The following is a 57,671-nucleotide window of genomic DNA, read 5'->3' on the forward strand; positions in this document are numbered from 1 at the left end:
TTGGTCCTCTCCACTCTGTTTCTATAGAAGCTTGAACCTCTATATTGGCACATTGCGATGCCGTTTAGGAGGGAGGGGACCATCTCATCAAGCTACAGCGCCGGTGCAAATCCCGTAGAGACCAGATAGATACAATAGGCGATGTACATCGCCAAAAATGAAATACCATGAATCCGGTTGATGCGGCCGATGCGGTTGATGCGCAGCGAAAACAACAATAGCAGCAGCGTCAGCGCGGCCATGGTTACCCAGTCACGGTAAAGCACCAAAGGCTCTAACGAAATCGGATGGATGGTGCCGGCGATACCCACAACCGCCAGGGTATTAAACATATTCGAGCCAATCACGTTACCCAGCGCCAAATCATGTTCGTTTTTGCGCACGGCGGCAATCGCTGAAGCCAGTTCCGGCAGTGACGTACCGATAGCCACTACCGTCAGGCCGATAACCAAGTCACTGACGCCCAGCGCCTGCGAAATATTCACCGCGCCCCACACCAGCGCCCGCGAACTCAACACCAGAAACACCAAGCCAACCAGCAGCCAAATCACCGCCGGCTTCATCGCCATCGGATGCGAATCAATCTCCTGGGTAAATTCGGCCGCTAACGTATTCTGCTTGCCTTTAGCACCCAAATACACCGACCAGCCCATGTAGACGGCAAAAATTGCCAACAACAACCAGGCCTCAAGCTCGGTAATATTAAAGTCCCAAAGTAGTGCCGCAGAAAATAACGTAATAAGGATTAATACCGGCATTTCGCGTTTGATCACGCCGGATTGCACCGTGATCGGCGCAAGTACCGCGGTTAAACCCAATACCAGCGCAATATTGGTAATGTTAGAACCGTAGGCGTTACCCAGCGCCAGCGCCGGGCTGCCATCTAACGAGGCCAATGCAGAAACCACCATTTCAGGTGCAGAAGTACCAAAACCAATAATGACCATACCGATGATCAACGGTGGCATACCCAGATGCCTTGCAACCGCGGCCGAGCCATCAACAAAACGATCGGCACTCCAAACTAATACCGCTAAACCAACGATGACCGCTACAATCGACAACGCCATTAATAACCCTTTGAATTTGGTTTAATTTAATGGCGTCATTTTAGCGCGTTAAACGCAAAGTTACACTATTTGCTTTACCCTTGCTGCTCGGCAATGCTCTGCTGTATCGCCTCGATGCTGTTCGGATCATCAATGGTCGACGGAATCGCCACATCCTCGCGTTGCAATAACTGCCGAATAAGCCGGCGCAAAATCTTACCGGAACGCGTTTTCGGCAATTTTGGCACCACGTACAAGGTTTTTAAGCACGCAATCGCGCCAATTTCGTTGCGAATGGTTTGCACTAACTCGGCTTGCAACTGTGCCGGATCCACATCCACGTCATTTTTTAAGATCACCAGTCCAATAGGTAGTTCGCCTTTAAGGTCATCCGGCGTGCCCACCACCGCACACTCTGCAACGGCAGGATGTGCAGCCAGAATTTCTTCCATCTCGCCGGTCGACAAGCGGTGCCCGGCAACGTTAATCACGTCGTCGGTACGGCCCATGATAAACACGTACCCCTCGTCATCAATATAGCCGCCGTCGCCACTGCAATAATAACCGGGGAATGCCTTCAAATAGCTATCATGCAACCGTTGTTCGTCGCCCCAAACCGTCGGTAAACAGCCCGGTGGCAATGGCAAACGCACACAAATCGAGCCTTCTTCACCGGCCGCAACCGGCTTACCCATGGTGTCCAGCACCGCAATTTCATAGCCCGGTACCGGCAGGCTCGATGAGCCCGGTTTAACCGGCGTTGCACCAACGCCTACCGGGTTCGCACACATGGGCCAGCCAGACTCGGTCTGCCACCAGTGATCATACACCGGCCGTCCGGTTACCTCGGTGGTCCACTCGTAAGTTGCCGGGTCTAAACGCTCGCCGGCCATATAAATGCGTTGCAGCGAACTGAGGTCATATTTTTTAAGGTATTCCGCGTGCGGATCTTCTTTTTTAATCGCCCGAAAAGCCGTCGGGGCCGAGAATACCGCAGTGGCTTTGTGCTGCTCTATAACCCGCCAAAATGCTCCTGCATCAGGGGTATTCACCGGCTTACCCTCGTACAAAATGCTGGTACAGCCAAAAATTAGCGGCCCATAAACAATATAAGAATGGCCAACCACCCAGCCAACGTCCGACGCGGTGAAGAACACCTCACCCGGTTGCAGTCCGTACACATAGTTCATAGAAAAATTTAGCGCCACCGCATAACCACCGTGGTCGCGTACCACGCCCTTTGGTCGTCCGGTGGTGCCCGAGGTATACAAAATATAAAGCGGGTGCGTCGCCGCTACCGGCACCGCATCAACCGGCTGCGCGGTTTGCATTAACTGCTGCCAGTCATGGTCGCGACCGTCTTGTAATTCGGCAGTTTCTTGCTCACGTTGGAAGACAATCACGTTTTTTGGCGGCTTTTCGGCTTCTTTCAGCGCTTTATCTACGATAGGTTTATAGGCCAGTGTGCGTTTGCCTTCGATACCGCACGACGCGGTTAGCAACAGGGCAGGCTCGGCATCGTCAATGCGAATGGCCAACTCGTGCGCGGCAAAACCGCCAAATACCACCGAATGAATCGCGCCAACGCGGGCGCACGCCAGCATCGCAATCGCCGCCTGGGGTATCATAGGCATGTAGATAATGACGCGGTCGCCCTTTTCTACCCCCATCGACTGTATAACGCCGGCAAACTTCGCCACTTCGTCTTTCAGTTCGTTAAAGGTATATTTTTGCAGGCTTCCGGTAACCGGCGAGTCATAAATCAACGCATCCTGATCGCCACGACCGGCATTAATCTGCGCATCCAGAGCCAAATAACTGGCGTTGATTTCACCATCCGGGAACCAGTCCGCCAGTCCGTTCTTTTTAACAGCCGCACCTATAGTCGGCTGCTTAAACCATTGCAGCCGCTTGGCCTGCTCCAGCCAAAAGCCCTCAGGATCCTGCTGCGCTTCGGTATAAATCTCGTGATAAGCCTGCATACTGCTACCTCAAATCCATTTTTTAACATCTTGATAACAGCATAGGCTGTGGCAGGAAATATGGAATTCGACCTTGGTCGCATCATTGTGTAAAAACGCCGAGGTTGCTAGCTACGTGCGATAGGAATGCGACCGGTCGATATGGCCTTACGGCGGATACTGGGAATGGGCGCAATGCGAAACAGATCGCCATTGACACCTGTCAGCGTTCGTTTAATGCCGATTTCGCGAGCAATCTCGGCGTGACGTTTTAAGTGTTGCGACTCGCCATGGGTGGGGATAACCAGCGCCGGGGTAAGCCATCGGTAAAGTTGCTTAAGCTCTTCCTGGTTAGGGTGACCAGAGGCGTGGATAGGCAACTCAGTGTCATCCTTCTGGATAACCGCGATACCACGGGCACTGAATTTTTTCTTCATCGTGTCGATTGGCGCTTCATTGCCCGGAATCACCATCGCGCTCAAGATGACGGTATCGCCTTTATCCATCGCCAACATTGGATGGGAGTCGTCCGCTAAACGCGATAGCGCAGCACGCGGCTCACCCTGACAACCGGTAGCCACCACCATCACTTCGTGCGGCGGCAGATAGCCGACGTGCTGGTGCGTGATAAGCTCTAAATCATCCGGCCATAGGCCAAACGCTCTGGCGGTGGCGACGTGCCGTTCTAACGAGCGTCCAAATACAGCCATGCGCCGGCCGGCGCGTTCAGCCACTTTAGCCAGTGTAACCAGGCGGGCAATATTGCTACTGAAACAACCGACCACCACGCGCCCTTCGCAGCGTTTGGTTTCTGCCAGCAGTCCCTCAAAACATTCTGCTTCTGACACCGACCAGCCCGGTTTTAATGCATTGGTAGAGTCACCAACGACCGCATCAATGGGGATATTCGCCAGCTGTTGGAGCGCGCTGGCATCAATCGGCGCACCAATCACCGGGTCACGATCAATTTTCCAGTCACCGGTATGTACGACACGGGCAGCGGGAGTTTCCAGTAAAATGCCATAAGGATCGGGTAATGAATGGGTCAACCGGATCCAGGTGGCCTGAAAAACGCCAATGGTGACAGTTTCGCCGTCGTTAACTTCAATTATCCGCACTTTATCGGCAAAATTGGTATAACTGAGCTTTCGCCGTAACACCGCCGCGGTATAGGGCGTGGTATAAATGGGGCACTTCAGCCGTGGCCATAAATCTTCAACCGCACCAATATGGTCCTCATGCGCATGAGTGATAATCAACCCAGCCAGTAAATCGAGATTGTCGGTGATAAATTTTGGATCAGGCGCCACCACCTCATGTTTTACTTCACCAGCATCGTCCGGATTGAGCGGTTCGTCAAAGGACACCCCGCAATCGACCATCAGCCACTGCCCTCCGTGCCCGTAAAGGTTCATGTTCATACCGATTTCACCGGTACCACCGAGCGGCAGAAACCAAAAATCACTGCTGGCAGGAACCACCTGACCTCCATTACCCATTAAAACCATAGTGTCTCATATACGTCGCAACGCGGGCAAAACGATTAACATGATTAAGAACCAAAGATTTAACCACGGAGGGCACCGAGCCCACGGAGAAAAAATATTTTATGCCCAAAACATTTATTGCCCCACCAAATTCCGCCATGCCGGCGGGTAGCGGCCTTTGGCGATAAATTCGTGCAATGTTGAATGCGGCCATTCCCAGGGCCGATTAGCGTAGCCATGTTTTACCGGATTATAAACGCAATATTTAATACAGCGCTCATAATCGACTTGGTCAGCGATCCAATGGTCATAAAATCCCTTATGCCACAAGCTCCCCCGCTTCGCTCTTCGACGCTGCTTAACTTTATCATTCAAATTATACTTTTTAGATGAATATTGCGGTAACGCACGCGTCATATGGCTTTTAAAACATGCAATAAATCGACCCAGTTCAATATGATGGGTTCGAATAACAAAATGCATATGGTCCGGCATCACCACCCACGCATGAACCTCGAGCGGATATTTGTCCCGCGCACGCTTCAACGCACACCGAAACGCTGCAAGAACATCAGGCTCTGTGAGAACAGGCTCACGCTGGTAGGTATTCATGGTGACGAAATACATACCCGCGGGATAATATTTTCGGGGTTTCCATTTTTTCATCCCCCAATTGAAAATCATCGCCGCGAAAATCGCCGGGGATATTGGATTAAAATCGACAACGAAATATCGGATATCGGGGAAGGGTTTTTTAGGGAGCGGGATTGAATTCGGGATGGGATTTAAGGGAGATCGGGGAAGCGGCGGGATTGGGATTTATGCTGCATCGAGGAAGCGGCGGGATTGGGATTTATGCTGGCTTCCGGCGCTGGGTTCTAGTCCGCCTCCACCGGTGCGCTCCCTACGGTCGCTAAACCGGTGGGTACTCACGATCTGCCAAGGCTCCTCTGCATCGCGAGCGCCTTTTCATTTTTATCGTGCTGACGTTAAATTCTTTAAAACCTCGATGTTTGCATTTCCGGGGGAATGAATTCATATCGTGTGTACCCGCCGGTTTAGCGAGGCGAAGCCGAGCGCACCGGCGGAAGAAGCCTCTCGCCGCCTATAAATCCCATCAAAGCCGCCCCGAATTCGCCTGCGAGCCCCATCGAAGCCTCCAAAGCCATAGCCTGCAGAAACAAAAAAACCGCCTCAAGGGCGGTTCTTTCTTATATATTGGCGGAGAGAGAGGGATTCGAACCCTCGATAGCTTGCGCTATACACACTTTCCAGGCGTGCTCCTTCAGCCACTCGGACACCTCTCCGGAACGGCCGCTATACTAGGGGTTTTAGCCGGTTAGTTCAAGTCATTTTGCGCTAACAGGCTAAAACTCATACATCTTTTACGACACCCGGAAGCGGCGCACCTGGCCACTTAAGCGCTTGGCCAGCTCATTTAACTCGCGGCTGGACGAGCTGACTTGCTCAGAACCCGCCGCCGACTGCTCAGTCGCCTGGGTAATACTATGGAAGTTTTCGTTAATTTCATCCGCTACCGAGCTTTGTTCTTCCGCCGCGGTGGCGATTTGCGCATTCATATCAGTCATGCGTTTGACGGCTTCGTTGACGGTCTGCAACGACTGCCCTGCCCGACGCGCCTGCTCCACACTATCCGACGCCTGTTGCTGGCCGCGTTCCATTACCGACACTGCATTACCCGCGCTGGTTTTCATGGTGCCAATAACCGTCTGGATGCTCTTCGTCGACTCCTGGGTACGATTCGCCAACGCGCGAACTTCATCAGCTACTACCGAGAACCCACGGCCATGCTCACCCGCACGAGCCGCCTCAATGGCCGCATTCAATGCCAATAAATTAGTCTGGTCAGCAATCCCCTCGATAACCTCAAGCACTTTATTAATCTCTTCGGTATTATCACTCAGCTGCGTAATCACCGCGGCGGCATTCTCTACTTCATGCGCCAACGATTCAATCGAGCGAATGGTCGAATCGACTTCGGCACTGCCCTGCTGGGTTTCACGATCGGTCTCGTCAGCCAACTGTGCCGCTTCGTTAGTATGGCGGGCTACTTCACTCACCGTTTGCGACATTTGGTTAATTGCCGCAGCACCCTGAGTGGTTTCGTCCTGTTGTTTAATCACCAGCTGCGAATTATTGTCCGCGGTCTCTGACAACTCGCCGGATGAATTTAACAAGGTATCAGACGACTCAGACACTTCTTTAACCAACCGCTGCAGCTGACGAACCATGCGGTTCACCTGCTCCATCATCGAGCCTTCATACTTAGAGTGAGTCGATACCGTCAAATCACCATCAGCAATGCGCTCCAGCACTTCCACCGCCTCTTCAGGCTCGCCACCAATGGTATGCGTTAAGCGGCGCACAATAAAATAACTCACTACCGCACCGGCAATAATCGCAAACGCCGTAACAATCCACATTAATGTCGTGAAGTTATTACTATCTTCCAATACCGAGTCGACACCATCTGCAATTGACGCCTCTTCGTAATCAATAAAGTCATTAATCCGATTAAGCCACTCAGCATAGGCCGGCGATAAGTCCGTCAATACATAATCCTGCGCTTGCTGACGTTGCCCTGCGGCCAACAGCCGTTCAACTTCAACCGCCGTCGCCAACGCCCGCTGCTGAATCTCATCAATTCGCGCCAACAATTCTTTTTCGCGGCTATTCACATACTGAGGATTACTAATAACCGAATCCATACCCTGTTCAGCATCATCATAGGCCGCCGCTAATTCTTCTATTAACGCCCGAAATTCATCCCGCTCGGCGGCACTTTCGGTTAGCACTAAATCACGCAGGGCAATAGCGCGGTCATGCACTGAGCCGCGATAATTAATCGCATAGCGTTGTTTTTCGCTGCCGACTTCGTTAACCCGGGTCAGGGTTTTATTAATTTCGTCGACCTGGTAGGTTCCAATCACCGTAGTGGCGACTAACAACAATATAATGAAGGCAAAACCCGCATAAAGACGGTTGGCAATCGTCATCAATAACTCCAAATTGATTGATTATTCTATTTTAACGAAGAGTTTTACCCATTTAATGCAGGTTTAGATCAAAAATATTCGAAAAAACCTAAAACTGTTGGGTTTCGCCAACTGCCATTATCTGAAATTCCTGCTCAGACAGACCCGCCTGCTCGCGCGCCGCCGCAATATCATCCAAGGTTCTCTGAATGCCTTCCGCGGCTAACTGGAACGCTCCCCAATGCATGGTCACGCTTTGTTTTGCACCAATATCACGGTGAATCAAGGTCGCCTGATAGGGGTCAACATGGGGCATTTCCATAAACCAGCGCGGTAAATAGGCGCCGACCGGATTTAAAGCCAAATCGACCGGCGCAAAGCGCTCGCCAATTTCCTTAAACTGCACCTCGTTATAGCCGGTATCACCGCCAAACCACACCCGCCAGTCGCCAATATCAATCACATAACTAGCCCATAAGGTTTCAAAACGATCCCACAACGACCGTCCCGACCAGTGCTGACTCGGCGTGGCATAAACAGACAAATCACCGCTAGCCAGCGAAGCACTCTGCCACCAATCCAGTTCAGTCACCTGCGACTCAGCAATACCCAGCTCAACAAACCATGATTTTAACTTTAACGGCACGTAATAATGCACATCCGGGCCCAACGCCAAAATGCTGGCTTCATCCAGGTGATCATAGTGATCATGCGAAATAACCACCGCATCAATCGGCGGCAATTCGTGCAGTGATAGTGGCAGTTCAGTTAACCGCGATGGCCCGGCAAAACTAACCGGCGACGCGCGCTCACTAAAAATCGGGTCGGTAAGCACATTCATGCCCTGGTATTGCAGTAAAAACGTCGAATGCCCCACCCAGGTAACGATCCGCTCGTCCGGGTCCGGCGACTGAATCGCCGCTAAATCGGGCTCGGCCACAGGGATTAAATGCGCCTGCTCGGCCTGATCCTTCCACTCCACGTCACCAAACCAGCGCATATACCAGTAATCAAAAAAACCGGTATCTTTTTCTGCGCCATGCAAGTTTTTAAAACCCTCGGCGGTGTGCCAGGGTTTAGTGGGCTGATAAGAAGGGCTGGAACAACTGACTAAAACTAAACTAACGGCAATCCAACAACCAGCGAAAAAGCCGTAACTGACTCGGGACATAAAACAAATACTCCGGATGCCACTGAACTCCAATCACGTCTCGCTGTGTATGCTCCGACGCCTGAATAAAACCGTCAAGATCCCAACCCACGGCGCGCATGTCCGTGCCGGTGCGCGAGACAATCTGCGAATGCAGGCTGTTAACCCGCAGCCGTTGCTTGCGGCATACCGCAGCAATACAAGAATCATCCGCTAAACGCACCTGCTTGGTGGGCAACAATCCGGGACGGTTATAGGTCAATTTACGTAACTCGCGGATGTTTTGGTTCAGCGCCCCGCCTAAAACCACGTTAATTAACTGCGAGCCCCGGCAAATGCCCAATAGCGGCCGATTATGCTCCAGCGCCCAACGGATCCAGCTAATTTCCAGATCGTCGCGATCCGGATCGTATTCGCCATCGGGTTCCGGCTGCTGCTCGTAATGCGACGGGCTTATGTCATCACCGCCGCCAATAATCACGGCATCAATAGCATCAGGCGACACCTGATGCCGCACACTTACCCGCAGCGGGCAAGCGCCAAGCAAGCGCAGCGCCAGCCAGGTACACCACCACGACGGCGACCAGCGCCGTGCATTACCGGTTACCACCACCCGCGGTCGACTAGCCATGCCTGCATTCTCCGCTTCCAATCGCTCTCGCTCACGCCCATCAATGGACGGCTTAACGCTAAAAACTCATCGCGCCAATACGCCAATGCCTTACCATCATTGGCCAACTGCTCAATCACCCACCAGCCCTTCCAGCTCTCGGTTAAGTTCCAGTCCGGTCGCTCGACGTGGCAATTAGGCAACCGAAAATGAAAGGTCGGCCGCGACTTTATTTTGTCATCGCCAACCGCTTTATAAACCCGGTCCGGGTCGATATGCGCAAACAGCGGCAGCATATCCAGCGCACGATTCCGCGACGCATTGTGCTCCAGGTAATCGCTAATCAATAACGGCATGGTTACCGACTCGTGCGACAACAACACACGCAAATAGCTTTCAGGATATTTATCGATGTAAGGACTGACCTTACGGGTGGTATCTACTTGCAGCGCGTCAAACAGCCACCACTGCAATAAACCGTAGGCCTGCAGATAACGATGAATCACTTCCGCCGAAATCGACTCGTCATCGTCACCATTATCAGCCATAGGCACCGATGCATTCACATGCACGCCATAAGCCGCAATCCAGCTCTCGTCGGTGCCGCGCGCGCCGGCCTCGCGCAACGCATCCACCAGCGGTAGTAACTGCTCACATTGCGTCAGCGTCAATGGCGGACAGACCACCTCCATCGGCACCACCTTTTCGGCCAGCTGCTGTAAATCCTGCAACCAGGCTTTCTCGCCGGTTTCGCTCTGTTCTTTGGCCAGTTTTTTCAGGTAACTCCAGTCCAGTTCGATCTGGAAATCGCCCAACTCAGAATGGGTTATCGTGCGTTCTGCAAGCGAAACGCGTTGGATGTGACCCTGCAGTTGATGCTGCAGGGTATCGAGGGTTTGCTGCACCGACAGCCCGGAAAACTCCAGTTCAAAGCCGACGGTGCAATCACGTTGTAGTGGTAAAAACTCGTTACTGTTCTTTTCTGTAGAATTACTGATCGCCCTCTTCCTCAAAGTCTATCGAGAACTCGCCAGCAGGCCCGGGGAACACCACCGGACTTTCAAAGCCGTCTTCGCTGACACTGGCGACGCCAAAGATATAGTTATCAATAACGATGTTCTCTAGTGTGTATTCGGTCACATCGCCCACAAACCGGCTCCATTGCCATTGGGGTTCTGACGTTAAACGCCAATAAATCTTATAACCGGCAACATCTTCGCCCTGACTGGCGGCATCCCATTTAAGCGTTGTTGACGGCTGTACCGCACCTTCTATGTCAACGTTCTGAGGCGGCTCCGGCGCCCACGCCATACCAGCAAGCGAAACAGCATTAAGTGCGGTTAATTTAGCCGCGTAATCAAAATCGACGCCATCAATAGTATCACCGTACTCAATGCCGTTTTCGGTGCGCAGATCCTGATGCTGACGATAATAATTTTCATTGGTCTCCATTATACGAACACCCGGGTAGCCCAGATCATTAAACGGCCGGTGATGTCCGCCGCGACCAAAGCGGTCCAGCCGATACACGATCATGGTGTCCAGGTTAGGAATATAACGGTCAGCCATCAAATCCACATAGCGTGCAACGTTACGTGACGGTGAATCAACTTCGCCACCATAAAAGCGGCGCATGGTTGCTTCGCGGTCGCTTTCGTCCATGCGTGTACCCTCAGCAAAAATCCGCGCAGTCGTGTTATTAATGACGCCGTTAATGCCTTCGATGTTACCGATCATGTCGTTGTTCAGCACCGCATGAATACGCCAGTTCTGCTCTTTTGCCTTCTCGGCCAGAATTTTACCGCCAAACAAACCCTGCTCTTCGCCGGCCAGCGCAGCGTATACAACTGAGCCATCAAATTCATACTGCGACAAAACACGCGCAGCTTCTAATGTGCCGGCAACGCCCGAGGCATTGTCATTAGCACCCGGCGCATCCGAGGTATAGTCCATCACGTCGCTAACCCGTGAGTCGATATCGCCCGACATCAACACATAACGGCCCGGGTCCGTCTTACCGCGCTGAATCGCGATAACACTTTTAACTTCGGTCGCATCCGGGATGCGAGTTTCGCCTTCGATAATATCAGTAACGTACATGACTTCCAGGCAGCCACCACAGTCGGCGGAAATGCGTTTAAACTCTTCGTAGATCCAGCGCCGTGCAGCACCAATGCCGCGGGTATCTGATTCAGTTTCGGAAAGGGTATGGCGGGTGCCAAAAGAAACCAGCTTCTGGATGTCTTTTTCGATACGGTCGGCCTGCACAGCCGCCGCGATATCGTGCAGTTTTTGCTGGTCTTTATAAGTCAATGCTTGCTGCGCTGACGCCGTCGCCGGCAGGCTCAGCGACACCGTAGCCGCCACAGCCAAGCTCTTCAAATAACGCATAATCAATCGCCTTCTTATTTATACAAGATGCAGTTGATTATGCGTAGCTTGCGCTTGTAGCGCAAGTTCAACCATCGTCGTAGCTTGCGCTTTAAGCGCAAGCCAGGTCGCAAACCAATGAACTTATAAATGCTTCTACTTAATTACACATATCATTAAATAGTTTATGTAACATAAAAGTATAACATTCGGTTGAGCAAGCGTTCTTTTTCTTGTACGCTTTTGTAGCTGAATAAGGAACTTCATATGTGTGAATATTTTGTTTGTATCGGTGTTGCTGACAACGGTAAACCTTCTCGATTTGTCCATCGTGAGGGCTGCAAAAAGCTTAACAAGATCGAAATGCCAATGCGTTTAGGCGAGCTGCATTCAAAATTACACACTCTAGAGCTCGCAAAAAGCACATTCAACGACGCATGCTTCTGTCCCCACTGTTGTATCGATTCAAATTTCACGTCAGTTGTCTTTTGATAAGTAGTTATAACTAAAAAACTTACTGATGGAAGATCGATGCGGTAAGTCTCAATTCAATGCTCAAGTTATAGAAAGTCGACGCAACCTTGCACCGCGTAACCGGCGCTTCAATAATAACCGTACCGTGCGTCCTGACGCACGCTCTGCCGAAAGTCGCGTCAGGACGAGAAATTATACCTTTTGAAGACCATCTTATACCGTCAGTAATATTGCTTAGAGGCTGCAATGGAGGGTATAAAGTAGGTTACACGACGAAGAAGCAGTGAAACATAACAAATGACCAAAATCCCGACGCCGTTGCCAATAAGTGCGATGGTGTTGCTTTTTAGCCTAAGCTACTCAACTCCTTGCCACAGCGATACGTTAAGCGTTAGCTGTGGTGAGCAGCCAGTGTCTTGCTTACAATCCATCAACGAGCAGCAGCAACGCTTGGCGAGTGGGACCGATGGCTGGTGGGAGCTTGAGATTGCAAAGCTGAACTCTTTGTTTAAGTTTCAGAAAATTGACGACCTTTACGTCGCCTTACGTCCCTGGATTAACAACCCCGATGTCCCGCCACAATACCAGCCGCATATTGCTTTAATCTATGGCAAGTGGCTGCAACGCCGCCAGCGCCTCGATGAAGCTAATGTTGCGCTGGAACAAGCACTCGAGGGCTTTAAAGCACTTGAAGATAAAAATGCGGCGGCGCAGCTGGAGCTGAAAATACTCAACACCCTGGTGCTGTTAAACCGGTTTGAGCAAGCCAAGGCCTATGTCGAGCAGTTAAAACAAAAAGCTTACGATTCACCGCTGTTTTACCGCGAGGTCTATGCGGAACTGGCGCACATCGCGCATAAGAATGACGCCCGGCAGGCGCATGTGGAGTACCGGCGTGAGTCGGTGCGTTGGGCCAAGCAGGTGCCGGACGAGCAACAAAAAGCTATTGCCTATAATAACTACGGGGTGGCGCTGCGTCTTAATGGCGACTACAAGCAGGCCGAACAGCCATTATTGAAGGCTGCTGAGCACGCAGAGCAAGCGCATGATCTGCACCAATTACAAAAAATCAGACTGCGCCTTGGCGAGGTCTACGTTTTGTTGGACGAGCCACAAAAAGCACAGCATTACGTCGACGTCATTGACCTGCAGCACTTAAATAAAAGCCAGGTGGCGCACTACCGGCAACTCGCCCGCTCGGTCAAGATGTAACCACGGAGAGCACGGAGGGCACTGAGAGCACGGAGAAAACATTTTTAATGTAAAACCCGAAAACTGGGGTTTCCATTTTAAAAGGTTTTTCTCCGTGTTCTCCGTGTCCTCTGTGGTTAAAACCTCTCTAGGCCATTTTTTTAATAGTGACTGCAAATTGCTCAACGACCTGCAGCTGCTGTTTAGCCAGAACTTTAAAATGCTCACTGATGACACCGCTTGCCAACACATGGTGCCAAAAGTCTTCTGCGGCGGCATAGGCTGTTTGCCAACATATCTTTGGAACACTCGGGTTAAAGCCTATGTGATAAGGCTCGGATGGTAAGTCACCCGCACTGTTAGGAGAAAAATGCATCGGTAACATGTCATAAATCGGCGCTAACTCAAAAGGTCGTCCGCCCCAGTTGAGTGCTGAAACATTGCCTAAATGCATATCCGAATTTGCGATCAGTTGTCCAAACGCCCAGGCGACCTTACATTGAGTCACTGCGTTTTCGGTTATGACACCTTGTTGATACAACGTGTCAGCAATTTCAGGCCAATTGCCATTGGCTTTACCAACGAACTCTGAATCCAAACTCGAAAACGAATTAACCCCAACTCGTCCACCCTCTGGCGTTCTATCAAACCTTTTTGACGCGAGCAGTGTTCGCCCCTGAACACAGAACGTGCGATTATGGGCAGCAATATCGGCAACCAAGCCATTGAGTGCTGTTGCAGCTAACGCTTCTGCCTGAAGTAAATCCGCCCATCGGTTAGCTACTGAATCAATCTCAGTTTGCGTCACGTGACCAGAAAACTTGACGATACACTCTCCCTCGGTAAGCATTGTGGTGAATTTAGGCTGTTCGCCTTTAGCTGATGAATCAAAATGCTCACCGCGGGCAATCGCCTCAGCTTTGGCGCCCGCTTGTTGGTCGCTAATAGCTGCTTCCTGTGCTGACTGCAACCAATGTGTGTAAGCCAAATCGCCAACCAGCAGATTACCCACGTGATCCTGCGGAAATTTCGCCAGTACCGCCAAAACATCATCCTCCGACCATTTATTCGGATCAGATTCGAGCGGCACGCCCTCGGTTCTCAAGCGTTTGGCAAAAGAGCGTCCAAGGAAACCTTGTGGCCTCATATCGGACAACCACCACGGCAAGGACTCGTAGAACTTCCACTCTGCATAAGCCTCGCCACTGGCATCATCTACGCGAAAATATTCCACTAAATAGCTATCATCAGGATAAACAATATGCAGCCGTGCCATCTTTCCAGCCGCTCCGTTCCGTTCGACACGGTAAATGGGCAACACCTCTAAAACGGGCAGCATGGGTAACGTGCGGCGAACATACCAACGTGTTGCACGTCCGTCGCCGGTTTTTATTACCTGCGCGCCCATACGGCTGAGTCGCCGGGTGATGGTGGTTGCATCAACCCGCAACCCACGAGCCAGTTCAGCGGCTGACATCGGCCCCGCCTTTAATGATGAAATGATGTTCTTTTCAAGCTCAGACACAGATTAAATCTCTATCGTTAATGCAGGGATTAAATAATTCATAAACTACTGTAAGTTAACGAATAAACTCTTAAACCCTTGTTAATACGCAGTGTTTTTTGCAGTGTTTATACAACCCTGTTTAGTTGTTATATCAAGCGTTAATTGATTTGTCATCATTTATGATTAAAGATATAACCACGGAAAGCACCGAAAAACCTTTTTAGGGGTAAACACAGTGGTTTGTTTTCCTTCTAAAGTTTTTTCTCCTTGCTCTCCGTGTTCTCCGTGGTTAAATCTTTTCAAACCTAAGCTGAGCCACTATCTCGGCAGTGGCTTGTTCAACAGATAGTTCGTTGGTCTGGATATGAATATCAGGGGTTGTTGGGGCTTCGTAGGGGGAGCTGATGCCGGTGAAGTTGCTGATTTCGCCGCTGCGGGCTTTTTGGTAGAGGCCTTTGGGGTCGCGTTGTTCGCAGATTTCGAATGGGGTGTCGATGAAGACTTCGATAAAGTCTGCTGCGCCGATCAAATCACGAGCGTACTCACGGTCAGAGCAGAAGGGCGAGATAAACGCGGTGCTGACGATTAATCCGGCGTCGACAAATAATTTAGCCACTTCCGCAACACGGCGGATGTTTTCGATACGGGCGGCATCGTCAAAGCCTAAATCGCCGTTCAGACCGTGGCGAACGTTGTCACCGTCGAGCAGATAAGAGTGCTTGCCCAGTTCGTGCAGTCTAATATCAACAGCATTGGCGATAGTCGACTTACCCGAGCCGCTTAACCCCGTGTACCACAACACCTTGCCGCGCTGGCCTTTCTGCTGTTCGCGCATCTGCCGACTCACACTCTGCGCATGCCAAACCGTATTCTCAGATTTCATCAGTCACCTTTTCAGAAATATTTACCACGGTTTAACCACGGAGGGCACTGAGAAAAGATCTTTAAGGAAGGGACACCGAACCACGAACTCCGAATTGCTCCTCGCATCCAAGTGCGTTATAAAAGACCTGCGGTATAATTCAAGGATGATGCGATGAGTAAAACAAGGATTGCTATAACGGCCATGGTTGCCGGAAGTGTGGGCTACTGGTTAGGCATCAGCCAGTCACAGATGGCGGGTAGCGTTGATTCGCCGATGCCCACTCAATTCAGGTCAGATGCTGTGGAAACACCTGAGCTTGACGTTAATCAGCCGACTATCAATCAGCGGCAAGCCGTTAACACAACAGAAAAGCCTAAACGCGAGTCGTCAGATAACACTGCAGAAGTTATCGGCAAACACCCTTTTCATTTTCCTGGCATCTACGCGCAAATAGCGCGGGAAAATAGTTATTACCCTAAGATCGTGGACCGCTTTGCTAGCGAAAACGGCGTGAGTTCATGGGGGATTTCGCGTGAAGGTGCGATTTCGGACCTGATGCAATCGGACACGCTGATGAATATCGACGTTGAATACCTGCAGTGCCGCCTTAAAACATGTCTGATGCGTGGCGTCGCGGAATCTAAAGATATCGCCTATCAGGTTTACGAAAACTACTCAAAGATCCAGCAATGGGGCTATCACTTCAGTGGAAAAGAAGATGAGGCCGGCAATTACCATTTTTACGTAATTACCCATCGGCAGGACGATTGATACAACACCTTAATAGCAACCTCACAGCCTACTGTTCTTACTTTATCATTGTTCCTGGTGCAGGTAACAGGCCGATGAAGCGGGCGAGGCTGAGTAGAGTCATAAACAATCCGATCATGGCTTGTGCTATGACGATGGTGTAAGCCAACACGCCGGAGGGGGAAATGTTTTCGACACCAAAACTGGTCATCACGACAAACGAGGTGTAGATGGCACCCAGAACACTGTTTGCAGTACCATCTACTAAAAGCTGAATAACTGACCAAAAAAGACGTACTGCGCGGCAAACCAGAGGATAATTTCGAAGTAGTTTTGGATCAGCAAAATAATCAGGCTGCGGTATCCACCCAGTTTATACTGCTGCCCTTTTTGAAGGGCACGAAAATGGTCAAACAGCAGCACATTAACTTGATAAACCACAACCTCAAATACCCGCATCAGGACGTAGATAGATATCGCCCACCCAGCCCATTCAGCAGGTATGTACAAAACAGCAGATATCGCCAAGAACTACAATAGCAGGTGCCCTAATGCCCAACATTCGACAAATAGGTGCTGATGACGTTTCGGCAAAAAGCGATTAACAACTTTTCTGACTACCGAGAAAACCGATAGTTTTGCTAAAAACTGGAAGATAACCTCCCAGAACCGCTCAATGAAGGTGCTGTGTGAGTCGCTCATGAATACGCTGTGCTACTTAAGTTATTGTTTACTGTACTTAGTTTACAGAATATCAACTTAATCTGTGTGGGTCTCGCGAATTTTCTCGGCTTTATTCGCTTTATCCGTGTATCTATTCCAAAGCTTCAGGCGCTGGTTTTTCGGGGAAAGGTCATTTTGATCTCAATACAGAGGATATCGGGGAGAGTAGTCAATCACATACAGCCTGTGTAGTCGTTTTTAGCAAGACTACGGCGAATGATGTTACTTTAATAAGACCGTTGATTGCAACGAGGTTTGACGGCCTAGTAGTAATGCCCAGGGGGCCTTGACGGCGGGAGAGACCACACATTTCCTTGGTAAGTCAGAGCCCCTTCGCTTGCGTTGGGGCTTTTATTAATTACACCGTAGCCATAGATGAATATCTACAATTTTGTTTTGTAATCGCAAGGCAAGCACTCCTTTGGTTGTGTCGTTTTACTAACACTTAATATTTCTTATAGGGCCAGGCGCAATAACGGGGCGGTGACGTCCTGGACACCGATGACGCCGTCGATGGATTTGATTTGGCGCTCCAGGCTTTTGGCGCGGTGCGGCAGGTAGGTTTGTACGTAGTTGAGGTCGTCGCGGAAAGCGCGGATGACCGGCCGTTTGCAACGGTACAGCTCGATATTCACCGCTAGTAACTTCTTCTCTTTGTAGAGCTTTTTCATATACAGGCTGGCTTCGTTAAAGCTGGTGAAATCACTTAGCCAGCGGCCGTTTACCGTCGGCTCGGCCTGGTTATCGCTTTGGCTGAGGCGCAGTAATAACGTCTTGGTATCGGCATGTTCAGCCGGGTCGATATATTTTAATCGCTCGAGAATTTCGTTTTCGATTTTTTTGCCGCCCAAAATATAATGACTGCGGCTGAGCCATAATTCCGGATTCTGAAACCAGCCCGGCAACCCCTGTTTGAACGGCATCAGAGCGGCTAAACCAATATCTTGTTGCTTAGCTTCGCGGTGTACAAACAGCGCATTGCACAGACCACATTTGGTGTATAACTGCGTTAACCGCGGATGCTCTTCTACCACTTTAGTGCCCTGCACGCCCTGTAAATGCAGTCGGTGTGGTTTTAGCACATCCAGTTTTAACTCCGACCCTTTAATCGTTTTCCAGCCAGGCAAATCAATGGCACTAACCAGGCCAACGAACAGTTTATCGAGGCTACTATAGGTTACGCTCAGTACCAGCGCCTGCACCGAATAGCCCGCGCGCTTGAGCCCGGCGAGTATGTTTTTAATCGCCGGCTGCTTAGCCAGCGCTACCGTCGACACGGCATAATGGCGCTTTTCGCCCTTAACGTTAAGGGTTAAAAAGTAAAACGGCAGTTGCAGCCGGATTTGTTCGCTATGGCCGCGTAACTCGGCCAGTTTTAACCTTAACCAGCGTTGATTAATTAACGCATTCAATAGCTGCGGCGTTTTCTTACAGCAGGAATCAATTAGCGCACTGTTGCTCTCGGTGGCAATGGCGTAAGCGGTCTTTTCCGGGTTGCCGCTAAAGATAACCGGCACGCCCTGCTGGCTTTGCAGCCACTGGCTTTCGTGGCCTTTGGCGCGCACCGAGAGGATAACATGGTCAACATTCACCTTGTAACGGAATTTATAGCCGTTCAGCAGGCCGCGCAGCAGTTTATCCAGCGCATCGTCATCGGCTACGGCGTCACGGCGCAGGCGTAAATAGCTTTGTTTGTCTTTTTCGTGGGTGCCCAGCACCTGGTAGCTGTAGGGTTGGCTCTGATCAAAGACAAACTCTTTGGCCAGCCCCAGGTAAAAAATGGCGACTGTTTGGTGTAGTAGTTTTTGCACCGGTGCGGTGGCGGGGAGTTTTAGCTGTACGCCCTGCAATGAAATGTCGACGGTCACGGCTTTTAGCTTAATGAGCTTGCCGTCTATGCGGCCTTTCACGACCACGTCGGTGACAAAATTCATGCGCTCTTCGCTACGGCGGTAATAGCGCCCCAGCACAAAGCTACCCAGCTTACTCTGGCTGTCGGCCTCGATTTGCTTGGTGACGCGAGTCTGCTGTTGCTCGCGCATGTACTGCATGATGTTGCGGTAGATTTCGTCGGTATACACACCGTTGTTGGCTTTTAGGCCGTCGGTAAAGATTTTTTGCGCTTCGGCGTTAAAAAAGTGGGTGCGGCCCTGGTATTCGTACATTGCAACCGGTCCGGGCACCTTGCGGCGCAGGTCGATGGCAGCGGTGCTGGGTTTGGTCAGCTCGTTCAGCTTTATTTTGAGCTGCAGCTTTTGCGGGCCGCTAAGGTGTGCTGTTTTCTCGGCAAACAGGCGCTCAAAACTGGCCGAATGCACCTTATGCTTAAGCTCGTTAATTAATTTCTGTAACCCGAGTCCCCTGACCATTCAAACCTCCCTGACGTTACCTCCATGTAACATGCGCTTAACATACTTTATTAATGGATGGTTGGCAATGGGGTCGGTTCTTTACGAGGACGAGCGCTAACCACGGAGAGCACGGAGGGCACGGAGAAAAGCCTTTTAAATTTTAAACCTAAATTGTGTTTTACCCTTAAGATGTTTTCTCCGTGCTCTCCGTGTCCTCCGTGGTTAAATCTTTGGAACGTGCGTCAGGACGCACGCGACGGGTTAATCATTTCGGCGTAGCCGTGGCGGTAGGTGGGGTATTCGAGGGTGAAGCCGGTGTTGCGGACGCGGCTGTTGTTGCAGCGCTTGGAACCGCGCGGGCCGGGGCCGGGTTCGACTTCGGACGATACTTCTACGCCCAATTGCCGTGCCAGCCATTGGTATACCTCGTATTGCATCACCGGTTCGTCATCACTTAACAGGTATAGGTTATTGCGCTTTTCAGGGTATTCCAGCAAAAACGCAATAAAGCGGGCGACGTCGTCCTGATGAATTCGGTTGGTCCAGCTCTCGCGCAAGGTGACTTTACCGGCTTTTAACTGGCGCAGCATAAAGTCTCGTCCTGCACCATAAATGCCGCTACAGCGTATAATCGTCGACGGCACCGGCAAGTCGCGTACCAAGGCTTCGGCCTGCAGCAACATGCGCCCCGAGTCCGATTCTGGCTCACAGGGCGAATCCTCGTCCACCCACTCACCATTTTGCTGGCCATACACCCCGGTGCTGGACACATAAATCACGTAGGGGGCATAATCCAGGCCACTAATCACCTGCTGCAAATGCCTGCAGGGCACGACATAGCCGTTGCGGTAGCCGTCTGAATCATACGAAGACGGCGTCAGCGTTACCAGCACGGCACCGAATTCGTTGCCATGCAAGACCGCGCGCAGATCCTGCTCATTGCCCGCATCGGCAGCTATTAATTCGACCCCGTCTACAGGCGGCTTGTCATCCGGATCCCGGCAAACACCTACCACCGAATGCCCCGCCGCCACGAACCGCCGCGCCGCACGCTGCGCAATATCGCCATAACCAATTGATAATATTTTCATACGGCAGAATATAACACCATTCGATGGGGTTAGGGCAAGAGATATAACCGCAGAGACGCTGAGGGCGCAGAGGAAAGACTTATATTGTTAAAACATTTAACCACAGAGTACACGGAGAGCACGGAGAAAAGATTTTTAAAGTAAAAACCTCAACAAGCGGTTTTTTGGGTTTCCCCTTAAAAGGTTTTCTCCGTGTGCTCTGCGCCTCTGCGGTTATATCTTTGAAGGAATAGCGTGCGTAACCGATGAAACCATTTGTTGCTGTGTCTCAGCACCCACCACGGGACTCTATTCGGATCCCATTTTAAGCAGACTTTTTAGATTGAACTATGCTTATAAACCACATATTAAAAATATTGTCGATTGACAACACAAAGATAAAGGACTATCTTTTCATGAAACGGAAAAAACACACCTCAAAGTGCATAGAAAGTGCAATAGTCTTCGCCGAAAGCAAAGGATGGTCGATCATATCAGGCGGAAAAAGTTCTCATTGTTGGGGGCGGATGCTATGCCCTTTTGGTGCACGAAACAAAGAATGCCGTTGCGGAGAGTTTTGCCTTGTCTCCATTTGGGGGACACCCAAAAATCATGAACAGCATGCACGCATGTTGATAAAAGCAGTCGAAAAATGTCAGTGGCGGGGACAAAATGACTAAATACTATGAATTCAGCCTTCGGTTTGACGTCTCAAACTGTGGCAAAAACCAGGATCAAATTGACGATAGTTTGTTTGAGGCTGGCTGCGATGATGCGCTAGTACGTCATGGCCGCCACGGCGAGATTAATATCACCTTCGAACGCCAGTCATCAACGGCGCTTGATGCGATGCAAGATGCGCAAAAGCAGGTGCTTTTAGCGTTGCCGCAAGCAAAATTACTCGAAGTGAAACCGGACTTTGTCGGTCCGACGGATATCGCCCGTGTATATTCAATCACTCGACAGCGAGTTCAGGCTCTGGTTAATACAAAACTATCGCACGTTCATCCTTTCACTAGCGTCGGCAATACACAAATTTTTAGGCTGGCGAATGTTATCGACGCTTTAGATAGCCAAGGCCGTCACCACGCAGACGAGGCTATCCGCGAAGCCGCAACCGCTGCCATGCAGCTTAACCGGCAAAACCTATAGGCCGATTCCAATCGGTGTTTACCTTTAAAAGGTTTTCTCCGTGTTCTCGGTGTTCTCGGTGGTGGGATGTCTTGAACGTGCGCCAAAGGCGCACGCTACGGGATTGGTTTGCGTGCGCCGGAGGCGCACGGTACGGGGCAGAGGTGCGTTACCGATCAAGCCAGTCGAGGATGCCGTCGGCGGCGGTGCGGCCTTCGGCGATGGCGGTGACAACCAGGTCGGCTCCGCGCACCATGTCGCCGCCGGCGAAGATTTTCGGGTTACTGGTTTGCATAGCAAACTCGCTATCGCCGACCGCCAGTACCGTACCCCAGTCGCTTAGTTTAACCTCATGCTCGGCCAGCCATTGCGGCGGATTTGGTTGGTAACCAAAGGCGATAATCACAGCCGTTGCCGGCATCACAAATTCTGAGCCCTCGACCGGCTGTGGGCGACGGCGACCGTCAGCATCGGGCGGGCCCAGTTCGGTTTTGACCATGCGCACGCCGCTGACGCGACCATCATCGCCCTTCACCACTTCCAGCGGCTGCAGGTTAAACTCAAATTCCACGCCCTCTTCGCGCGCATTTTGCACCTCACGGCGCGAGCCCGGCATATTCTCTTCGTCGCGGCGGTACGCACACACCACCGACTTAGCGCCGTGGCGGATCGACGTCCGCACACAGTCCATGGCCGTATCACCACCGCCCAGCACCACCACGGTTTCGTCTTTAACATCAATCAGCGGATAATCAGCCATCTGCTGTTGCAACAAGCGCTGGGTGTTACCGATTAAAAACGGCAACGCCGGATAAACCCCCGGGGTATCCAGCCCCTCGAGCCGGCCATCGAGTGCTTTGTAGGTACCCAACGCCAGAAACACCGCGTCATGGCCGTTAACCAGCTCATCAAAGGTCACGTCTTTGCCGACTTCAACGCCGAGCTTAAACTCAATCCCCATCTCGGTAAAAATCTCACGGCGCAGGGTCATCACTGACTTATCCAGCTTAAACGGCGGGATCCCGTAAGTCAGCAGGCCACCAATTTCCGGATAACGGTCGTACACCAGCGGTTTGATGCCGTTGCGCGCCAACACATCCGCGCAGGCCAGGCCCGCCGGGCCGGCGCCGATAATGGCGACTTTTTCCGGTCGCGCTTCCACGTCGGACAAATCCGGTCGCCAGCCCTGGGCAAAGGCCTCATCCACCATCTGCTTTTCGATGCTGCCAATGGTCACCGCGCCAAAACCGTCGTTAAGCGTACAAGCACCTTCGCAGAGGCGATCCTGCGGGCACACACGGCCGCAAACCTCCGGCAGCGAATTGGTTTTGTGCATCAGCTCCGCCGCTTCCAGCACCCGGCCCTCATTGGCTAGTTGCAGCCACTGCGGAATATAGTTATGCACCGGGCACTGCCACTCGCAGTAAGGATTGCCGCAATCCAGACAACGATCGGCCTGGCCCTGCAACTGCCGATCCGACATGGGTTCGTAGATTTCTTTAAATTCGATGCGCCGTTCGTCCACCGGATGCTTGGGTGGATCAATGCGCTGTACGTCTAAAAATTGGTATACATTCTTGTTCATTACATCACCTCGACCCGTAATTCTGCGGTGGAGCGCGCACGGTGGCCGAGTAGCTCCTTAATATCTGCCGATTTAGGTTTGACGATATAAAAATCACCAACCACGTCTTCGAAGTCCTGCAATAGTTGCTGCGAATAGCGACTACCGGTAGCTTCATGGTGTTCGTGGATGAGTCCGCGCAGGTGCTCTTTGATAATCGGTGTGTCCACCGACACGGCCTCAACCAACTCGTGGTTCAAACGCCGATGCAAATCGCCGTCGGTGTCACGCAAATAGGCAAAACCGCCGGTCATGCCGGCACCGAAATTAATGCCGCAACTGCCCAGCACCACCACGATGCCGCCGGTCATGTATTCGCAACCATTGTCGCCAATACCCTCGACTACCGCTGCCGCACCGGAATTGCGCACCGCAAAACGCTGACCTGCGCAGCCCGCGGCATAAAGCTTGCCGCCGGTGGCGCCGTACAGGCAGGTGTTGCCCATAATGGCCGAGTTTTCGCTGGCATAACTGACGCCGGCTGGCGGTTTTATTACGATTTGGCCGCCGGCCATGCCTTTGCCGACATAGTCGTTGGCATCGCCGGTTAACCGCAACTTTAAGCCACCGGCGTTAAATGCGCCAAAGCTTTGCCCGGCGGTGCCGTTAAAATCGATTTGAATAGGCGCTGCGGCCATGCCCTGATTGCCGTGATGAGAGGCAATAACGCCTGACACCATTGCCCCCACTGAGCGATCGTCATTACGGATTGGCAGCGCCCAATGGCCGCCGCGACGCTGTTTGACCGCGTCTTCGGTTAACTTGAGCAACCGCTGATTGAGCGCGCCTTTGTCGTACGGTTCGTTCGGTTCGCTGCAATACAGCGTTTGCTCTGACGGCGTACCGGCGGCATCTAACAAGGGCGCTAAATCTAGTGCCTGTTGGCGTGGGGTATCCCCCGGTAAACGCTTAAGCAGATCGGTGCGTCCAATGGCATCGGTGAGGTTTTCCAGCCCCAGCTGCGCGAGGATTTGCCGTACTTCCTCAGCGACAAATTCAAACAAGGTGATGACGCGCTCCGGCAAGCCACGGAAAAACTCTTTGCGCAGGGTTTCGTCCTGCGTAGCAACGCCGGTGGCGCAGTTATTGAGGTGACAAATACGTAAGTACTTACACCCCAGCGCCACCATGGGTGCCGTGCCAAAACCGAAACTTTCGGCGCCTAAAATAGCCGCTTTGACGATATCCACGCCGGTTTTTAAGCCGCCGTCGACTTGCAGGCGTATCTTATGGCGTAAGTTATTGCTGACTAATGCCTGATGCACTTCGGCTAAGCCCAGCTCCCAGGGCGAGCCGGCATATTTAACCGAGGTCAGCGGACTGGCGCCGGTGCCGCCGTCATAACCCGATACCGTGATCAGGTCGGCATAGGCTTTGGCTACGCCGGTGGCGATGGTGCCAATGCCCGGTGTCGACACCAGTTTGACGCTGACCAGCGCTTTGGGGTTAACCTGTTTGAGGTCGAAAATTAGCTGCGCCAGATCTTCGATGGAGTAAATATCATGATGGGGCGGCGGCGATATCAGCGTGGTGCCCGGCACCGCAAATCGCAGCTGCGCGATTTCGGCGGTGACTTTTTCGCCCGGTAGTTGACCACCCTCGCCGGGCTTGGCGCCCTGTGCCACTTTTATTTGTATGACATCGGCGTTAATCAGGTAATGCGGCGTCACACCAAAACGGCCGGACGCAACCTGCTTAATGCGCGAGTTTTTGAGGCTGTTAAAGCGTTTGGGATCTTCACCGCCCTCGCCCGAGTTCGAGTGGCCGCCGATTTTATTCATGGCGATGGCCAGCGCCTCGTGCGCTTCGGCTGACAGCGCACCAATGGACATAGCAGCGGTGTCAAAACGCTGGAACAGCTGCTCTTTGGGCTCGACTTGATTGATGTCGATAGCCGTTGCCTTGCTGTTATCAATCGCCAGTAAGTCGCGCAGGTGCGTGACCGGGCGTTCGTTAACCAGCTTGGCGTAGGTGTCGTAGTCCTGCTGGCTGGCACTGGCGACCGCCTTTTGCAGGCTCATCACCACATCCGGGTTGTAGGCGTGATACTCGCCACCGTGCACGTATTTAAGCAAACCGCCCTGCGAGAGGGGCTTGCGGTGCAGCCAGGCAGATTTGAATACACGCAGCAGATCCTGCTGGATATCGTTAAAGGTGGCGCCGCCGATACGCGCAGGCGCATTTACAAAGCACTGCTTGCGAATCGTCTCGTCCAGCCCCACCACTTCGAACAACGAAGCGCCGCGATAGCCGGCAATGGTCGAGATTCCCATTTTTGAAAGGATCTTAAGCAGGCCTTTGTTCAGGCCTTTACGGTAGTTAGTCAGTGCTAACTTTAGGTCGGCCTGCAGACGGCTTTGCTGCACCAGCTGCTCGACCGTTTCATAAGCCAGATACGGATAAACTGCGGTGGCGCCCAGACCAAGCAGCACGGCCATGTGATGCGGGTCGCGGGCGCTGGCGGTTTCGATAATAATATTTGAGTCGCAGCGCAGATCGTTGTCGACCAGCGTTTGTTGCACCGCACCCACTGCCATTGGCGCAGGGATCATCAGCTGGCCTTGCTCGAGGCCGCGATCAGAGAGGATTAAAATGACCGTTTGTTCTTCTTTTACCGCAGTGTAAGCGCTTTCAGTTAAACGGATTAAAGCGGACTGCAAGTCGTCGTTTTCTGCATCAAATGCGAGCGACAAGGTTTTATGCTTGTAATGGGTCGGGTCCATTTCGCGGAGTTGTTTAAGATCCGTATACATTAAAATCGGCGATTCAAACGCGACCCGATCAGCATCACCGGAAGCCTCGCTAAAAACGTTATGCTCACGACCAATAATGGTCGCCAGCGACATCACGTGACGCTCGCGGATGGGGTCAATGGCCGGGTTAGTCACCTGCGCGAACTGCTGACGGAAAAAGTCGTACAACAGGCGCGGCTGCTGCGACAGGATTGCGGTCGGGGTGTCGTCACCCATGGAGCCAACCGCTTCCTGACCGTCTTTAGCCAGCACCGCGACCACCTGCAGCAGTTCTTCCTCGGTGTAGAGGTTGGCTTTATGAAGCACCTTCATCATCTTGTCGTCGTACAGGCGCTGGCCGATTTTGTCGGCACTGCACTGTTCGAATGGCAACAGGGTGCGGCGATGCTGATCCAGCCACTGCCGGTACGGGTGGCGGTCTTTCAGTTCGTCTTCGATTTCCTGGTTGTACCAAATACGGCCGGTATAGGTGTCGACCGCCATCATTTGACCGGGACCGAGACGGCCTTTTTCTTTTACGTCTCGCTCGTCGTAGTCCCAAATGCCGACTTCGGAGGCGATGGTTAAGATGCCCTGGTTTGTGAGCACGTAACGTGCCGGTCGTAAGCCGTTGCGATCCAGCGAGCAGGCTACATGGCGACCATTACTCATCACCACACCCGCGGGGCCGTCCCACGGCTCCATGTGTAGCGCGTTGAACTGGTAAAAGGCGCGCATTTCTTCGCTCATAGTGCTGTCGCCCTGCCACGCAGGCGGGATTAACAGACGCATGGCGCGGAATAAGTCCATGCCGCCGGCTAATAATAGCTCGAGCATGTTGTCCAGCGAGGCGGAATCAGAGCCGCTCATGCCGACAATGGGTGCGGCATCCTGCAAGTCAGGTATTAACGGCGTTTGCAGTTTATATGCCCGCGCTTTGGCCCACTGCCGGTTGGCTCTTATGGTGTTGATTTCGCCGTTGTGGGCGAGAAAACGGAACGGTTGTGCCAGGTGCCAGCGCGGCTGGGTATTGGTCGAGAAGCGCTGGTGAAACACACAAATGGTGGTTTTAAGGCTTTCATCGGCCAGATCGGGGTAATAGTTTTGCAGATCCCCGGCCATCATCAGGCCTTTGTAGACCAGCAACAGGCTGGACAACGAGGCGATATACAATTGATTGGGATCGCTGATTTGCTTTTCGATACGACGACGCGCCATGTACAGGCGCCGTTCGATATCTTTTTTGCGCCATCCCGGCGGTGCCGAAATGATAACTTGCTCTATGGTCGGCTCGGACTGTTTGGCGCCCTCGCCCAGCACGCTGTTGTCGGTGGGGACTTTACGCCAGCCGGTTATTTCGAGGGTTTCTTTTTTCAGCTCTTGTTCGATAACAGCGCGCGCGGCTTCGCGCTGGTCGCTGTTATTGCTGAAAAAGATGCTGCCGACGGCGAATTTTTTGCTCAGACCCCAGCCTTGTTGTTTGGCGTAGTCGCGAAAGAATTGCTCGGGTATTTGCAGTAGCAGCCCACAACCGTCGCCGGTTTTGCCGTCGGCGCCGATACCGCCGCGGTGCTGCATGCGGTCGAGGCCCTGCACGGCGGTGGTAATAAGGTCGTGCCGTGCTTCGCCGTTAATATCGGCTATCAGCCCAAATCCGCAGTTATCGCGCACATCATCGTGCTGGTACAAGCTCATTTGATACTCCAATGAATGAATATTCATTCTTATTAGATTATCATGCGATGCCGCGAATTTGTAATAAATTTGTTGAATGGTGGGGTTGAATTTTATGGAGCATCGCCGATGCGGATAGAGGGGGATTTATTCTGACTTCCGGCTTTGGATTCGAGTCCGTCGGTGCGCTCCCTTCGGTCGCTAAACCGGCGGGTACGTACGATTTGAATTAATATCCTGGGGTAGCCGGCATCGGGGCTTTGAATACTATTTGCGGCTGGATTCTAAAACCAAAAGAATACAACGCGGCACCCTAAAAATGAGATAGCCCTGAACGCAGAAAGAACCCTTTGCATATCGTGTGTAGCCGCCGGTTTAGTGAGGCGCAGCCGAACGCACCGGCGGGGCTAAGCCCGCCGTCACCTAAAAATTTCAATCAAAACCGTCGACCCAATTACCGCGCGTTAAAAGCAAGCATGCGGTCGAGGGGGAGCATGGCTTGTTTGCCGAGCTCGGGGTCGACGTGGATTTCGTGGGTTGCGCCGCCGTGTTCGAGGGCGTCGGCAATAGCCACCAGGCCGTTCATTGCCATCCACGGGCAGTGCGCGCAGCTGCGGCAGGTGGCGCCGTTACCGGCGGTTGGTGCTTCTAAAAAAGTTTTGTTTGGCTGCAGTTGCTGCATTTTATAGAAAATGCCGCGGTCGGTGGCCACGATAAAGGTATCGTTAGGCAATTCCTGGCTGGCCTTGATCAGCTGCGAGGTCGAACCGACAGCGTCCGCCATATCAACGATATTTTGCGGTGACTCCGGGTGTACCAGAATTGCAGCATCAGGATGCACTTTTTTGAGGTCTTTAAGCGCTTTCGCTTTAAACTCATCGTGCACTACACAGGCGCCCTGCCACATCACCATGTCAGCGCCGGTTTGCTTCTGAATGTAGTTACCCAGGTGGCGGTCAGGGCCCCAGAGGATTTTTTCGCCCTTGCTGTCCAGGTGCTCAACTAAATCCAGTGCCATGCTTGATGTTACCACCCAGTCGGCACGCGCTTTAACGGCAGCAGAGGTGTTAGCGTAGACCACCACGGTGCGATCCGGATGCTCGTCACAAAACGCAGCGAACTTATCCGGCGGGCAACCCAGATCGAGCGAGCACTCAGCTTTGAGGGTTGGCATCAGCACGGTTTTGTTAGGTGTCAGGATTTTTGCTGTTTCGCCCATAAAGCGCACGCCGGCAACAATCAATGTATCGGCGTCGTGGTCGCGACCAAAACGTGCCATCTCCAGCGAGTCAGCAACGCAACCACCGGTCTCTTCAGCCAGCGCCTGAATTTCGGGATCGGTGTAATAGTGCGCAACCAGCACCGCATTGCGTTGCTGTAATAAGTCTTTAATACGCGCACGGTATTCTGCTTTCTGTTCGTCAGATAATGGCTTCGGCTTAGGCGGAAACGCGTAATCTAAATTATCTAGAGTTTGGATCGCTGACATACTTCCTACATCTTTATTCGGTAAAGTCCTATATACGTGCGGGCAAGTATAGCGGATTTCAATGGCAAATGCCGAGACATATAACCCCAAACACCTAACCACGGAGAGCACGGAGGGCACGGAGGAAAGACTTTCAATGTTAAAGCCCCAGGAATCATACTTTGGTTTCCTTTAAAAAGGTTTTCTCTGTGTTCTCCGTGTCCTCTGTGGTTATATCTTTGATTTTTATCTTTGAGGTTCTTAAAGGGAAATGGTGGGTTGTGCAGGATTCGAACCTGCGACCAATTGATTAAAAGTCAACTGCTCTACCAACTGAGCTAACAACCCATATTCTGGCGTGTTCTTGTGCCGAAGGCACAAGCTACTGGTTTGGGAGGAAGTGGTGGGTTGTGCAGGATTCGAACCTGCGACCAATTGATTAAAAGTCAACTGCTCTACCAACTGAGCTAACAACCCACGTCCAAACGTGCCGTTACCAACGCTAAACCGGAGACGATTTGTCCTTGGCAACGGCGGCATAGTTTACTTAAATAACGCTGTGATGCAACTGATTATTTCAGTTTTTTGTGCGACTGCTTAATTCACCAGCAGTTGTTACCTTCGTGTTAGCAAAGGCGAGCAAAAACAGCGATTAATTTAACCGCTGTTTGGCCAGATTAGCTTCGGTACTGTCCGGGTATTCTGACACAACCTGCTGATAAAACGACTCGGCATCGGCACTACGGCCCTGCTCCGAGGCAATAACGCCCAGCTTTAACAAACAATCTGCGCGTTTGTTACTGTCGGGATAGTCGTTAACCACTGTCTGAAAGTGTGTTTTTGCTTTATCGTACGCTTGCTGTGCAAACTGCAGTTGGCCTAGCCAGTAATGCGCATTAGGCAGGTAACTTGAGTTCGGAAACTGCTGGATAAACTGCTCGAATGCAGGAATTGCCGCGTCGTAACGCTTGTCTTCCAACACTAAAGCAATAGCACGGTCATAGGCGTCGTTTTCGCTGAGGTTACTGGAATAACCCGAGTTGCCACCATCCGCAGAGCCGGAACTGTCGGTAGGTATCGTCTGAACGCCCCCGCCAGAACCACCAAACGACGATCCGCCCTGCTCCTTCAGTTGACTGAAGCGACGGTCAATTTCCTGATACAGCTCGCGCTGACGTTGCAGTAGCTGCTCCAGGCGATACTCGTGCTCCTCGGTAATACCACGAAGCTCGGCGACATCCTGTTGCAAAGTACTTAACTGGTCCATCAGCTGCAATTGAGCACCCTGGCGTGCCTCCATCATACGTTCGATAGTGGCCAGGCGTTGCTCCAGCGAGCCGGCTGAATCAGAAAGGCTGGAAACCGGGGCCTGCGCCATAGCGGCGGCAGGCACCAGTAAGCTCATCGCAATTAGCGTTTTTTTCAACATGGTTGAATACAGCTAACGTTAGCGATTAGTAAACTAAAACAGCGCGACGGTTTTTCGCGTATGCACTCTCGGTAGAGGCATTAACCATCGGCTTTTCTTCACCGTAAGATACGGTAGAGATTTGTGAGTCCTGAACACCCAGGTTTTCCAGGTAGCTTTCGACCGCTTGCGCACGACGTTCGCCCAATGCGATGTTGTACTCAGGGGTACCACGCTCGTCGGCGTGACCTTCGATTACAACGCTGACATTTGGGTTTTTAACCAGGTAATCCGCGTGCGCAGCTAACAGTTCTGCGTACTCAGACTGGATATTTGAACGGTCAAACGCGAAGTAAATGATGTGCTCTTTACGTAGCGCTTCCATTTGCTCCTGACGGATTTCTTCAGGCGTTTTTTGACGGTCAGCAGCGCCAACCTGTACACCTGAGCCAGAGTCCTGGTCCGAAGCCTGGTTAGTTTCCTGACCTGCGCCAGCGCCGGAATCAGTCGACTGGTTTGAGCTACAAGCGGCCAAAGTTGCCATTGGTACAGCAATTGCCAGAGCTTTAAAGAGTTTGTTCAGCTGCATCCTGTATTCCTTATTTTTTCTCGTCTGTTGTATCAAATTACGTTACATAAACGGTGACCAAGATGGCGACTTAACCTCACCACTTGAAGCCGGTAATCGTGCCTTAAAACGGCCATCGGTCGACACCAACGCCAACACCTGCTTGTTGTTGTGTGTCGTGCTGTAAATCACCATGCTACCATTTGGCGCGATACTTGGCGATTCATCCAAAAATGTTTTGGTCAGCACTTGCATGGTACCCCGTGGAAACTCCTGACGTGCAATGTGATAGTTGCCTCGTGTACGGTTGACCAAAATCATTGAGTCACCCGACGGTGCAACAGTACCACCTAAGTTCTGCTCGCCTTCGAACGTTAACCGACGTACCTGCCCTGAATCTAAATTTACGCTATAAAGTTGTGGTCTGCCACCCCTTTCTGAGGTAAATACCAACGATTTACTGTCAGGCGTCCAACTCGGCTCAGTATCAATCGTACGATTGCGTGTTACCCGTTGCAAGTTTTTAGTCGCCAGGTCCATTACGTACAATTCCGGATTACCGTCTTTAGACAGTACCATAGCCATTTTCTGACCGTCCGGCGAAAACACCGGACTGCCGTTGATGCCCGGGAACGAAGTCAGCTTTTCACGGCGTGTGGTGTAAATGTCCTGAATATAAATTTCTGCGGTTTCGTTTTCGAAGGTCACGTAAGCCAGTTTGTTGCCGTCCGGTGACCATGAAGGTGACATCAATGGTTCCGGGCTGCGCAATAATACTTTTTCGTTAGCACCGTCGTAATCCGCTACCATCAGTTTGTACGGATATTGGTCGTCGTGGTTAACGGTAACGTAGGCGATGCGGGTCATAAAGGCACCACGTTCACCGGTCAGAGCTTCGTATACGACATCCGAGATGCGGTGTGAATACTGACGGAATTGATCACCGTCAATAACCGAGCTGCGTGCGTCCAGAATGTGATCATTGCTTTGTACCAACTCGCCGTCGCGCAACATTTGCGCGTTGCCGCCGGTTATTTGTCCGCGCAGTACGTCCACCAGCTGGAACTTAACCATGTAGCGGTCGACACTATAGGGTTCGATGGTGCCCATCAGTACCGCTTCAACACCAAGTTTTGCCCACGCGGCATAATCCAACTCGCCGTCGTTAGTTGGTTGCTGGGGCATTGCTGATGCGGGGATTGGATTAAATTTACCGCTGCGGGTCAAGTCCGCCGCAATTACCTCGGTTAATTCACCCGGCGCAGGGCCATCACCTAACCACTTAAACGGCACAACCGCAATCGGTCTGGCGGTGTCCATACCCTCGGTAATGACAATTTCCAATACCCCGGCGCGGACGCTGGAAGTCAGAACGAAGAAAAACAACAATGTGTTGATAAACAGCTTTTTCATGGGTCACCTTAGCTCGTTAAGCTTACAACTGCGGTTTAACAGTTAATTTAATCGTACTCATTTGCTCGTAGACTTCCGGGTCTTCCGAAACAGGTAATGTGGTTGCTTTGAGCACCGCATTTTCCGCTGAGCGGCATACTGTTGGGTCACCAGCTCCGGTGGTTACAGATTTAACAAAACCACTGGGCGCTACGCTGATGGTCAGCTCACAGGATTTGCCACTCATGGACTCGTCAACGTTCCAGTTGCGCTGAATCGTCTGCTGAATCAATGCCTGGTATTTTTCGATTTCGCTGAGCATTTGCTGCCGGCGCGCGGCGGCACGGCGCTGACGCTCGGCTTCCATCTCTTTTTGTAACTGCGCTTCACGTTCGGCCGCCTTGCGACGCTCTTCTTCTAACCGTTTACGTTCTGCTTCGCGGCGCTTGCGCTCTTCTTCGGCACGGCGCTCGGCTTCCTCTGCGGCTTTACGGCGTTCTTCCGCTTCTTTAGCGGCTTGTTCCGCTTTGCGACGCTCCTCGGCCAGCTGTTGTGCTTCTTTTTTAGCCTGTTCGGCGGCACGACGCGCTTCAGCAGCTTCCTGTTGTTCAATCTGCTGTTGGCGTTCAATTTCCGCACGACGCTGCTCTTCCCGCTCGCGGGCTTTGCGCGCCGCTTCGGCCTGACGCTCTAATTCTGCTATACGCTGCTGTTCGGCTCGGCGTTCGGCTTCTTTTTGCTCTTTGATGCGCTGCACCTGCTGCTCTACTGCCGCTTTATCTACCGATACCGCTGATACGATCTCGTCAGGCTGCTGCTGAAAATCGCTTTCGCTGAGGCTGACTTCCATCGGCGTCGGTTCGGTTGGCGCAAACTCAAAACTGAACAGCAAAACAGCCCCGATTGCTGCGTGAATGCCAACCGAGTAAAGCAAGGGTAATTTAATACTGTCTGTGCCTGCTACTTTTTTTGCCACGACTAATTTTCCGACGAATCTGTCATTAAGCCCACTGACGGAACTCCTGCTTTTTGCAGTAACACCATCAACTGTACGACTTGGTCATACGAAACGGCACCGTCCCCATTCACCATCACCGGCGTTTCCGGTTCTAACTGCAGCTGCGCTGCCACCAACGTCGCCACTTCCTGCGCACTGATGGGTTGGTCGGGATCGGTGTTCTGATTCAGGTAGTAATTACCCTGCGCGTCGACCGACGCCACCAATGGCGGCTTAGAGTCTTTTGACAATGGCTCTGACGACGCCTTAGGTAATTCAACTTTAACGCCTTGCGTAATCAGCGGCGCGGTAACCATAAAGATAATAAGCAACACCAACATGACGTCGATGTAAGGCACCACGTTGATCTCCGCTACCGGCTTACGGCGTTTACGCGGCATCACCATCATAGCGCAGGTTCCTCCTGGCTATTACCAGTGGCTTTTTGCGACAGCGCCTGGCGTTGCAAAATAGCGACGAATTCATCAATAAAGTTCATATACTGGTTATCGACTTTTTCTACCCGGTTTACATAGCGGTTGTAAGCGATAACAGCCGGGATCGCGGCAAACAGACCCATCGCGGTAGCAATTAGCGCCTCGGCAATACCCGGCGCGACCATTGCCAACGTCGCTTGTTCAACCGCACCCAGGGCGATAAAGGCATTCATGATACCCCAGACGGTACCAAACAGGCCGATATACGGGCTGATTGAGCCGATGGTAGCGAGTATGCCGAGGTTATTCTCGAGTTTTTCCAGCTCGCGGGCGTGAGCGACACGCATGGCGCGGAATGCGCCTTCGATAGTGGCCTGTGGATTGGTTCCGGGATGGTTACGCAACCGCGCGAATTCTTTAAAGCCGGCGTGGAACAGCAGCTCCATGCCTTTGGCATTTTTGGCGCGGGCGGAAATTTCCTGGTACAGGCGCGCAAGGTCGACGCCGGACCAAAAACGATCTTCGAATTTCAGTGCGTCTTTGTTGGCGGTGTTAATCACCTTTTTGCGCTGGAAAATCAGCACCCAACCCCATACTGACATGGCCAACAGCATGATCATGACCAACTTCACCAGCAGGCTTGCCTGCCAGAATAAATCAATAAAGGATAATTCTGTTTCCACGCTCGTTAACCCTCTGTCTGTTTGACTATGTTTTTATGGTGTCATTTATTTTGTCGTAAATCGGCGCTGGTATGGCGACCGCCCGCATTGCATTAAGGTCGACACAGGCGGCTTTGATAGTGGCGCTGCAATGCAGCTGCCCCTGCTGACCAATAACCTGCTGCGTAAACACCATCGATGCGCGCTTCAGCTGTTCGACCGTCACGGTTACGGTCAGTTCAGCATTAAATTTTACTGCTTCGCACAAATCCAGTTCGACCTGCCTGACCACGAAGCCCCTATTGTGATCTAACCAGCTGTCCTGTTCAATCCCCAACGACCTTAACCATTCGGTGCGGGCACGTTCAAGAAATTTGAGATAGTTCGCATAATAAACGATACCACCGGCATCGGTGTCTTCGTAATAAACTCTCACTGGCCATTCAAAATGTATTTTTTTCATGGGTAAACCTTTAAAAATGACAATTTTGCCACAATAACTTTTTAAGACACTTAAAAGTGGCGCTGATTAAAACTTCAGCAGACTTTTATTTATGACAAAACTGAAACAATTAAAACTATGCTCATTGTTTTTTAACGTATTTTTTCAATTGTTGAAAAATTGTTGGTCTTTTTTTAACCGTTAGTTAAAACCTTCGCATTAATTTATTTAATGTGAACATGTAAAATTTCTTGTTTGATACGGGCCATTTTAGCCGTATAATAGCGAACAAATCGAAGAGACAGAGTTTGGTTGTCACTACTTCTGAAATTTTGATTTTTTGTAATAAGTTCCCTGGATTTTATTTAACTTCCTTCTTGTTGTTCTGTTTGCCCGTACTTATGTGCGGGCTTTTTTTATCCATTTTTTACTCAAGCTTTACTTTTCTTCAGGTTTTAAACCAAAGTGCTGGTAGGCACGCGGTGTTGCCATACGACCCCGTGGCGTGCGCTGTAAAAAGCCCTGCTGAATAAGATAAGGCTCTAGCACGTCTTCAATGGTGTCTTTTTCTTCGCCAATTGCCGCAGCCAGGTTATCCAGCCCCACCGGCCCACCGAGGAATTTTTCCATAATTGCCAGCAATAACTTGCGATCCATGTAGTCGAAGCCAGCCTGGTCAACATCAACCATAGTCAACGCAGCGTTTGCCGTGGCTTCGTCGACTTCGCCGTTACCTTTAACTTCGGCGTAATCGCGTACCCGGCGTAGCAGTCGGTTGGCAATACGTGGTGTGCCGCGAGAACGGCGGGCAATTTCACGGGCGCCGCCGTCTTTCATCACCATATTCATGTAATTGGCTGAGCGGGCAACAATGTCGGTTAGTTCTTCCACGTTATAAAATTCTAATCGCTGCACGATACCGAAACGATCCCGCAGCGGCGAGGTCAGTGCGCCGGCGCGCGTAGTGGCGCCAATTAGCGTAAATGGCGGTAAATCGAGTTTTATAGAACGCGCCGCCGGGCCTTCGCCGATCATGATATCCAGCTGGTAGTCTTCCATCGCCGGGTACAGGATCTCCTCCACTACCGGGCTTAGGCGATGAATCTCGTCAATAAATAGTACGTCATGAGGATCGAGGTTAGTCAGCAACGCGGCTAAATCGCCGGCTTTTTCCAGCACCGGACCCGAGGTGGTTTTTATATTCACATCCAGTTCGTTGGCGACGATATTAGCCAGTGTGGTTTTACCCAGTCCCGGCGGGCCAAAGATTAGCAGGTGGTCCAGAGCTTCCTGACGCTTGCGTGCCGCCTCGATGAAAATTTCCATCTGCTCGACCACATGTTTTTGGCCGGTATAATCTTTGAGGACCTTGGGGCGTATGGCACGGTCGATGGCCTCATCGTCACCCTGGGTTTCGGCTTCGACAATGCGATGGCTGGGTATTTGGTCGGCTTCTATCATAAGGCTCTCTTTCCGCTGAAGGCTCTAACTACGCTAATTGTTTAAGCGCGGCTTTGATTAGCTCTTCGCTGGTATATTCTTGCTGATACACCGCTTTTAAGGCTTTATCGGCCTGGTTTTGTTTATAACCCAATGCCAGTAGTGCGCTCAAGGCATCGCTGCGAGCATCGGCCGGGTGCACAAAGGTGGAATCGGCGGTAACCGCATCAATAGCTGCCGCATCGGTAGCCGGGCTGCCACTACCCTGCCAGTCTTTCAGGCGATCGCGCATTTCAATTACCAGGCGCTCAGCGGTTTTTTTGCCAACACCGGGCAATTTGACCAGCCGGCTGACATCGTTTTGATTAACCGCCCAGACAAATTCATCGGCGTTCATACCGCTTAAAATCGCCAGCGCCAGTTTCGGCCCCACGCCCTGGGTTTTGATTAACAAACGGAACAGGCTGCGCTCCGCCTGGCTGTTAAAGCCGTACAGTAGTTGTGCGTCTTCGCGCACGACAAAATGAGTCACCAGCGTAACCTGTTCATTAAGCGCCGGCAGCGCGTAAAAACAGGTCATCGGCAGCTGGATTTCATATCCCACGCCATTCACATCAATCAATACTTCAGGCGGCTGCTTGGCAATGAGCTTGCCGGAGATTTGTCCAATCATTGTTTATCTTGTTCTATTGGCGATGCCGTTATCATACCATCGGCTATCCGGGGGCGCTAGGCGGGGCGAAAACGACCCGCGCGTATCAAAACGATCGGGTGTTGGCGTGGCAAATAGCCACGGCGAGGGCGTCGGCGGCGTCGGCCTGGGGGCGTTTGCTGAGGTTGAGTAGGGCCATGACCATGTGCTGGACTTGTTCTTTTTCGGCGGCGCCGGTGCCGACTACGGCTTGTTTGATTGAGCGCGCGCTGTATTCTGCTACCGGCAAATCATGGCAGGCGGCTGCGACAATGGCCGCCCCGCGCGCCTGGCCCAGCTTTAATGCTGAATCCGGGTTGCGCGCAATAAACACTTGCTCTATGGCGAATTCGTCCGGCTGAAACTGGGTGATCAGCTCCACTACCGAATTGTGAATGCGCTTAAGCTTTTCCGGCAACGAATAAGGCTGCGCCGACGGTCCGGTAACGCGAATACAGCCGCTGGCGACATAATGCAGCTTGCGGCCGTGGCGCTGAATAATGCCGTAGCCGGTTAAGCGGGAGCCCGGGTCAATGCCCAGAATCACGCTCATCAGTCGGCGTTAAGCTGTGCCAATACTTCATCCGAAATATCAGCATTGTGGTAGGCGTTTTGCACGTCGTCTAAGTCTTCCAGCGCATCAAGCAGTTTTAAAAAGCTTTGCGCACTGTCGGCATCTAAATCGACTTTGGTATCCGGCACCATGGTCACTTCCGCATTCGATGCGGCCAGCTCGCGCGCATCCAGTGCATCTTTGACGGCACCAAAGTTATCCGCCGTGGTCATGACATCTAACGAGCCGTCGGCATGTTTAACAATGTCCTCGGCGCCCGCTTCCAGCGCCGGCTCCATCACTTGCTCTTCGGTAACACCATCGCTGTAGCTGATCACACCCATTTTATTAAACAGGTAAGCGACCGAGCCGTCGGTACCAAGATTGCCGCCGTGCTTACTAAACGCGTAGCGCACTTCCGATACCGTACGGTTTTTATTGTCGGTCATGCATTCCAGCAAAATAGCCACGCCATTGGGGCCGTAACCTTCGTAGGTGAGTTCTTCGACGTTATCGCCGTCCATCTCGCCGGTGCCACGTTTGATGGCCGTATCGATGGTGTCGCGCTTCATATTGTTCGACAAGGCTTTGTCGATGGCAGCGCGCAGGCGCGGATTGGTTTCCGGATCGCCCCCGCCCTCGCGGGCAGAGACGTTAATTTCGCGGATTAACTTAGTAAAGATTTTGCCGCGCTTGGCATCCTGCGCGGCTTTTCGGTGTTTAATGTTGGACCATTTAGAATGACCGGCCATAGTTCACCCTTATTGATTTTCTGGTTTATCCTCAACCGTACTCTTAACACCCAGTTCTTGCAATGCGTCCGGATTTGCCAGCCCCGGTGCGTCAGTCATAACGCAGGCTGCGGTGGTGGTTTTCGGGAACGCAATCACATCACGAATCGAGCTGGCACCAACCATCAGCATCACCAGGCGGTCCAGACCAAAGGCCAGACCCGCATGTGGTGGCGTGCCGTACTTGAGTGCTTCCAACAAGAAGCCGAATTTTTCCTGCGCTTCGTCTTTGCCAATGCCCAGCACTTCAAACACCGCCTGTTGCATGGCGTTATCAAAAATACGCACCGAGCCACCGCCGACTTCAACGCCGTTCAAGACCATGTCGTAAGCATTAGACAGCGCCTGTGCCGGATTCGCTTTAAGTTCTTCCGGGGTGACGTTAACCGGTGCAGTGAATGGGTGATGCAATGCAGCCAGCGAGCCGTCATCGTCTTCTTCGAACATCGGGAAGTCGACAACCCACAGCGGTTTCCATTCGTCGCTGACTAAATCAAACTCTTCACCCAGCTTAAGACGCAACGCGCCCATCGACTCGGCGACCACGTTGGCTTTGTCGGAACCGAAGAACAGTACGTCGCCGGTTTGCGCACCAGTGCGTTCCAGAATTGCGTTTAACGCTTCGTCCGGCAGGAATTTTAAAATTGGCGACTGCAGACCATCCCGGCCTTGCGATAAATCGTTAACTTTAACCCAGGCTAAACCTTTAGCACCGTAAATGCCGACAAACTTGGTGTAATCATCGATCATTTTACGTGACACCTTGTCAGCCTGCCCCGGCAGGCGCACCACGGCCACACGGCCTTTTTCGTCGTTGGCCGGGCCGGAGAATACTTTAAACTCGACGTCTTTCAGTAAATCAGCAACATCTACCAGCTCCAGCGGGTTACGCAGGTCGGGTTTATCTGAACCATAGCGCTGCATCGCTTCGTGCCAGCTCATGGTCGGGAATTTGCCTAAGTCGATATCCAACAGGTTCTGGAACAGTTCGCGCGTCATCTGCTCGGTGACTTCCATCACCTGCTCGGCGGTCATGAACGAGGTTTCGATATCGATCTGGGTGAATTCGGGCTGGCGATCAGCGCGTAAGTCTTCGTCGCGGAAGCATTTTACGATTTGGTAATAGCGGTCAAAACCCGACATCATCAGTAACTGTTTAAACAGCTGCGGACTTTGTGGCAGTGCGAAAAAACGGCCTTTATGGGTGCGGCTCGGTACCAGGTAGTCGCGCGCGCCTTCAGGGGTGGCGCGGGTCAGCATCGGTGTTTCGATGTCTAAAAAGCCGCTGTCGTCTAAAAAGCGACGTACGGCGCTGGTGACTTTGGCACGAAACTGCAGTTTTTCGTTCATCTGCGGGCGACGCAGATCAAGGTAGCGGAAGCGCAGACGGGCTTCTTCGCTCACTTGCGAGTTAAAGTCGATAGGCAGCGGTTCAGAGCGGCTTAAAATCGTCAGTTCTGAGGCCAGCAGTTCGACTTCGCCGGTTTTCATGGTTTTGTTAACCTGGCTGTCAGGACGGCGGTTAACCGTGCCTTTTATCTGCACACAGAATTCCTGACGCAATTTGTTGGCTTGCTCGAACAGGTCTTTTTGGTCGGGATCGAAAACGACTTGGATTAAGCCTTCGCGATCGCGTAAATCGATAAATATTAAGCCGCCCAGATCGCGACGTTTGTTGACCCAGCCACACAAAGTGACTTGCTGTTCTGCTAATTCGGCGTTTACCTGCCCACAATAATGCGTTCGCATGTGCGTTTTCCTACTACCAGCTGTCGTTGGATGTTATGAAATTTGAAGCGCCACATTATAGCGAAATAACGCCAAATGTCATCAAGCGATAGCGCCGCATGGAGATGTAACTGCAGAGAAAAGACTTTACCACGGAGAGCACAGAGAGCACGGAGAAAGAATTTTTAATTTCTAAACCCTGATAATCGGATTTTGTGTTTTCCCTTAAAAAGGTTTTCTCCGTGTACTCCGTGTCCTCCGTGGTTAAATGTTTAAGTGTTTTCTATTGGAAACCCTACCCCGCTAGGCGGACGTCGTTTTTGCCGGCGGCTTTGGCGGCGTACATGGCTTTGTCGGCGGAGCGCAGCAGGGTTTGTTCGTCGGTGCCGTGCTGCGGGAACATGGCGACGCCGACGCTGACGCTGACATCGAGCGACTCGCCTTTAATTTTATATGGCCGGGCGATATGCACCACCAGTTTGCGTGCCACGGCCAGTGCGGCGTTGGTATTGTTGGTACTGGGCAGTACCACCACGAACTCGTCACCGCCGTAGCGGCAGACGGTATCGGATTTACGCAGTAATCCGGTTAGCCTTTGCGCAGCATGGATAAGTATTTCATCACCGTATTCGTGGCCGAAGTCATCATTAATCGCCTTGAAGCCATCTAAATCCAAAAACATAATGCTAAACGCTTTATTATCGCGCTGATGCTGTAAAATCGCCTGCTCCAGTCGGTCGCTAAGCAAATTACGATTAGGCAGTCCGGTCAGTTCGTCATGTGTAGCGACGTAACGAATACGGCGCTCAGCCGACTTGCGCAATTTAACCTCGCGCCGCAGGCGACTGTTCCAATAGGCCACACCGGCAATCAACACGACCACCACCGAGCCCAATTTCAAGCCCAGGCTAAGCAGCTCCTGATCAGTCCAGCCTTGCTGCAATTCGTAGCCATACCATTTGCGGCGTATGCGCTGACGCTCTAAATCGGTCAGTTTCTCGATACCCCGATTAAATATCACCACCAGCGGTTGATAGTCACTGCGTACACCAAAGAATAAATCCTCGCCCGGTGCACCGCTTAGCACGCTTAAATCAGCGTTAGCTAATGGCCGTTGCTGCAACTCGTCAACCAAAACCGGCAGGCTGTCAATATAGACATCAATGGCATCCCGAGTTAAGGCATCGATACCTTGCGGCAGGGTTTTAAACTCCAACACCTCGGTTTGACGGATGTGCTGCAGCATCGGAATAACGCTGTAGCCCTGGGTCACACCAATGCGCTGACCGCGCAGCTGTTCGGCTTTTAATTCACGGGCAACCTGCTCGCCCACATCATGAATCGACAGCGCGGCCCAGGGCATGGTCCAGTAACGCTGGGTAAAACTAGTGTAGGCAGCGCGATCGGTAGAAAATGACATACTCGGCAGCACATCGATGTCGCGTTGTTGCAGCGCCGTTAAACATGCTGACCAGCTGCCGCAAGGCACCCAGATAAAATCCATCGGAACGCCCTGGGTAATGGTGGTCAGCATATCCACGTCAAAACCCACCGCGGTGCCCTGCTCGAACGAAATGAGTGGTTTCAGGTCGTCCGGCACGCCCACCCGTATTTCCGGATGCTCAACCAGCCAGTCATTGGTCTCATTCGCGGCGTGCGCGCTAAGACCCAATAGCAGCAACATGAAAGCAAGCAATGACCGCCATTGATGTTTCATTCGTTGTATATTCTCCGACAGGTTAGGTAAACTAGTTAGTTATCTTTATAAGTTATAGAGCATTATCGGACAGGCGCGCCAATTATGAACCACCGCGATACGATTTTTTCTAAGCCCTTACCCAGCGTCGCTGATTTTAGCTTCGATCAGCACGTGGTCGAGGTGTTTCCCGACATGATAAACCGCTCGGTTCCGGGTTATTCCAGTATTTTACAAACCTTGCCGCAGCTGGCCACACGTTACGTTCAGCCCGACTCGACTGTTTATGATTTAGGTTGTTCGCTGGGTGCGGCAACGCTGGCGTTGCGCAAAGGCTGCGAAGCCACTGCACCGGTTCAGATTGTCGCCGTGGATAACTCCGAAGCGATGATTGAGCGCGCGCGCCTACACCTTCAGGGCTTTAAAAGCCAAGTGCCGGTTACACTACGATGCGAGGATATCCGCGAAACCGACATTACTAATGCGTCTATGATAGTGCTCAATTTTACGTTGCAATTCGTGCCGCGTGAAGAGCGTCAGCGTATTATTTCGACACTTTTTTCGGGTTTACGCCCTGGTGGTGCCTTGATGATTGCCGAAAAAATCATCGCCGAGGACGATACCATGAACGATGTCCTGGTGGATCTGCACCACGATTTTAAGCGTGCCAATGGCTACAGCGAGCTGGAAATCAGTCAAAAACGCGCGGCTATCGAAAACGTTATGAAAATTGACAAGCTGTCCGACCATTTTGCGCGTTTTAAGGAAGCCGGCTTTGCCCACTATGGCTGCTGGTTTCAGTGTTTTAATTTTGCTGCCATGCTGGCTGTTAAGGGAACGGACTAATGCCAATGTTTAATCATTCACTGCAACGCTTGCTCGACAGCCCGCACGCCGCCTGGCTGGAAACCTTACCAACACAGCTACGTCAGTTTAGCGACAAACCCCATGGCGACTTTAAAAAATGGCAACGGGTGTTAAAGCAGTTGCCGGATATCGAACTAACGGATAGCGCGGATGTTGATTTAGGCGACACCATTAGCATCGGCTCTGCGGCGCAGGCGACCGACTCGCAGCGGGCGCAAATGCGCGGGCTGTTAATGCAGTTATGCCCGTGGCGTAAAGGTCCGTTCGATTTGTTCGGCATGACCATCGATACCGAATGGCGGTCGGACTGGAAGTGGCAGCGGGTTGCGCCCCATCTGGATTCATTACAGGGCAAACAAGTGCTGGATGTCGGCTGTGGCAGCGGTTATCACTTATGGCGGATGCTGGAAGCCGGTGCGGAGGATGTGTGGGGAGTCGATCCGGGCGAGCTGTTTTTAACCCAGTTTCAGGCCATTAAAAAATATATGCCGCCGGCGCTTGCCCGGCACGCGCACTTTTTCCCGGTGGGTATTGAACAGATGCCGGAGTTAAAAAGCTTCGATACCGTGTTTAGTATGGGGGTGCTGTATCACCGCCGTTCGCCGCTGGAATTTTTGCAGCAGTTAAAAGGGTTGTTAAAGCCCGGCGGCCAGTTAGTGCTGGAGACGATTGTAGTCGAGGGCGACGATACCACGGTGATGATGCCCGGTGAACGTTATGCACAAATGCGCAATGTTTGGTTTTTACCCAGCGCTGAGGCGTTGGCGGTTTGGCTACAACGGCTGGGCTTCAAAGACATCGAAATTGTTGACCATAACGTCACCTCTCTGGACGAACAGCGGTCGACGGAATGGATGCAGGGTGAATCGTTAAAAGATTTTCTTGATCCAAATGACTACAATATGACTATTGAAGGGTACAAAGCACCGATCCGTGCCATTCTGACCGCACGGACCTAAGTTTTCTTCAATAAGGGCGGTATCAATACTGATATGGCACATTACAGAGCAAAATCCACCTTAGAGCAGTGGCGGATTTTTCAGGCCGTTATCGACTGTGGCGGTTATGCTCACGCAGCCGATAAATTGAATAAGAGCCAATCCTCTTTAAACCACGCCGTAGCAAAATTACAACAGGTGTTAGGCGTACAACTGCTTGAGGTTAAAGGTCGTAAGGCGGTTTTAACGGCGGTGGGCGAAGTTATGCTTCGTCGCTCCCGACAGTTGACACAAACGGCACAGGAACTGGAACAACTGGCCCATAACCTGGAACAAGGTTGGGAGCCGGAAGTTAAATTAGCGCTGGAGATGGTGTTTGACCGCTCGACGCTGATTCCGGCATTACGCAAGTTTCAGGACTTTAGCCGCGGCAGCCGGTTATCGATCGAAGACACCGTATTGACCGGCACGCTGGAGCACATTCGCGAAAAATCAGCGGATGTGGTCATTACCCACCACCTGCCGAAAGGCTATATTGGCGAACCTATTGACGATTATGTGATGGATTTGGTGTGCCATCCTGACCATCCGTTGGCGCAACTCGAACAGCCGATTGCGCAGGACGAGTTAAGCCAGCATTTGCAAATTGTTATCCGCGATACCGCCGAACATCCGCAGGAGGATGAAGGCTGGCTGAAGGCGGAGCAACGCTGGACGGTGAGCCATTTCGACGAAGCTTTGCGATTGGTTCGTTCCGGCCTCGGCTTTTGCTGGTTACCGCCCTACATTGCCGAGCGCGAGATGAAAAAAGGCGCTATTCGCAAACTGCAACTTGAAGGCAGTAGCTGCCGCAAAGGCAGCTTGTATATGGTGCTACCGAAAGGCGAACAAACCGGCCCCTGCGCACGCCAATTGGCCGACTTGATTATGGGCAAGGAGATCGAAGCGCAGAAAGCGGCTGCGTCGTAACGTGCGCCAAAGGCGCAAGCTACAGGCTTTTTATATAATCCCGCATATCATCCGCCAATTGCGGGTGGCGCAGGGCGTGCTCTAAAAAGGCTTTGGCGTAGCCGAATTTGTTGCCGCAGTCGTGGCTTTTGCCTTTCATGTAGTAGGCATTGACCGGTTTATCCTGCAATAACATTGCCATGGCGTCGGTTAGCTGAATTTCGTTGCCGGCACCGACCGGGGTTCTTTCCAGCAATGGCCATAATTCTTTCGGAAACACATAACGACCAACCACAGCCAAATCTGACGGCGCCTCGTCCACGGCGGGTTTTTCAACCAATTGCTTAATGGCCGCCTGCTCACCGGGGGCCAAATCCGCACCGTTAATATCGGCAACGCCGTAGCTACTGACATTTTCGTGTGGTACTTTCTCTACCATCACCTGGGCCGCGCCGGTCTGCTCAAAATTGCGCTTCATTTCGGCCATGTTGTCGCGCTTAAGGTCGCAGCTGGCTTCGTCGACCAGGACATCCGGTAACACCACCGCAAACGGTTCATTCCCGACCAGCGGTCGCGCACACAGCACGGCATGGCCTAAGCCCTTCGCCTCGCCCTGACGCACGTGCATAATGGTGGTGCCTTTGGGACAAATCGCCTGTACTTCTTCTAACAACTGACGCTTAACGCGGCGCTCGAGGGTTGTTTCTAGTTCAAAACTGGTATCGAAGTGGTTTTCGATACTGTTTTTACTCGAATGTGTAACCAAAATCACATCGGTTAAGCCCGCCGCAGCGCACTCTTCTACAATAAACTGGATCAACGGGCGGTCGACCAGCGGCAGCATTTCTTTTGGAATCGCCTTAGTGGCCGGCAACATCCGTGTTCCAAGTCCCGCAACCGGGATAACGACTTTTTTGACGCTGTGCTTATCCATGCTCTTCCCTATTTTAAAATTCTAGAAATCGGTCACGTTTATACCGTGATTTGCTGTTATAATGCAACCTCAACGCGCCTATAGACAGTGAATTTAAAGGTAACAAAGGTACTTATGGCCCTGTATTTTTCGTCAAAAAAAGTTCCCCAGCTGCAGCAATACTCGTTTGTTGAACGCGCTGCAATCCTCGCTGCTGCGCAACAAGCGATGCCGGTTCCACGCCGGTTAATCTGCAACCTGGCTAAGTTAGTGCCAATTTGTGTGGTATTTTATGCCATTGTTGACGTGCAGGGTTGGTGGAAACTGCCGGCTTTGTTGGCGGCGGGTATTGGCTATCCGTTGTTTACCCAGCCGATTAATATCAATATGAGCCTGCCCTACATCGATAAGGCTATTCGTCAGTTTGAGGCGTCTCGCGCTGAATAATCAGTTCGGCTTGCTGCGGCAGCCGGGCATGAATTTTAGTCACCTCGCTCATTTCGCGACACTGGTAGCGCGCCTGTTGCCATATGCCCAACGCCAGATCCGGTTTTGTCTGCGGTTCACTGTGTATCATGTCCCCCGCCTGCGCCCAGCGCCAGTGTTGTTGTTTGGTATCTAACACCCCCACCCAGACATCAAAAACCGTACGAATGCGCGAGTGACAGAGCTCGTTATTAAGATGCCGCAACAGCCGCTGTGGTTGTAAAACCGTATCGTCGTTTCCGGACAGGTGTTGACGTAACAGCGGATCTAACAGCGTTTTGAAAACCAGCAAGGGTATCAGGGTTTGGTCGGTTGCGTTTTGCGGGCTTGCCATCAGCACCAGCACCCTGCCGTCCAGCAGTGGCCGGTAATCCAGCCACAAACTAGGCTGTCCGCTTTGCAGATGAAAATCAAACCGGTAGCCGCCCAACTGCAGCGAGCCATTAGGCAATAATTCGTGCGTCAGCCGCTGTACCAGCGCATCATCGTTGTAGAGCACGTCGATATGATCATCCAGCTCCCAGCGATCATGCAGGTAGGTTTCTTCTAACTGGTAGCGCTTAAGACAATGCTGAATTGCCTCGTTTAGGGTGGTTAAACTCTCTAACGGCTTGACCAGATAATCCCACGCCCCCAGTCGCACCGCTTCGCGGATATCCGCCATGGAATCACTGGCAGAAACCACAATAATCGGCAGGTCGGTGGTCATCGACAGCAGTCTCTCGATAACCTCGAGACCGCTGATATCAGGGAGTTTTAAGTCACAAATGATAATATCGGGGGTACGTTGACTGCACAGTTTGATGCCTTCGCCGCCGTTAGCTGTACAGTGCACGTCATAATCGAGCTGACGCAGGTATTGTTGCACGACGCCCTGAAAAACGACGTCGTCCTCGATCATTAATACCGTTGCCTGCGACATGTTTACCGCCTTTAAATACCGAAACTGCCTTAAGCATTGTTCAGGATCAGGCTGGCGTCAATGTCACGATTTGATTAAAAATCTTCAAAATCTTCGAAGTCTTCAGCCGGCTCTTGCGGCGGATTACCGTCATACACGTTGTAACGCCAGTTTTGATAGTAGGCTTCTTTTACAAAGGTATAGGGATCCAGCGAGTTCTCTAAAACTTGCTCTTGATCGCGCAGCCGCAAACGAAGCTCCAGGCCTTTTACGGTGTAACGCGGGATGTCCCAATCTGAATCGACTTCGGTATAGGGGAAGTAGTTACCGTCAACCCAGTCGGTACCACGGTCGATAAGCACCGTTGGCCCCAGCAATGGCAGCATTAGATACGGCCCGTCTGGCACGCCCCATAGCGCCAGCGTTTCACCCAGCGACTCTTCGCGTTTGGTCAAGCCCATTTCGGTGGCCGGATCCAATAGCCCCAGCAAACCAATGGTACTGTTAAAGAAAAAACGGCCGACAGTAATACCGGCATCTTTAGGTTTGCCTTGCAAAATATTATTTACAAATGACCAGGGTTCTTGCAGGTTTTCGAATGCGCGATACAACGAATTACGCACGGGTTCAGGAACATTTTCGTAAGCCTCGGCAGTTGGCTTTATTACCGCTTCGTCAACATCCTGGTTAAAATCCCAGACCACGCGGTTCATGTCCTCAAACGGGTCTCTCTTGTCGGCATAAGGATCATCCGGTGTGGATGAACAACCGGCCAACACCAGCACTGACATCAGTGCACCAAACAGCTTCGCATACCACGTTTTTTGCATCGCTTACTTTCCACTTCCGTTTTGATTGTCTGTTGTCGCAACTCGCTCTGTCAGTCTTAGTGTAACGCTGGCAGAATCCTTTGCATTAATAGCCACAGGTACGGCATTCAGATCACCTACCTGGACATCTATTTTGTCATCTTGCGAGACCCGCGCCTGTACTTTCCATTGCTCGAGTGAGCTTAGTTGATAGTCGGGCAGCATCGAATCCTGATTACTCAGCGTTACCGTTACCGGCAAACTGCTGGCGGCAACACGCTTAACTGCTGCCGGCATCGGCGCCCCATCAGGCGCAGTTACGTAAATAAATAAGGTACCATTGGCAGGCACTGCATCTCGCACGGTTTCGCCCAGCTCCACGGTTACCGTCAGGCTCATGGCACCCTGTTGCAACTGCTGCTTGGCATCGGCAATTGCCTGTTCCACCACCTCGCGCCGGTTTGAGTCTGCAGGCGTTAATGATAACAAGCGCTGCCAGGCATTAATGGCCTGCTCGTAATCGGCATTTTCGAACGCGACAAAACCGCTCAATGACAGTGCATCAGCATTATCCGGCTCCAACCGAAGTGCGCGAGCTAATAATTGTGCGGCTTGCTGATTGGTCTCAGCACTACCATTTTGCAATAAGAAGCGAGCATAGCTTATTAGCGTGCCGACCCGATCAGGATCTAAGTCCAGCGACCGTTGAAAGGCGTTATTGGCCTGATCGAATTGTTGTAGATCACTCATCAGGCCGGCATAAATCCACCACGCGATGGGATCATCGCCCTGGCGTTGTAGTTTTTGCCGCAGCCCCAGCGCAAAGGTCGACAGCGTTTCGGCATCCACCTGCTGTTGTTCCTGTAACACGGTTTTGCCTAACTCGGGCAGTTGCTGCAAGGCGTCGTCGGCCTGGCGCTGCAATGTCCAGCTACCGAATGCCATGTAGAGCCCAACTGACATCACCACCAATAAGGCAATGGGTAGCCAGGGTTTAGCCGGTAGCCATTTTATGTCGGCTTCGATATTACGATTATCGGTAACAAAGGTTTTATCCAGCTCGGTTACCGCTTGCTGATATTCTTCCTCGCTGACACGACCGTTGGCATGATCCTCGTCTAATTCGGACAGGCGCTGACGGTACCACTGCTGATTTTCGTTATCGCGACTAAGCTGCTGTTTGTGCTGAAATACCCGTGCCAATAAAATGACAATCACCGCTAAGATGACTAACACGGCTAACGCCAGTACTAACTTAATCATCTTTGCCCTCCGCCTTTAGTTGCGCCAGGCGACGCTTTTCTTCGTCGCTTAAGGTGACCGGCTGGCTACGCTTACGCGATAAGCGCAACGCCAGAAAAATGCCAATTAATGCAATCGCCACCGGTGCCACCCAAAGTATGGCGGTAAATACATTAAACGGCGGCTTATAGTGCGCGAAGTTGCCGTAGCGCGCGACCATGTAATCGATAACAGCTTGTTTCGATTCACCGGCCATGACCATTTCGTAGGCGCGTTCACGCATGTCGGCCGCAAGCGGCGCATTGGAGTCGGCAATATTCTGGTTTTGACATTTCGGGCAGCGTAATTCGCTGATCAGTTCCGCGTAGGTCTTGCGCTGTTGTTCGGTGTCGAACTCGTGGCCATCATAGGTAACCTGTTGCGCCATTGCACTCAGGCTCAGACACAACAACAGGCTGGCTATTAACGCACTGAAATGTCTCATTGCTGCGCCTCCTGCTGTAACTGGGTATAAATGCCTTTGAGTTTGTTCTGCCAGTTACGAGCATTGACGTCGCCCACATGGCGGTACCGAATTTTGCCCTCGGCATCAATAAAATAAGTTTCCGGCGCACCGTACACACCAAATTCAAAGGCGACGTCGCCTTCGGGATCGAACAGGTTAACGGTGTACGGGTCGCCAAGGGTATTTAACCAGTCTATGGCTTTGGCACGCGAATCGTCTTTGTAATTGAGCCCGACAATAGGTATTCCCTGTGCCGCCAACTCGTTTAAAAACGCATGTTCAGCGCGGCAGGTCGGACACCAGGTAGCCCAAACGTTCATCAGCATGGGACCGCCTTTTAACACCTCCTGGCTGTAAACTTTGTCGTTGTTAAACAAGTCCACGGCATTGAATTCAGGTACCGATTTATCAATTAACACCGATTCGAGTTTGGTCGGGTCACTGCCGAGGCCTTTTAATAAAAACACCAGCAATAGTGCAAATACGATTAAGGGCGCAAACAGCACCCACCAACGGCGTTTGGGCTGCTCTTCACTCATGCCGGCTGCTCCTTAGCTTTAACCCGTTTACTCGAACGATAACGCTTGTCTGCCATCGCTAGTGCGCCACCAATGGCCATAATAATCGCGCCCAACCAAATCCAGCGCACAAAAGGTTTTACGTAAAAACGCACTGCCCAGGGCTGATCCGCATCCGCAACATCATCTAAAGGCTCGCCCATCGCTACATATAAGTCTCGCAATAAACTAGCGTCTAAGCCGACTTCGGTCATGCTCATGCGCTGAACGGTGTAAAAGCGTTTTTCGCTAACCACTTCGGTAACGAATTCGCCGTTTTTATGTAGCTGGAAAATGCCCTGATCAGCAAGGTAATTAGACCCCTCAAAGTGCGTAAGCTCGTTAAAGGTTAACTCATAACCACTAACTTCTACGGTTTGTCCGGGCGCAATGGCAACATCACGCTCGGTTTCGTAATGCGACACCAACGCCACCCCAATCAGGGTTACGGCGAAGCCGATGTGCCCCAGCACCATGCCCCAATGGCTGGCCGGTATACGGGTAATGCCTGCCAGACCCTGTTTGCGTTGTTTTAGGGTCTGTTGCACTTCGGTTATCGTCGACAGTGCTACCCAGAACGCCAGGAACAGACCAATAGCCGCCCACGCCGGCAGTTGTTCAGCCCAAATACGCGGTAAAATAAAGGTCAGTGCGAGGGCTAATACCAGACACAGTGCCAGTGGTTTAAGTAGCGGCTGCAGTGGCTGTCGGCGCCAGCGCATCAGCGGGCCGACCCCAAGTAGTAATGCAAAGGGTACCACCAGGTAGGCGTACAGCTCGTTAAAGAACGGTTCACCAATGGAGATACTGCCCATGCCCAGTTCTTTATGCACTAATGGCAGCAAGGTGCCCAGCAGTACCACAATCATGGCGGCCATCAGCAGCACGTTATTACCCAGTAGCATCACTTCGCGCGAGGCCAGGTCGTAACGGCTGTAGCCCTGCATTTGCGAGGCTCGCATACCATAAAGAATAAGCGAGCCGCCAATAACGATGGCTAACAACACTAAAATAAACAGCCCGCGGGTGGGATCGGAGGCGAACGCATGCACCGAGACCAATACGCCGGAGCGCACTAAGAAGGTACCCAGCAAACTTAAACTAAAGGCCGCTATGGCTAACAGCACCGTCCATGATTTAAAACTGCCGCGCTTTTCGGTGACCGCCAGCGAGTGCAATAAGGCGGTCCCCACCAGCCATGGCATAAACGAGGCGTTTTCGACCGGATCCCAGAACCACCAGCCGCCCCAGCCGAGTTCGTAATAGGCCCACCAACTACCAATAGCGATACCCAGCGTCAGAAAAATCCACGCAGCCAGAGTCCACGGGCGTGACCAGCGCGCCCAGGCGGCGTCGAGCTTACCGGATATCAATGCTGCGATAGCAAAGGCGAACGCCACCGAGAAGCCGACGTAGCCCATATAGAGTAACGGCGGATGAATGATCATGCCGGGGTCTTGTAATAACGGATTCAGATCGCGGCCGTCGACCGGGATCATCGGTAGGCTGCGATCAAACGGGTTGGAGACCGTTAGCATAAACAGGTAAAAGCCGATGCTGATTAGGCCTAAAATACCCAATACCCGCGCCACCATCGGTAGCGGCATCGAGCGTGACAGCAGTGCCACTGCCGCTATCCAGCCCGACTGCATCAACATCCACAGCAGGAATGAGCCTTCGTGCGACCCCCATACCGCGGTCACTCGATAATGCGTCGGCAGTGCAGTATTCGAGTTGGCGGCTACATAAGCAATGGAAAAATCGTTAACGACAAAGGCCGTAACCAACATCGCAAAAGCTATAGCGGTAAATAAAAACTGCCCGATAGCCAGCGGCCGCGCGTAACTCATCACGCCACCGTGCCCACGCCACGCGCCATAAAGCGCATAGCCGGCCAGCAATACCGAAAAAGCTAAGGCAATGGCGATACTGAGGTGTCCGAGTTCAGCAATCATTGCTCGCTCCCGTCGTCAGTGTAAGCCTCAGGTGAATTCGGATTAACATGTTTAATGCCTTTCATTTTTTCGGCCAGCTCAGGCGGCATGTACTCTTCGTCGTGCTTGGCCAGTACTTCGCTGGCTTTAAGCACACGCGGTTCAACTAATTCGCCCTGCGCGACAATGCCCTGCCCTTCGCGGAATAGATCCGGCAAAATGCCCTGATACAACACCGTAATTTCGGGGCCGGTATCGGTGATATTAAATTTAACTTCGAGGGTGTCGCGGTTACGCTTAACCGAGCCTTCCACCACCATGCCGCCAACGCGCATGCGCTGGCCTACAACCGGCGCCTGCTTGCCTTCTTCGACTTCGACAAAATCAGACGGCGTGTAAAACAAATTAATACTCTGGCTCATAGCGTAGAGCATCAGTCCTACCGCAACTGACACGCCAACCACCAGGATTGCGACCCAGGTTAAGCGCTTTTTTCTGCGTGGATTCATCGCTTCGACTCCCCGACCGGCGATGCTTGCCGTTGTTGACGTTTGGACAGACGCTGTTTGCGGCGCAGTAACGTTTTACTTTGACGCTGCAAACGGCGACGCCCAATCGCGGCATCCAATGCGACACCGGCAATCACCAAAAAGGTTAAAAAGAAAGACAGCCAAACATAAAATCCGTAGCCGCCCATCTGAACAAAATCACTGAAACTATCAAACGCCATTAGTCAGCCTCCTGCGCCGTACCCAGCACCTTCTGTGCCCACGGCCGATGCAATTCGTGGCGCAGTAATTCGTTTTTAAAACGCATCATCACCAGCGTCGCGGTCAATAACATAAAGCCCAGCAGGCTAATCAGTAATGGCCACAGCATACTGGTAGCAATGGACGGACGTTCGAACTTGGTAATAGTCGCGCCCTGATGGAGGGTATTCCACCACTCCACCGAATAATGAATGATAGGCAGATTAACCACCCCGACCATCGCCAGTATGGCTGCGGCTTTGGCGCCGGTACGCTGATCATCGAAGGCATAGTAAAGCGCCATCACGCCAACGTATAAAAACAATAAAATCAGTTCTGAGGTCAGGCGTGCGTCCCACACCCACCAGGTTCCCCACATGGGTTTACCCCAAATGGCGCCGGTGAATAAGGCGATAGCCGTCATGGCCGCGCCCACCGGAGCAATAGCCGGAATTGACCATTCGGCAGTTTTTATTTGCCAAATCAGCGCAATGGCGCCCATCACCGCCATACCAAAATACGCGCCCATCGAGAAGATTGCCGACGGCACGTGAATATAGATGATGCGATAGCTGTCGCCCTGCTGGTAATCAGCCGGCGCAAAAGCCAGTCCCCAGATCATACCCACCGCCAGGCTAATGATAGTTAAAGCGGCAAACCACGGCAGTAATCTGTCGACTAAACGGTAGGTTGCTTCAGGTTTTGCGTAAGGATGTAACCATCGCCACATATTAATTCATACTCATTCTGACAGCGGCCGCCATTGCCAGCGGCGCCAGGGTTACCGTTAATACGGAAATTGCAGCCAAAATAGCCAATTGCCCGTGTACCGCCAGCCCCATGCCGGCATTTTCGACCGCCGAGGTCGCGAAGATTAACAGCGGAATAAACAGCGGCAATAATATCAAGCTAATCAGCGTGCCGCCACGTTGTAGCTGTAATGTTAAAGCGGCACCGATGGCACCTAACGCACTCAGTGCCGGCGTGCCCAATAGTAAGGTTAGCGCCAGCGCCCACCAGGCATCTAACGGCAAATTCAGTAACAAGGCCAACACCGGCGATAAAATAACCAGCGGCAAACCACTTAACAGCCAATGCGCTGCCACTTTTGCAGTCAGCGTAAAGGCCAACGGCTGCGACAGCAAACACAGTTGTTCCAGACTGCCGTCGTTATAGTCGTCTTTAAACAACCGATCCAGTCCCAACAAGGTTGCCAGTAACGCCGCCACCCAGATAATTCCCGGTGCAATGCGCGCCAGGATATCCGGCCCGGGGCCCACGCCCAGCGGGAACAGGGTCACGACCATCAACAAAAACAGCAACGGATTAAGTGCATCTGAGCGCCGCCGTGCTGCAATGCGCAAGTCGCGTACCAATACAGACCGCCACAGTGCGGTCGAGTTCACGCTACTGCTCATGACGCCAGCATCTCGTATTGCGGTGCCGCTAACGCTAATTGCTGCAACGGCAGTTGCGGGTCGTTTAGCGGCTGGTGCGAGGTCATGACAATGGTGCCGCCCTGATTTAAATGTTCAATAAAGCGTTGTTGCAGCAAGGCAATGCCTTCGACATCCAATGAGGTAAAGGGCTCGTCCAGGATCCATAGTTTGGCCTGACTGCACCATAAGCGGGTTAACGCTACACGACGCTGCTGGCCAGCCGACAGGAGACCGGTGAATTCTTCTTCCAGCCCCAGTAAGCCCAGTTGTTCCAGCACATCCCAATCGCTTTGTTGTTGGTTTTTGGCGTTAGTATCGCCGTTAAGACGGCGCTGCCAGTAGACGTTTTCGAGCGCGGTCAACTCGGGCTTAACGGCGGCTTTGTGGCCGATGTAAAGTAATTGCTGATGGTAGTCGTCGCGAACTTTTTCGATCGGATTGCCGTTAAAGTAGATGCGCCCTTCTGAGGGTTGCAGCAATCCGGTCAACATACGCAGCAAGGTCGACTTACCGGCGCCATTAGCACCGGTAATCTGCCAAATTTCGCCGCTTTGCACGGCAAACTGCAACTGCGAAAATAATACGCGGCCACTGCGAATTGAGCTTACACCGTCTGCGTGTAATAGTGGTACTGCTGAGCTCGCGAACTGAGTCATTCGTGGGTTCCAACAAGGCGCATATTTAGATGGATAAATTAATTCGAGTTTACCACAATTGCTGCCGAAAATACCATGTAAAGGCGCGGCAATTTGTCCGTGTTAAGTCAACGTTTGCTAACGGGTAATACAGAGGTTACATGGAGCTGGGTCAGTTACTACAAAATCTGCTGGGTAACAGTGGCGGAGCAAAATCGGCCACGGCCGATGCGTTGCCTGTGCGGGTATTGAATGACTTAACCCGGGTGGTCAATGCGGAGTCGGCGAAAGTGCTGATGGGGGTATTGCAGCAAAGTGTGCAGCAGCAAGTCGGCCAGCAACTTAGCCGCTTGCCGATAATGGCAGTAAAGGTGACCGTACAGCCCGCCAATGCGGCAAAACAGCAGCCACCACAGGTGCTGCTGCAATTAACTGTGCAGGGTAAAAACGTGGTTGTGCCGGTAGCCATAACCCGGACTCAGCAACAACAGATTCAGCAACTACAGCAGCAAGCGCCGCAACAACCGATGCTGGTTATTGCAAAGTCCGTCAGCAAGCCAGCAGCACAAGAGAGTAAGCCGCAATTAAACCTGCAATTGGTTAGTCTTAAAGCGCCTAAACAACCGGTAGAGATTAAATTGCCACTGGCACAACTGCCCAGGCCCGCAGCCGATGCCTTGTTGCAAAGCGTGACTCAACAACGCAGTCCGCAGCAGCCGTTGTTGACACCGCGCGCAGCGCAAACAGCCGTAGCGGCCGAAGGCACGCTGCCAACAGCCTCGGCAACGCCGAAAACAGCCGCGCCACCGCCAACCACCCCGGGCGTATTGCTAAAGCAAGCAAGCCAAACCACCCCCAACCAATTGCAACAAGCCCTGCAAAACCTGATTCGCGAACTCCCTACACCGCGAGGCACCGCCGAGCCGACACCGCGCGAAGCGCCTACTCCGCGAGGCACCGCCGAGCCTACACCACGCGAAGCGCCTATCCCGCGAGGCAACGCCGAGCCCACACCGCGCGAAGCGCCCTCCCCGCGTCAAGCGCTGGCCAGCGTCTTACAGGCCGTTTTGCAGCAACTGCCGAAAGGCGAGGCCATGCAACAACCGCAGCAACTTAAGCAATGGGTTAACGACTGGTTTGCGGCAAAACCCGTCGCAACAGCGCCACAACAACAAATGGGTACGCTGGGCAAAATGCTGATGATGTTGTTGGGCACGGCAATGCAAAAGCCCGCAGCCGCGGCGTCACAATCGGCCGCTCCGCTAAGTGGCTCGCAACAGCAGTCGGTAAGCCAGCTGACACAGGCATTAATTGACGAAGTAATGCGCCCGGCACCACGCAGTGCCGGCGATACCGGTTTTACCGGCGAAGTGCGCGAACGCATTAACCAGCTGTTGCAACAATTGCCGCAAACGCAACTACAGCGCTTAATGCAGCTATTTACCTCGGCGGTGAACAGTGCTCAAACTAGTCAGGCGAGGCTCGCTGAGACATCGGCAGCAACACCGGAATACTATGTGTTGTTGCCGGCTAATGCGCAACAGCCGGAACAACAACACGAGTTATTGATTCGTCGCGAGCAAGAACGTGGTAGTGACGGTGAACAAGGCCGTACGCTGTGGTTATTTACCTTGCGCTTTGAATTAAAAAGTTATGGCCCGTTATTGGTTAAAGGTCGCTACCACCCAGCCGGCACCCGCGTCGATTTTTATACCGAATCTGACCATGCGCAACGGGCGCTGGAGACCAAGCTGGAAAAACTGACTAAGCGCTTTGAACAACTCGAGGTAAACGGACTGAATTTAACGGTACAAAAAGGTCGGGTACCAGACACGCTGGCGAAACAACAAAGTGGAATAATTCGGGTGACCGTATGAGCGATGATCGCAAAGAAAAACAAGCCATTGGCCTTGCCTATGATGGCGTCAATGCACCGCAGGTTATCGCTAAAGGCTTTGACGAGCTGGCAGAAGAGATTATTGCGGTAGCCAAAGAGCACGGCGTGATGGTGCACGAGGATCCCTTGTTATCCGATTCGCTCGCGCGCCTGGACGTTGGCGAAGAAATCCCCCGCGATTTATACATCATCATCGCCGAAATCATCGCCTTCGCCTACTTGTTAGACGGGAAATTTCCGGCTTCGTGGGAATAAACGAAAATCCACCGGCGGGACGTAGCGCCCCGTCGCCGGTGCATCCCATCGAAACCAAAAAATCGGCTACATCATCTCCGCATGGCGGCGAGGAGTTCGGCTTCGGCGCGGGGCAGATCGCATTCCTGCATGATTTCTTCGATGCTGGCGCCGCTGGCGACGAGTTTGGCGGCGCGTTGGTAGAGTTTGGCGCCGGGGTCTTGCTCGGAGAGTTGTTGCAGCTTTTGTTCCAGTGCGCGCTGCTCCTGGCTAAGCTGTGCGACGGTTTGCTGCAATTGCTGGTTTTGTTGTTCCAGCTGTTGCTTTAGGCTTAACTCAAGGCTTTGCTGCAGTTGCTGGGTTTGGGCAAAATCGCCACCGTCCTGCTTCTCGGTCTGCTGCTCCAGCTGCTTTTTGAGGGCTAAAATATCACTGGCGGTTTCGGTCAGCATCATCAGACGCTGTTGCTGCCGTTCAATTACCTGGCTTTGCTTACGCGCAGTAATAACCACAGCAGTTAGCGCCAGCAAGGCCAGCACTAATGCGATAATAGCTATAACCAGCGGCGTCGACAGGATCACCGGCAAACTCCGTCTGTTAACCTAACCGTGAGATTTCGTCCCACTCGT

Annotated in this window: 54 protein-coding genes and 3 tRNA genes (1 of these 57 running past the window's edge); 9 read left to right on the plus strand and 48 right to left on the minus strand. The window is 52.1% G+C overall.

Going from position 1 to position 57,671, the window contains the following annotated elements; translation table 11 throughout:
- Window positions 1–92: 92 nt before the first annotated feature.
- From DEU29_RS09550 to DEU29_RS09595, 10 genes are all read right to left on the minus strand, one after another.
- Window positions 93–1,070: a calcium/sodium antiporter gene (locus tag DEU29_RS09550; RefSeq protein WP_133540132.1), complete on the minus strand. Its 978-nt coding sequence runs from the start codon at window positions 1,068–1,070 to the stop codon at window positions 93–95.
- 74 nt (window positions 1,071–1,144) lie between these two features.
- Window positions 1,145–3,031, minus strand: a complete 1,887-nt coding sequence (locus DEU29_RS09555) for an acetate--CoA ligase (RefSeq protein ID WP_133540133.1) — start codon at window positions 3,029–3,031, stop codon at window positions 1,145–1,147.
- Between the two features lie 107 nt (window positions 3,032–3,138).
- Window positions 3,139–4,518 carry a ribonuclease J gene (locus tag DEU29_RS09560; protein ID WP_432206881.1) on the minus strand — a complete coding sequence of 460 codons (1,380 nt, stop codon included), beginning with the start codon at window positions 4,516–4,518 and terminating at the stop codon, window positions 3,139–3,141.
- Between the two features lie 114 nt (window positions 4,519–4,632).
- Window positions 4,633–5,163: an REP-associated tyrosine transposase gene (locus DEU29_RS09565; protein WP_166635902.1), complete on the minus strand. Its 531-nt coding sequence runs from the start codon at window positions 5,161–5,163 to the stop codon at window positions 4,633–4,635.
- Window positions 5,164–5,716: 553 nt separating this feature from the next.
- Window positions 5,717–5,804: transfer RNA gene (locus DEU29_RS09570), tRNA-Ser, on the minus strand.
- A 78-nt stretch (window positions 5,805–5,882) separates the two neighbouring features.
- Window positions 5,883–7,514 carry a methyl-accepting chemotaxis protein gene (locus DEU29_RS09575; RefSeq protein ID WP_133540135.1) on the minus strand — a complete coding sequence of 544 codons (1,632 nt, stop codon included), beginning with the start codon at window positions 7,512–7,514 and terminating at the stop codon, window positions 5,883–5,885.
- Between the two features lie 88 nt (window positions 7,515–7,602).
- Window positions 7,603–8,664: an MBL fold metallo-hydrolase gene (locus tag DEU29_RS09580; RefSeq protein ID WP_133540136.1), complete on the minus strand. Its 1,062-nt coding sequence runs from the start codon at window positions 8,662–8,664 to the stop codon at window positions 7,603–7,605.
- Entirely contained in the window at window positions 8,615–9,274 is a 660-nt protein-coding gene (locus tag DEU29_RS09585; RefSeq protein ID WP_133540137.1) for a gamma-glutamyl-gamma-aminobutyrate hydrolase family protein, read from the minus strand. The genes DEU29_RS09580 and DEU29_RS09585 overlap by 50 nt, the downstream gene beginning before the upstream one ends.
- On the minus strand, window positions 9,247–10,266 hold the full coding sequence (locus DEU29_RS09590; protein WP_243734548.1) for an amidoligase family protein: 1,020 nt from the start codon (window positions 10,264–10,266) through the stop codon (window positions 9,247–9,249). Before DEU29_RS09590 ends, DEU29_RS09585 begins: the two co-directional genes overlap by 28 nt.
- On the minus strand, window positions 10,244–11,644 hold the full coding sequence (locus DEU29_RS09595; protein WP_133540138.1) for a M28 family metallopeptidase: 1,401 nt from the start codon (window positions 11,642–11,644) through the stop codon (window positions 10,244–10,246). Before DEU29_RS09595 ends, DEU29_RS09590 begins: the two co-directional genes overlap by 23 nt.
- A 750-nt stretch (window positions 11,645–12,394) precedes the next feature.
- Between DEU29_RS09595 and DEU29_RS09600 the strand changes: the two genes are divergently transcribed.
- On the plus strand, window positions 12,395–13,309 hold the full coding sequence (locus DEU29_RS09600) for a tetratricopeptide repeat protein (RefSeq protein ID WP_133540139.1): 915 nt from the start codon (window positions 12,395–12,397) through the stop codon (window positions 13,307–13,309).
- A 127-nt stretch (window positions 13,310–13,436) separates the two neighbouring features.
- On the opposite strand, the gene yjjJ is transcribed toward DEU29_RS09600, so the two are convergent.
- Together yjjJ and cysC are read right to left on the minus strand one after the other, a co-directional pair.
- Window positions 13,437–14,813, minus strand: a complete 1,377-nt coding sequence (gene yjjJ / locus DEU29_RS09605) for a type II toxin-antitoxin system HipA family toxin YjjJ (RefSeq protein WP_279513244.1) — start codon at window positions 14,811–14,813, stop codon at window positions 13,437–13,439.
- Between the two features lie 271 nt (window positions 14,814–15,084).
- Window positions 15,085–15,678, minus strand: a complete 594-nt coding sequence (gene cysC / locus DEU29_RS09610; RefSeq protein ID WP_133540141.1) for an adenylyl-sulfate kinase — start codon at window positions 15,676–15,678, stop codon at window positions 15,085–15,087.
- Between the two features lie 153 nt (window positions 15,679–15,831).
- On the opposite strand from cysC, the gene DEU29_RS09615 reads away from it, so the two are divergent.
- Window positions 15,832–16,431 carry a hypothetical protein gene (locus DEU29_RS09615; protein ID WP_133540142.1) on the plus strand — a complete coding sequence of 200 codons (600 nt, stop codon included), beginning with the start codon at window positions 15,832–15,834 and terminating at the stop codon, window positions 16,429–16,431.
- 243 nt (window positions 16,432–16,674) lie between these two features.
- Here the strand turns inward: DEU29_RS09615 and DEU29_RS14055 are convergent, their stop codons facing one another.
- The 4 genes from DEU29_RS14055 to DEU29_RS09630 form a co-directional block, all read right to left on the minus strand.
- Window positions 16,675–16,869, minus strand: a complete 195-nt coding sequence (locus tag DEU29_RS14055; protein ID WP_208107628.1) for a hypothetical protein — start codon at window positions 16,867–16,869, stop codon at window positions 16,675–16,677.
- 72 nt (window positions 16,870–16,941) lie between these two features.
- Window positions 16,942–17,112: a hypothetical protein gene (locus DEU29_RS14060; RefSeq protein ID WP_208107629.1), complete on the minus strand. Its 171-nt coding sequence runs from the start codon at window positions 17,110–17,112 to the stop codon at window positions 16,942–16,944.
- Between the two features lie 476 nt (window positions 17,113–17,588).
- The gene (locus DEU29_RS09625) at window positions 17,589–19,502 is read right to left on the minus strand and encodes a hypothetical protein (RefSeq protein WP_133540143.1); all 1,914 of its coding nucleotides are present in this window, start codon (window positions 19,500–19,502) and stop codon (window positions 17,589–17,591) included.
- A gap of 224 nt (window positions 19,503–19,726) precedes the next feature.
- Entirely contained in the window at window positions 19,727–20,575 is an 849-nt protein-coding gene (locus DEU29_RS09630) for an SDR family oxidoreductase (protein WP_133540144.1), read from the minus strand.
- 651 nt (window positions 20,576–21,226) lie between these two features.
- Here DEU29_RS09630 and DEU29_RS09640 point away from each other — a divergent pair.
- On the plus strand, window positions 21,227–21,706 hold the full coding sequence (locus DEU29_RS09640; protein WP_133540146.1) for a hypothetical protein: 480 nt from the start codon (window positions 21,227–21,229) through the stop codon (window positions 21,704–21,706).
- Between the two features lie 148 nt (window positions 21,707–21,854).
- On the opposite strand, the gene DEU29_RS09645 is transcribed toward DEU29_RS09640, so the two are convergent.
- The 18 genes from DEU29_RS09645 to DEU29_RS09730 all read right to left on the minus strand — a co-directional run bounded on the left by DEU29_RS09645 (window position 21,855) and on the right by DEU29_RS09730 (window position 42,009).
- The gene (locus tag DEU29_RS09645; RefSeq protein ID WP_133540147.1) at window positions 21,855–23,270 is read right to left on the minus strand and encodes an FAD-dependent oxidoreductase; all 1,416 of its coding nucleotides are present in this window, start codon (window positions 23,268–23,270) and stop codon (window positions 21,855–21,857) included.
- A complete protein-coding gene (gene gltB, locus DEU29_RS09650; protein WP_133540148.1) occupies window positions 23,270–27,736 on the minus strand; it encodes a glutamate synthase large subunit in 4,467 nt (1,488 codons plus the stop codon). Before gltB ends, DEU29_RS09645 begins: the two co-directional genes overlap by 1 nt.
- Window positions 27,737–28,169: 433 nt before the next feature.
- Window positions 28,170–29,204 carry a quinolinate synthase NadA gene (gene nadA, locus DEU29_RS09655; protein WP_133540149.1) on the minus strand — a complete coding sequence of 345 codons (1,035 nt, stop codon included), beginning with the start codon at window positions 29,202–29,204 and terminating at the stop codon, window positions 28,170–28,172.
- Between the two features lie 251 nt (window positions 29,205–29,455).
- Window positions 29,456–29,531 (minus strand) — tRNA-Lys (locus tag DEU29_RS09660).
- A 53-nt stretch (window positions 29,532–29,584) separates the two neighbouring features.
- Window positions 29,585–29,660: transfer RNA gene (locus DEU29_RS09665), tRNA-Lys, on the minus strand.
- Window positions 29,661–29,835: 175 nt separating this feature from the next.
- Window positions 29,836–30,609 (minus strand): tol-pal system protein YbgF, encoded by a 774-nt coding sequence (gene ybgF / locus DEU29_RS09670; RefSeq protein ID WP_133540205.1) that lies wholly within the window; start codon window positions 30,607–30,609, stop codon window positions 29,836–29,838.
- 28 nt (window positions 30,610–30,637) lie between these two features.
- The gene (gene pal, locus DEU29_RS09675) at window positions 30,638–31,180 is read right to left on the minus strand and encodes a peptidoglycan-associated lipoprotein Pal (RefSeq protein WP_133540150.1); all 543 of its coding nucleotides are present in this window, start codon (window positions 31,178–31,180) and stop codon (window positions 30,638–30,640) included.
- A gap of 42 nt (window positions 31,181–31,222) precedes the next feature.
- Window positions 31,223–32,572: a Tol-Pal system beta propeller repeat protein TolB gene (gene tolB, locus DEU29_RS09680; protein WP_133540151.1), complete on the minus strand. Its 1,350-nt coding sequence runs from the start codon at window positions 32,570–32,572 to the stop codon at window positions 31,223–31,225.
- Window positions 32,573–32,594: 22 nt separating this feature from the next.
- Window positions 32,595–33,527 carry a cell envelope integrity protein TolA gene (gene tolA, locus DEU29_RS09685; protein WP_243734552.1) on the minus strand — a complete coding sequence of 311 codons (933 nt, stop codon included), beginning with the start codon at window positions 33,525–33,527 and terminating at the stop codon, window positions 32,595–32,597.
- A 2-nt stretch (window positions 33,528–33,529) separates the two neighbouring features.
- The gene (gene tolR, locus DEU29_RS09690; RefSeq protein WP_166635903.1) at window positions 33,530–33,952 is read right to left on the minus strand and encodes a protein TolR; all 423 of its coding nucleotides are present in this window, start codon (window positions 33,950–33,952) and stop codon (window positions 33,530–33,532) included.
- 2 nt (window positions 33,953–33,954) lie between these two features.
- Complete coding sequence (gene tolQ, locus DEU29_RS09695; RefSeq protein WP_133540153.1) at window positions 33,955–34,668, minus strand: protein TolQ; 714 nt, start codon at window positions 34,666–34,668, stop codon at window positions 33,955–33,957.
- Between the two features lie 25 nt (window positions 34,669–34,693).
- Entirely contained in the window at window positions 34,694–35,110 is a 417-nt protein-coding gene (gene ybgC / locus DEU29_RS09700) for a tol-pal system-associated acyl-CoA thioesterase (protein WP_133540154.1), read from the minus strand.
- 417 nt (window positions 35,111–35,527) lie between these two features.
- On the minus strand, window positions 35,528–36,550 hold the full coding sequence (ruvB, locus tag DEU29_RS09705) for a Holliday junction branch migration DNA helicase RuvB (protein WP_133540155.1): 1,023 nt from the start codon (window positions 36,548–36,550) through the stop codon (window positions 35,528–35,530).
- 28 nt (window positions 36,551–36,578) lie between these two features.
- Window positions 36,579–37,202, minus strand: coding sequence for a Holliday junction branch migration protein RuvA (gene ruvA, locus DEU29_RS09710; protein WP_133540156.1), 624 nt, complete (start codon window positions 37,200–37,202; stop codon window positions 36,579–36,581).
- A gap of 85 nt (window positions 37,203–37,287) precedes the next feature.
- Window positions 37,288–37,773, minus strand: coding sequence for a crossover junction endodeoxyribonuclease RuvC (ruvC, locus tag DEU29_RS09715; RefSeq protein WP_133540157.1), 486 nt, complete (start codon window positions 37,771–37,773; stop codon window positions 37,288–37,290).
- Entirely contained in the window at window positions 37,773–38,525 is a 753-nt protein-coding gene (locus DEU29_RS09720) for a YebC/PmpR family DNA-binding transcriptional regulator (RefSeq protein WP_133540158.1), read from the minus strand. Before DEU29_RS09720 ends, ruvC begins: the two co-directional genes overlap by 1 nt.
- A 9-nt stretch (window positions 38,526–38,534) precedes the next feature.
- Complete coding sequence (gene aspS / locus DEU29_RS09725) at window positions 38,535–40,313, minus strand: aspartate--tRNA ligase (protein ID WP_133540159.1); 1,779 nt, start codon at window positions 40,311–40,313, stop codon at window positions 38,535–38,537.
- 274 nt (window positions 40,314–40,587) lie between these two features.
- Window positions 40,588–42,009: a diguanylate cyclase domain-containing protein gene (locus DEU29_RS09730; protein ID WP_243734553.1), complete on the minus strand. Its 1,422-nt coding sequence runs from the start codon at window positions 42,007–42,009 to the stop codon at window positions 40,588–40,590.
- Between the two features lie 84 nt (window positions 42,010–42,093).
- Here DEU29_RS09730 and cmoA point away from each other — a divergent pair, with 84 nt between their 5' ends.
- From cmoA to DEU29_RS09745, 3 genes are read left to right on the plus strand one after another with little or no spacing between them, the layout of a single operon-like run.
- The gene (gene cmoA / locus DEU29_RS09735; RefSeq protein WP_133540160.1) at window positions 42,094–42,834 is read left to right on the plus strand and encodes a carboxy-S-adenosyl-L-methionine synthase CmoA; all 741 of its coding nucleotides are present in this window, start codon (window positions 42,094–42,096) and stop codon (window positions 42,832–42,834) included.
- Window positions 42,834–43,814, plus strand: coding sequence for a tRNA 5-methoxyuridine(34)/uridine 5-oxyacetic acid(34) synthase CmoB (cmoB, locus tag DEU29_RS09740; protein WP_133540161.1), 981 nt, complete (start codon window positions 42,834–42,836; stop codon window positions 43,812–43,814). The genes cmoA and cmoB overlap by 1 nt, the downstream gene beginning before the upstream one ends.
- A gap of 33 nt (window positions 43,815–43,847) precedes the next feature.
- On the plus strand, window positions 43,848–44,762 hold the full coding sequence (locus DEU29_RS09745; RefSeq protein WP_133540162.1) for a LysR family transcriptional regulator: 915 nt from the start codon (window positions 43,848–43,850) through the stop codon (window positions 44,760–44,762).
- Between the two features lie 19 nt (window positions 44,763–44,781).
- On the opposite strand, the gene galU is transcribed toward DEU29_RS09745, so the two are convergent.
- Window positions 44,782–45,675 (minus strand): UTP--glucose-1-phosphate uridylyltransferase GalU, encoded by an 894-nt coding sequence (gene galU, locus DEU29_RS09750; RefSeq protein ID WP_133540163.1) that lies wholly within the window; start codon window positions 45,673–45,675, stop codon window positions 44,782–44,784.
- Between the two features lie 114 nt (window positions 45,676–45,789).
- Between galU and DEU29_RS09755 the strand changes: the two genes are divergently transcribed.
- Complete coding sequence (locus tag DEU29_RS09755) at window positions 45,790–46,101, plus strand: DUF6170 family protein (protein WP_133540164.1); 312 nt, start codon at window positions 45,790–45,792, stop codon at window positions 46,099–46,101.
- On the opposite strand, the gene DEU29_RS09760 is transcribed toward DEU29_RS09755, so the two are convergent.
- From DEU29_RS09760 to ccmA, 11 genes are all read right to left on the minus strand, one after another.
- On the minus strand, window positions 46,067–47,062 hold the full coding sequence (locus DEU29_RS09760) for a response regulator (RefSeq protein ID WP_133540165.1): 996 nt from the start codon (window positions 47,060–47,062) through the stop codon (window positions 46,067–46,069). The two genes, DEU29_RS09755 and DEU29_RS09760, sit on opposite strands and share 35 nt — an antisense overlap.
- 74 nt (window positions 47,063–47,136) lie before the next feature.
- Window positions 47,137–47,871, minus strand: coding sequence for an MlaA family lipoprotein (locus tag DEU29_RS09765; RefSeq protein ID WP_133540166.1), 735 nt, complete (start codon window positions 47,869–47,871; stop codon window positions 47,137–47,139).
- 3 nt (window positions 47,872–47,874) lie between these two features.
- The gene (gene ccmI, locus DEU29_RS09770) at window positions 47,875–49,113 is read right to left on the minus strand and encodes a c-type cytochrome biogenesis protein CcmI (RefSeq protein ID WP_133540167.1); all 1,239 of its coding nucleotides are present in this window, start codon (window positions 49,111–49,113) and stop codon (window positions 47,875–47,877) included.
- Window positions 49,106–49,576 (minus strand): cytochrome c-type biogenesis protein, encoded by a 471-nt coding sequence (locus DEU29_RS09775; protein ID WP_133540168.1) that lies wholly within the window; start codon window positions 49,574–49,576, stop codon window positions 49,106–49,108. Before DEU29_RS09775 ends, ccmI begins: the two co-directional genes overlap by 8 nt.
- Window positions 49,573–50,136, minus strand: coding sequence for a DsbE family thiol:disulfide interchange protein (locus DEU29_RS09780; RefSeq protein ID WP_133540169.1), 564 nt, complete (start codon window positions 50,134–50,136; stop codon window positions 49,573–49,575). The genes DEU29_RS09775 and DEU29_RS09780 overlap by 4 nt, the downstream gene beginning before the upstream one ends.
- Window positions 50,133–52,109, minus strand: coding sequence for a heme lyase CcmF/NrfE family subunit (locus DEU29_RS09785; RefSeq protein WP_133540170.1), 1,977 nt, complete (start codon window positions 52,107–52,109; stop codon window positions 50,133–50,135). Before DEU29_RS09785 ends, DEU29_RS09780 begins: the two co-directional genes overlap by 4 nt.
- Window positions 52,106–52,597, minus strand: a complete 492-nt coding sequence (gene ccmE / locus DEU29_RS09790) for a cytochrome c maturation protein CcmE (protein WP_133540171.1) — start codon at window positions 52,595–52,597, stop codon at window positions 52,106–52,108. Before ccmE ends, DEU29_RS09785 begins: the two co-directional genes overlap by 4 nt.
- Window positions 52,594–52,818 carry a heme exporter protein CcmD gene (ccmD, locus tag DEU29_RS09795; RefSeq protein WP_133540172.1) on the minus strand — a complete coding sequence of 75 codons (225 nt, stop codon included), beginning with the start codon at window positions 52,816–52,818 and terminating at the stop codon, window positions 52,594–52,596. The genes ccmE and ccmD overlap by 4 nt, the downstream gene beginning before the upstream one ends.
- A complete protein-coding gene (locus DEU29_RS09800; protein ID WP_133540173.1) occupies window positions 52,818–53,567 on the minus strand; it encodes a heme ABC transporter permease in 750 nt (249 codons plus the stop codon). Before DEU29_RS09800 ends, ccmD begins: the two co-directional genes overlap by 1 nt.
- 1 nt (window position 53,568) lies before the next feature.
- A complete protein-coding gene (gene ccmB / locus DEU29_RS09805) occupies window positions 53,569–54,255 on the minus strand; it encodes a heme exporter protein CcmB (protein ID WP_133540174.1) in 687 nt (228 codons plus the stop codon).
- Window positions 54,252–54,932 carry a cytochrome c biogenesis heme-transporting ATPase CcmA gene (ccmA, locus tag DEU29_RS09810; protein WP_133540175.1) on the minus strand — a complete coding sequence of 227 codons (681 nt, stop codon included), beginning with the start codon at window positions 54,930–54,932 and terminating at the stop codon, window positions 54,252–54,254. Before ccmA ends, ccmB begins: the two co-directional genes overlap by 4 nt.
- A gap of 140 nt (window positions 54,933–55,072) precedes the next feature.
- On the opposite strand from ccmA, the gene DEU29_RS09815 reads away from it, so the two are divergent.
- The gene (locus tag DEU29_RS09815; protein ID WP_133540176.1) at window positions 55,073–56,788 is read left to right on the plus strand and encodes a flagellar hook-length control protein FliK; all 1,716 of its coding nucleotides are present in this window, start codon (window positions 55,073–55,075) and stop codon (window positions 56,786–56,788) included.
- A complete protein-coding gene (locus DEU29_RS09820; protein WP_133540177.1) occupies window positions 56,785–57,063 on the plus strand; it encodes an EscU/YscU/HrcU family type III secretion system export apparatus switch protein in 279 nt (92 codons plus the stop codon). The genes DEU29_RS09815 and DEU29_RS09820 overlap by 4 nt, the downstream gene beginning before the upstream one ends.
- Before the next feature lie 71 nt (window positions 57,064–57,134).
- On the opposite strand, the gene DEU29_RS09825 is transcribed toward DEU29_RS09820, so the two are convergent.
- Both DEU29_RS09825 and DEU29_RS09830 read right to left on the minus strand, forming a co-directional pair.
- Complete coding sequence (locus tag DEU29_RS09825) at window positions 57,135–57,623, minus strand: DUF2802 domain-containing protein (RefSeq protein ID WP_133540178.1); 489 nt, start codon at window positions 57,621–57,623, stop codon at window positions 57,135–57,137.
- A 16-nt stretch (window positions 57,624–57,639) separates the two neighbouring features.
- On the minus strand, window positions 57,640–57,671 hold the final stretch of the coding sequence (locus DEU29_RS09830) for a chemotaxis protein CheW (protein WP_133540179.1). Its footprint extends 481 nt past the window's final position; only the last 32 of its 513 coding nucleotides appear in the window; the start codon falls outside the window, past its right edge — the gene reads right to left on this strand; the stop codon is at window positions 57,640–57,642.

This window comes from Idiomarina aquatica, assembly GCF_004362895.1.
In the GTDB taxonomy this organism is placed as follows: domain Bacteria; phylum Pseudomonadota; class Gammaproteobacteria; order Enterobacterales; family Alteromonadaceae; genus Idiomarina.

Excerpts from the sequence above, each read along its gene's own strand:
- aspS (WP_133540159.1), bottom strand. The coding sequence starts at position 40,313 with ATGCGAACGCATTATTGTGGGCAGGTAAACGCCGAATTAGCAGAACAG.
- ccmE (WP_133540171.1), bottom strand. The coding sequence starts at position 52,597 with ATGAATCCACGCAGAAAAAAGCGCTTAACCTGGGTCGCAATCCTGGTG.
- DEU29_RS09745 (WP_133540162.1), top strand. The coding sequence starts at position 43,848 with ATGGCACATTACAGAGCAAAATCCACCTTAGAGCAGTGGCGGATTTTT.
- cysC (WP_133540141.1), bottom strand. The coding sequence starts at position 15,678 with ATGAAATCTGAGAATACGGTTTGGCATGCGCAGAGTGTGAGTCGGCAG.
- DEU29_RS09595 (WP_133540138.1), bottom strand. The coding sequence starts at position 11,644 with ATGCGTTATTTGAAGAGCTTGGCTGTGGCGGCTACGGTGTCGCTGAGC.
- tolB (WP_133540151.1), bottom strand. The coding sequence starts at position 32,572 with ATGAAAAAGCTGTTTATCAACACATTGTTGTTTTTCTTCGTTCTGACT.
- DEU29_RS09755 (WP_133540164.1), top strand. The coding sequence starts at position 45,790 with ATGGCCCTGTATTTTTCGTCAAAAAAAGTTCCCCAGCTGCAGCAATAC.
- ruvB (WP_133540155.1), bottom strand. The coding sequence starts at position 36,550 with ATGATAGAAGCCGACCAAATACCCAGCCATCGCATTGTCGAAGCCGAA.
- DEU29_RS09730 (WP_243734553.1), bottom strand. The coding sequence starts at position 42,009 with ATGAAACATCAATGGCGGTCATTGCTTGCTTTCATGTTGCTGCTATTG.
- ccmB (WP_133540174.1), bottom strand. The coding sequence starts at position 54,255 with ATGAGCAGTAGCGTGAACTCGACCGCACTGTGGCGGTCTGTATTGGTA.
- DEU29_RS09630 (WP_133540144.1), bottom strand. The coding sequence starts at position 20,575 with ATGAAAATATTATCAATTGGTTATGGCGATATTGCGCAGCGTGCGGCG.
- DEU29_RS09800 (WP_133540173.1), bottom strand. The coding sequence starts at position 53,567 with ATGTGGCGATGGTTACATCCTTACGCAAAACCTGAAGCAACCTACCGT.
- DEU29_RS09760 (WP_133540165.1), bottom strand. The coding sequence starts at position 47,062 with ATGTCGCAGGCAACGGTATTAATGATCGAGGACGACGTCGTTTTTCAG.
- DEU29_RS09775 (WP_133540168.1), bottom strand. The coding sequence starts at position 49,576 with ATGAGACATTTCAGTGCGTTAATAGCCAGCCTGTTGTTGTGTCTGAGC.
- nadA (WP_133540149.1), bottom strand. The coding sequence starts at position 29,204 with ATGTCAGCGATCCAAACTCTAGATAATTTAGATTACGCGTTTCCGCCT.
- DEU29_RS14055 (WP_208107628.1), bottom strand. The coding sequence starts at position 16,869 with ATGCGGGTATTTGAGGTTGTGGTTTATCAAGTTAATGTGCTGCTGTTT.
- DEU29_RS09785 (WP_133540170.1), bottom strand. The coding sequence starts at position 52,109 with ATGATTGCTGAACTCGGACACCTCAGTATCGCCATTGCCTTAGCTTTT.
- DEU29_RS09645 (WP_133540147.1), bottom strand. The coding sequence starts at position 23,270 with ATGAACAAGAATGTATACCAATTTTTAGACGTACAGCGCATTGATCCA.
- ruvC (WP_133540157.1), bottom strand. The coding sequence starts at position 37,773 with ATGAGCGTGATTCTGGGCATTGACCCGGGCTCCCGCTTAACCGGCTAC.
- DEU29_RS09765 (WP_133540166.1), bottom strand. The coding sequence starts at position 47,871 with ATGCAAAAAACGTGGTATGCGAAGCTGTTTGGTGCACTGATGTCAGTG.
- DEU29_RS09555 (WP_133540133.1), bottom strand. The coding sequence starts at position 3,031 with ATGCAGGCTTATCACGAGATTTATACCGAAGCGCAGCAGGATCCTGAG.
- DEU29_RS14060 (WP_208107629.1), bottom strand. The coding sequence starts at position 17,112 with ATGAGCGACTCACACAGCACCTTCATTGAGCGGTTCTGGGAGGTTATC.
- cmoA (WP_133540160.1), top strand. The coding sequence starts at position 42,094 with ATGAACCACCGCGATACGATTTTTTCTAAGCCCTTACCCAGCGTCGCT.
- DEU29_RS09560 (WP_432206881.1), bottom strand. The coding sequence starts at position 4,518 with ATGGTTTTAATGGGTAATGGAGGTCAGGTGGTTCCTGCCAGCAGTGAT.
- DEU29_RS09820 (WP_133540177.1), top strand. The coding sequence starts at position 56,785 with ATGAGCGATGATCGCAAAGAAAAACAAGCCATTGGCCTTGCCTATGAT.
- DEU29_RS09720 (WP_133540158.1), bottom strand. The coding sequence starts at position 38,525 with ATGGCCGGTCATTCTAAATGGTCCAACATTAAACACCGAAAAGCCGCG.
- DEU29_RS09780 (WP_133540169.1), bottom strand. The coding sequence starts at position 50,136 with ATGAGTGAAGAGCAGCCCAAACGCCGTTGGTGGGTGCTGTTTGCGCCC.
- DEU29_RS09625 (WP_133540143.1), bottom strand. The coding sequence starts at position 19,502 with ATGGTCAGGGGACTCGGGTTACAGAAATTAATTAACGAGCTTAAGCAT.
- DEU29_RS09565 (WP_166635902.1), bottom strand. The coding sequence starts at position 5,163 with ATGAAAAAATGGAAACCCCGAAAATATTATCCCGCGGGTATGTATTTC.
- DEU29_RS09585 (WP_133540137.1), bottom strand. The coding sequence starts at position 9,274 with ATGGCTAGTCGACCGCGGGTGGTGGTAACCGGTAATGCACGGCGCTGG.
- ccmI (WP_133540167.1), bottom strand. The coding sequence starts at position 49,113 with ATGATTAAGTTAGTACTGGCGTTAGCCGTGTTAGTCATCTTAGCGGTG.
- cmoB (WP_133540161.1), top strand. The coding sequence starts at position 42,834 with ATGCCAATGTTTAATCATTCACTGCAACGCTTGCTCGACAGCCCGCAC.
- DEU29_RS09640 (WP_133540146.1), top strand. The coding sequence starts at position 21,227 with ATGACTAAATACTATGAATTCAGCCTTCGGTTTGACGTCTCAAACTGT.
- DEU29_RS09600 (WP_133540139.1), top strand. The coding sequence starts at position 12,395 with ATGACCAAAATCCCGACGCCGTTGCCAATAAGTGCGATGGTGTTGCTT.
- ccmA (WP_133540175.1), bottom strand. The coding sequence starts at position 54,932 with ATGACTCAGTTCGCGAGCTCAGCAGTACCACTATTACACGCAGACGGT.
- galU (WP_133540163.1), bottom strand. The coding sequence starts at position 45,675 with ATGGATAAGCACAGCGTCAAAAAAGTCGTTATCCCGGTTGCGGGACTT.
- pal (WP_133540150.1), bottom strand. The coding sequence starts at position 31,180 with ATGCAGCTGAACAAACTCTTTAAAGCTCTGGCAATTGCTGTACCAATG.
- ruvA (WP_133540156.1), bottom strand. The coding sequence starts at position 37,202 with ATGATTGGACAAATCTCCGGCAAGCTCATTGCCAAGCAGCCGCCTGAA.
- gltB (WP_133540148.1), bottom strand. The coding sequence starts at position 27,736 with ATGAGCTTGTACCAGCACGATGATGTGCGCGATAACTGCGGATTTGGG.
- ybgC (WP_133540154.1), bottom strand. The coding sequence starts at position 35,110 with ATGAAAAAAATACATTTTGAATGGCCAGTGAGAGTTTATTACGAAGAC.
- DEU29_RS09615 (WP_133540142.1), top strand. The coding sequence starts at position 15,832 with ATGAGTAAAACAAGGATTGCTATAACGGCCATGGTTGCCGGAAGTGTG.
- DEU29_RS09580 (WP_133540136.1), bottom strand. The coding sequence starts at position 8,664 with ATGTCCCGAGTCAGTTACGGCTTTTTCGCTGGTTGTTGGATTGCCGTT.
- DEU29_RS09550 (WP_133540132.1), bottom strand. The coding sequence starts at position 1,070 with ATGGCGTTGTCGATTGTAGCGGTCATCGTTGGTTTAGCGGTATTAGTT.
- DEU29_RS09815 (WP_133540176.1), top strand. The coding sequence starts at position 55,073 with ATGGAGCTGGGTCAGTTACTACAAAATCTGCTGGGTAACAGTGGCGGA.
- ccmD (WP_133540172.1), bottom strand. The coding sequence starts at position 52,818 with ATGGCGTTTGATAGTTTCAGTGATTTTGTTCAGATGGGCGGCTACGGA.
- DEU29_RS09575 (WP_133540135.1), bottom strand. The coding sequence starts at position 7,514 with ATGACGATTGCCAACCGTCTTTATGCGGGTTTTGCCTTCATTATATTG.